The organism is Pseudoalteromonas sp. Ld19, assembly GCF_045064135.1.
GTDB classification, from domain to species: Bacteria; Pseudomonadota; Gammaproteobacteria; order Enterobacterales; family Alteromonadaceae; genus Pseudoalteromonas; species Pseudoalteromonas aliena.
Genome location: NZ_JBISHA010000018.1, coordinates 346,028 through 403,698, shown reverse-complemented (window position 1 = coordinate 403,698; position 57,671 = coordinate 346,028). Strand labels below are relative to the sequence as shown.

At 39.2% G+C, this 57,671-nt stretch carries 44 protein-coding genes and 2 pseudogenes (2 of these 46 running past the window's edge); 17 read left to right on the top strand and 29 right to left on the bottom strand.

Going from position 1 to position 57,671, the window contains the following annotated elements:
* Positions 1 to 270, bottom strand: partial view of a M48 family metallopeptidase gene (locus ACJJVZ_RS09655; RefSeq protein ID WP_405600030.1) — the beginning only. 417 nt of this gene lie to the left of the window's left edge; 270 of the gene's 687 nt are visible here — the first part of the coding sequence; it begins with the start codon at positions 268 to 270; the stop codon falls past the left edge of the window.
* Positions 271 to 473: 203 nt separating this feature from the next.
* Here ACJJVZ_RS09655 and ACJJVZ_RS09650 point away from each other — a divergent pair, with 203 nt between their 5' ends.
* Positions 474 to 3,800, top strand: a complete 3,327-nt coding sequence (locus ACJJVZ_RS09650) for an MHYT domain-containing protein (RefSeq protein ID WP_405600027.1) — start codon at positions 474 to 476, stop codon at positions 3,798 to 3,800.
* The gene (locus tag ACJJVZ_RS09645) at positions 3,800 to 4,792 is read left to right on the top strand and encodes a two-component system response regulator (RefSeq protein WP_405600025.1); all 993 of its coding nucleotides are present in this window, start codon (positions 3,800 to 3,802) and stop codon (positions 4,790 to 4,792) included. Before ACJJVZ_RS09650 ends, ACJJVZ_RS09645 begins: the two co-directional genes overlap by 1 nt.
* Here the strand turns inward: ACJJVZ_RS09645 and ACJJVZ_RS09640 are convergent.
* Complete coding sequence (locus ACJJVZ_RS09640; RefSeq protein ID WP_405600023.1) at positions 4,789 to 5,229, bottom strand: VOC family protein; 441 nt, start codon at positions 5,227 to 5,229, stop codon at positions 4,789 to 4,791. The two genes, ACJJVZ_RS09645 and ACJJVZ_RS09640, sit on opposite strands and share 4 nt — an antisense overlap.
* 1 nt (position 5,230) lies before the next feature.
* Positions 5,231 to 5,962 carry an HD domain-containing protein gene (locus ACJJVZ_RS09635; RefSeq protein WP_405600021.1) on the bottom strand — a complete coding sequence of 244 codons (732 nt, stop codon included), beginning with the start codon at positions 5,960 to 5,962 and terminating at the stop codon, positions 5,231 to 5,233.
* A gap of 64 nt (positions 5,963 to 6,026) precedes the next feature.
* Here ACJJVZ_RS09635 and ACJJVZ_RS09630 point away from each other — a divergent pair, with 64 nt between their 5' ends.
* A complete protein-coding gene (locus ACJJVZ_RS09630) occupies positions 6,027 to 7,217 on the top strand; it encodes a class I SAM-dependent methyltransferase (RefSeq protein WP_405600019.1) in 1,191 nt (396 codons plus the stop codon).
* A gap of 15 nt (positions 7,218 to 7,232) precedes the next feature.
* Here ACJJVZ_RS09630 and ACJJVZ_RS09625 read toward each other — a convergent pair whose 3' ends face one another.
* The 11 genes from ACJJVZ_RS09625 to ACJJVZ_RS09575 form a co-directional block, all read right to left on the bottom strand.
* Positions 7,233 to 7,529 carry a PilZ domain-containing protein gene (locus ACJJVZ_RS09625; RefSeq protein WP_077537629.1) on the bottom strand — a complete coding sequence of 99 codons (297 nt, stop codon included), beginning with the start codon at positions 7,527 to 7,529 and terminating at the stop codon, positions 7,233 to 7,235.
* Between the two features lie 8 nt (positions 7,530 to 7,537).
* A complete protein-coding gene (locus tag ACJJVZ_RS09620) occupies positions 7,538 to 7,918 on the bottom strand; it encodes a PleD family two-component system response regulator (RefSeq protein WP_077537628.1) in 381 nt (126 codons plus the stop codon).
* Positions 7,919 to 7,993: 75 nt separating this feature from the next.
* Positions 7,994 to 11,881, bottom strand: a complete 3,888-nt coding sequence (gene hrpA, locus ACJJVZ_RS09615) for an ATP-dependent RNA helicase HrpA (RefSeq protein WP_405600016.1) — start codon at positions 11,879 to 11,881, stop codon at positions 7,994 to 7,996.
* A gap of 98 nt (positions 11,882 to 11,979) precedes the next feature.
* Positions 11,980 to 13,011: an isoaspartyl peptidase/L-asparaginase family protein gene (locus ACJJVZ_RS09610; RefSeq protein WP_405600014.1), complete on the bottom strand. Its 1,032-nt coding sequence runs from the start codon at positions 13,009 to 13,011 to the stop codon at positions 11,980 to 11,982.
* A gap of 290 nt (positions 13,012 to 13,301) precedes the next feature.
* A complete protein-coding gene (locus tag ACJJVZ_RS09605; RefSeq protein WP_138584987.1) occupies positions 13,302 to 14,006 on the bottom strand; it encodes a SapC family protein in 705 nt (234 codons plus the stop codon).
* A 335-nt stretch (positions 14,007 to 14,341) separates the two neighbouring features.
* The gene (gene pgl / locus ACJJVZ_RS09600) at positions 14,342 to 15,052 is read right to left on the bottom strand and encodes a 6-phosphogluconolactonase (RefSeq protein ID WP_405600012.1); all 711 of its coding nucleotides are present in this window, start codon (positions 15,050 to 15,052) and stop codon (positions 14,342 to 14,344) included.
* Between the two features lie 2 nt (positions 15,053 to 15,054).
* Positions 15,055 to 16,527, bottom strand: a complete 1,473-nt coding sequence (gene zwf / locus ACJJVZ_RS09595; protein WP_138584989.1) for a glucose-6-phosphate dehydrogenase — start codon at positions 16,525 to 16,527, stop codon at positions 15,055 to 15,057.
* 258 nt (positions 16,528 to 16,785) lie between these two features.
* Entirely contained in the window at positions 16,786 to 18,432 is a 1,647-nt protein-coding gene (gene pgi, locus ACJJVZ_RS09590) for a glucose-6-phosphate isomerase (RefSeq protein ID WP_405600010.1), read from the bottom strand.
* Between the two features lie 359 nt (positions 18,433 to 18,791).
* Positions 18,792 to 21,047 carry an aminotransferase class V-fold PLP-dependent enzyme gene (locus ACJJVZ_RS09585; RefSeq protein WP_405600008.1) on the bottom strand — a complete coding sequence of 752 codons (2,256 nt, stop codon included), beginning with the start codon at positions 21,045 to 21,047 and terminating at the stop codon, positions 18,792 to 18,794.
* Positions 21,048 to 21,172: 125 nt separating this feature from the next.
* Positions 21,173 to 22,246, bottom strand: a complete 1,074-nt coding sequence (locus ACJJVZ_RS09580) for an AI-2E family transporter (RefSeq protein ID WP_182701619.1) — start codon at positions 22,244 to 22,246, stop codon at positions 21,173 to 21,175.
* Positions 22,239 to 22,457, bottom strand: coding sequence for a hypothetical protein (locus ACJJVZ_RS09575; protein ID WP_077537620.1), 219 nt, complete (start codon positions 22,455 to 22,457; stop codon positions 22,239 to 22,241). Before ACJJVZ_RS09575 ends, ACJJVZ_RS09580 begins: the two co-directional genes overlap by 8 nt.
* 283 nt (positions 22,458 to 22,740) lie before the next feature.
* Between ACJJVZ_RS09575 and ACJJVZ_RS09570 the strand changes: the two genes are divergently transcribed.
* Genes ACJJVZ_RS09570 through ACJJVZ_RS09550 form a run of 5 tightly spaced genes read left to right on the top strand, consistent with a single transcriptional unit; the run spans position 22,741 to position 26,257 of the window.
* Positions 22,741 to 23,400 (top strand): hypothetical protein, encoded by a 660-nt coding sequence (locus ACJJVZ_RS09570; protein WP_405600005.1) that lies wholly within the window; start codon positions 22,741 to 22,743, stop codon positions 23,398 to 23,400.
* A gap of 1 nt (position 23,401) precedes the next feature.
* Entirely contained in the window at positions 23,402 to 24,859 is a 1,458-nt protein-coding gene (locus ACJJVZ_RS09565) for a M48 family metalloprotease (RefSeq protein ID WP_405600003.1), read from the top strand.
* A gap of 53 nt (positions 24,860 to 24,912) precedes the next feature.
* Positions 24,913 to 25,260 (top strand): arsenate reductase (glutaredoxin), encoded by a 348-nt coding sequence (arsC, locus tag ACJJVZ_RS09560; protein ID WP_405600001.1) that lies wholly within the window; start codon positions 24,913 to 24,915, stop codon positions 25,258 to 25,260.
* Positions 25,260 to 25,814, top strand: coding sequence for an NAD(P)H:quinone oxidoreductase (gene wrbA / locus ACJJVZ_RS09555; RefSeq protein ID WP_193154553.1), 555 nt, complete (start codon positions 25,260 to 25,262; stop codon positions 25,812 to 25,814). Before arsC ends, wrbA begins: the two co-directional genes overlap by 1 nt.
* Positions 25,811 to 26,257, top strand: coding sequence for a DUF2069 domain-containing protein (locus ACJJVZ_RS09550; protein ID WP_405599999.1), 447 nt, complete (start codon positions 25,811 to 25,813; stop codon positions 26,255 to 26,257). The genes wrbA and ACJJVZ_RS09550 overlap by 4 nt, the downstream gene beginning before the upstream one ends.
* Before the next feature lie 277 nt (positions 26,258 to 26,534).
* Here ACJJVZ_RS09550 and ACJJVZ_RS09545 read toward each other — a convergent pair whose 3' ends face one another.
* Positions 26,535 to 27,872, bottom strand: a complete 1,338-nt coding sequence (locus tag ACJJVZ_RS09545) for an ankyrin repeat domain-containing protein (protein ID WP_405599997.1) — start codon at positions 27,870 to 27,872, stop codon at positions 26,535 to 26,537.
* A 242-nt stretch (positions 27,873 to 28,114) separates the two neighbouring features.
* Entirely contained in the window at positions 28,115 to 28,708 is a 594-nt protein-coding gene (locus ACJJVZ_RS09540) for a phospholipid-binding protein MlaC (protein ID WP_405599995.1), read from the bottom strand.
* Positions 28,709 to 29,049: 341 nt separating this feature from the next.
* Here ACJJVZ_RS09540 and ACJJVZ_RS09535 point away from each other — a divergent pair, with 341 nt between their 5' ends.
* On the top strand, positions 29,050 to 29,196 hold the full coding sequence (locus ACJJVZ_RS09535) for a DUF2897 family protein (RefSeq protein ID WP_193154550.1): 147 nt from the start codon (positions 29,050 to 29,052) through the stop codon (positions 29,194 to 29,196).
* Between the two features lie 40 nt (positions 29,197 to 29,236).
* Here ACJJVZ_RS09535 and ACJJVZ_RS09530 read toward each other — a convergent pair whose 3' ends face one another.
* Positions 29,237 to 30,607 (bottom strand): YjiH family protein, encoded by a 1,371-nt coding sequence (locus ACJJVZ_RS09530; protein ID WP_405599992.1) that lies wholly within the window; start codon positions 30,605 to 30,607, stop codon positions 29,237 to 29,239.
* 61 nt (positions 30,608 to 30,668) lie between these two features.
* Positions 30,669 to 31,727 carry an outer membrane protein assembly factor BamC gene (gene bamC, locus ACJJVZ_RS09525; protein ID WP_405599990.1) on the bottom strand — a complete coding sequence of 353 codons (1,059 nt, stop codon included), beginning with the start codon at positions 31,725 to 31,727 and terminating at the stop codon, positions 30,669 to 30,671.
* A gap of 358 nt (positions 31,728 to 32,085) precedes the next feature.
* Here bamC and ACJJVZ_RS09520 point away from each other — a divergent pair, with 358 nt between their 5' ends.
* A complete protein-coding gene (locus ACJJVZ_RS09520) occupies positions 32,086 to 32,619 on the top strand; it encodes a glycine cleavage system protein R (RefSeq protein WP_182701612.1) in 534 nt (177 codons plus the stop codon).
* Between the two features lie 10 nt (positions 32,620 to 32,629).
* The gene (gene bcp / locus ACJJVZ_RS09515; RefSeq protein ID WP_405599988.1) at positions 32,630 to 33,109 is read left to right on the top strand and encodes a thioredoxin-dependent thiol peroxidase; all 480 of its coding nucleotides are present in this window, start codon (positions 32,630 to 32,632) and stop codon (positions 33,107 to 33,109) included.
* A gap of 122 nt (positions 33,110 to 33,231) precedes the next feature.
* On the opposite strand, the pseudogene ACJJVZ_RS09510 reads toward bcp, so the two are convergent.
* Positions 33,232 to 33,366: pseudogene (locus ACJJVZ_RS09510) on the bottom strand (transposase); the annotation flags it as partial.
* Positions 33,367 to 33,447: 81 nt separating this feature from the next.
* Between ACJJVZ_RS09510 and ACJJVZ_RS09505 the strand changes: the two are divergent.
* A pseudogene (locus tag ACJJVZ_RS09505) lies at positions 33,448 to 33,879 on the top strand (NAD(P)H-binding protein); the annotation flags it as partial.
* Between the two features lie 62 nt (positions 33,880 to 33,941).
* On the opposite strand, the gene ACJJVZ_RS09500 reads toward ACJJVZ_RS09505, so the two are convergent.
* From ACJJVZ_RS09500 to ACJJVZ_RS09490, 3 genes are read right to left on the bottom strand one after another with little or no spacing between them, the layout of a single operon-like run.
* Positions 33,942 to 35,087 carry an ABC transporter permease gene (locus tag ACJJVZ_RS09500; protein ID WP_054203416.1) on the bottom strand — a complete coding sequence of 382 codons (1,146 nt, stop codon included), beginning with the start codon at positions 35,085 to 35,087 and terminating at the stop codon, positions 33,942 to 33,944.
* Positions 35,084 to 35,818 (bottom strand): ATP-binding cassette domain-containing protein, encoded by a 735-nt coding sequence (locus ACJJVZ_RS09495; protein ID WP_405599986.1) that lies wholly within the window; start codon positions 35,816 to 35,818, stop codon positions 35,084 to 35,086. The genes ACJJVZ_RS09500 and ACJJVZ_RS09495 overlap by 4 nt, the downstream gene beginning before the upstream one ends.
* A 3-nt stretch (positions 35,819 to 35,821) precedes the next feature.
* Positions 35,822 to 37,348, bottom strand: a complete 1,527-nt coding sequence (locus ACJJVZ_RS09490; protein WP_405599984.1) for an alpha/beta fold hydrolase — start codon at positions 37,346 to 37,348, stop codon at positions 35,822 to 35,824.
* Positions 37,349 to 37,440: 92 nt separating this feature from the next.
* Between ACJJVZ_RS09490 and ACJJVZ_RS09485 the strand changes: the two genes are divergently transcribed.
* Genes ACJJVZ_RS09485 through ACJJVZ_RS09475 form a run of 3 tightly spaced genes read left to right on the top strand, consistent with a single transcriptional unit; the run spans position 37,441 to position 39,895 of the window.
* A complete protein-coding gene (locus ACJJVZ_RS09485) occupies positions 37,441 to 37,815 on the top strand; it encodes a GntR family transcriptional regulator (protein WP_405599982.1) in 375 nt (124 codons plus the stop codon).
* A 2-nt stretch (positions 37,816 to 37,817) separates the two neighbouring features.
* Positions 37,818 to 38,654: an ABC transporter ATP-binding protein gene (locus tag ACJJVZ_RS09480; protein WP_405599980.1), complete on the top strand. Its 837-nt coding sequence runs from the start codon at positions 37,818 to 37,820 to the stop codon at positions 38,652 to 38,654.
* Entirely contained in the window at positions 38,651 to 39,895 is a 1,245-nt protein-coding gene (locus ACJJVZ_RS09475; RefSeq protein WP_405599977.1) for a hypothetical protein, read from the top strand. The genes ACJJVZ_RS09480 and ACJJVZ_RS09475 overlap by 4 nt, the downstream gene beginning before the upstream one ends.
* A 100-nt stretch (positions 39,896 to 39,995) precedes the next feature.
* Here ACJJVZ_RS09475 and ACJJVZ_RS09470 read toward each other — a convergent pair whose 3' ends face one another.
* Positions 39,996 to 41,849 carry a serine hydrolase gene (locus ACJJVZ_RS09470; protein WP_405599975.1) on the bottom strand — a complete coding sequence of 618 codons (1,854 nt, stop codon included), beginning with the start codon at positions 41,847 to 41,849 and terminating at the stop codon, positions 39,996 to 39,998.
* 152 nt (positions 41,850 to 42,001) lie between these two features.
* Between ACJJVZ_RS09470 and ACJJVZ_RS09465 the strand changes: the two genes are divergently transcribed.
* Entirely contained in the window at positions 42,002 to 43,777 is a 1,776-nt protein-coding gene (locus tag ACJJVZ_RS09465) for a histidine kinase (RefSeq protein ID WP_405599973.1), read from the top strand.
* Positions 43,774 to 44,487 carry a LytR/AlgR family response regulator transcription factor gene (locus ACJJVZ_RS09460; RefSeq protein WP_405599970.1) on the top strand — a complete coding sequence of 238 codons (714 nt, stop codon included), beginning with the start codon at positions 43,774 to 43,776 and terminating at the stop codon, positions 44,485 to 44,487. The genes ACJJVZ_RS09465 and ACJJVZ_RS09460 overlap by 4 nt, the downstream gene beginning before the upstream one ends.
* Positions 44,488 to 44,682: 195 nt before the next feature.
* On the opposite strand, the gene recD is transcribed toward ACJJVZ_RS09460, so the two are convergent.
* The 6 genes from recD to ACJJVZ_RS09430 form a co-directional block, all read right to left on the bottom strand.
* The gene (gene recD / locus ACJJVZ_RS09455; RefSeq protein ID WP_405599968.1) at positions 44,683 to 46,707 is read right to left on the bottom strand and encodes an exodeoxyribonuclease V subunit alpha; all 2,025 of its coding nucleotides are present in this window, start codon (positions 46,705 to 46,707) and stop codon (positions 44,683 to 44,685) included.
* Complete coding sequence (recB, locus tag ACJJVZ_RS09450) at positions 46,704 to 50,267, bottom strand: exodeoxyribonuclease V subunit beta (protein ID WP_405599965.1); 3,564 nt, start codon at positions 50,265 to 50,267, stop codon at positions 46,704 to 46,706. The genes recD and recB overlap by 4 nt, the downstream gene beginning before the upstream one ends.
* The gene (gene recC / locus ACJJVZ_RS09445; RefSeq protein ID WP_405599963.1) at positions 50,254 to 53,553 is read right to left on the bottom strand and encodes an exodeoxyribonuclease V subunit gamma; all 3,300 of its coding nucleotides are present in this window, start codon (positions 53,551 to 53,553) and stop codon (positions 50,254 to 50,256) included. Before recC ends, recB begins: the two co-directional genes overlap by 14 nt.
* A gap of 161 nt (positions 53,554 to 53,714) precedes the next feature.
* Complete coding sequence (locus ACJJVZ_RS09440; protein ID WP_405599960.1) at positions 53,715 to 54,776, bottom strand: alkaline phosphatase D family protein; 1,062 nt, start codon at positions 54,774 to 54,776, stop codon at positions 53,715 to 53,717.
* Positions 54,773 to 55,897, bottom strand: a complete 1,125-nt coding sequence (locus ACJJVZ_RS09435) for an alkaline phosphatase family protein (RefSeq protein ID WP_193154534.1) — start codon at positions 55,895 to 55,897, stop codon at positions 54,773 to 54,775. The genes ACJJVZ_RS09440 and ACJJVZ_RS09435 overlap by 4 nt, the downstream gene beginning before the upstream one ends.
* Positions 55,898 to 55,979: 82 nt before the next feature.
* Positions 55,980 to 57,671, bottom strand: partial view of a TonB-dependent receptor domain-containing protein gene (locus ACJJVZ_RS09430; RefSeq protein WP_405599958.1) — the 3' portion only. Its footprint extends 678 nt past the window's final position; the window shows 1,692 of its 2,370 coding nt (coding positions 679-2,370); its start codon lies off the right edge, out of view; it ends in the stop codon at positions 55,980 to 55,982.

Here is a 57,671-nt window from a genome sequence, read left to right as displayed (position 1 = left end):
TACACCAGAGTAGTGACCTTGCTCAAACTGCACATTTACTTGCTCAGAATAAATACATATTTTTTTAGTTTCAAAGGGGTATTGCTTGCAGTCAACAACAGTGAGTTGCTTAAGCAATTGCGCATCAACCCATGTCTTTTTTTCTAAAAGCCAGCTATCTATTTGCTTTTTTGCAATATAGCTAGGTGCATATACAGTTACCTGTTGGTTATGAACTTTAATCGCAACGGTTTTTCTTCGTGCGCTTTTTTTTAGCTGATATTCAAACACTTCAATTTCTCAAATATAAATATTATTTACCCATCTAGGTAATATATTAGCATCATCTTAATTAAAAAAATTAGCTTTATTAGTTAAAGTACTCCCGCATTCAGTCGTTATGAAATAGTGCTTTATTAACCGCAGTAAATTAACTGTTTATTAATTGCTTAATTATATTAAACTAAAATAGTGATATTACATTGTGAGTTATTATGCTGTCAGCTTTTTTCATTACGGACCAAGATCCTAGTTTAATTTTAAATGGGGTTTACGATCCTATTTTAGTCTCAATGTCTGTCCTAATCGCTATATTTTCCGCATTTTTTACCACTAGACTCATTGATTTAGCAAAAAGTACTAAATTTCCAAGCTACCAGCGTTTAGCCAATGTCACCGCAGCCACTGTTTTTTCTGTTGGTATTTGGAGTATGCATTTTATTGGTATGCTCGCTTTTTCACTCTGCACTAATATTCAATATGATCCCATGATTACATTATTGTCATTTATACCTGCATTTTTGGCCTGTCAGTATGCTGTGGCTATGCTGGTAAATAGTGATGGAAATTTAAAAATACTGGCTACTTGTTCGATTTTACTTGGTGCTGGTATTGGCACTATGCATTACAGTGGCATGGCTGCTATGCAACTTGCACCGTTATTACGCTACGATCCTATAATATTTGGCTTATCTATTATTATTGCTATCGCACTTTCATTTTTCGCCTTGTATAGTCGCTTTAATCTTGAAATATTTTTTCCTAAATTAACCCCCTTTCAAAGCCGACTAATAAGCGCTGTGATTTTAGGTTTAGCCGTCGCTGGTATGCACTATATGGGCATGGCCGCAACACGGTTTGTTGCTACATCCCCTATTTTATATGAAGATGCGAATGCCACTGCTGGCTTAACATTTATCGCTATTGCAGTAGCAACTGCAACAATAGCTATTACGAGTGTGGTTGCAGTACTTAATGGCATGGTGCGCTACAGAATGTTACTAGAAGCTAAATCAGCGGACGAATCGCGCCTTAATGCAATTTTAGGCACTGCGATTGATGGAATTGTAACCATTGATCACAAAGGTATTATTTTAAGTTTTAATAACTCCGCAACAAAAATATTTGGCTGGTGCGAAAGTGAAGTGCGGGATCACAATGTTAAAATGCTCATGGATGATAGCATTGCAGCAAATCACGATAATTACCTGTCAAAAGCTAAAAATGTTGATTTAGGGAAAGTTATCGGTGTCAATCGCGAAATATTCGCTAAACATAAAGACGGATACTTATTTCCGATTCGATTAGGCATTGGCGAAGTTAATCAACCTGGCCAAAATCCTCTGTATGTAGGCTTTATTACTGATTTAACCGAGCAACGAGAGTTGCAACGAAATCTAGTAGAAAAAGAACAACAATATCGCTCTTTAATGAATAATATGCCAGGCGTTGTATTTAGATGTAAATTTGATGAAAATTGGACAATGCTATTTATTAGCCCGAGTGTTCTTGAATTAACGGGATACCAATCAAAAGAATTTATCGAGCATTGTATTGAATTTAATGACCTTGTCTTGAAAACCGATCAGCCTGCTATTCTTGATGCTATAAATAATGCCATTGCACAAAAGCGCCAGTACTCTATTGAATATCGGATCCGTCACCGCAATGGAAAAATGCTATGGCTACTTGATAAAGGGACTTTTGATTTTGATAAGCATGGAAATCCGCAATGGATTGACGGTGTACTAGTTGATATAACAGAGCGAAAAGAATACGAGAAAACGCTTGAAACTGCGAAACTTCAAGCAGAAGAAGCCGCTAACGCTAAACAATCTTTCATGGCTAATATGAGCCATGAAATACGAACTCCCATGAACTCAATTATTGGTTTTAGTGACTTACTCATGGATACCCCACTTGATCAAGAACAACAAAAATATCTCATTACTGTTAACAATGCTGCTCGTTCATTATTACGCTTACTCAATGAAGTTCTTGATTCTGCAAAATTAGAGCGTGGAAAGCTTGCAATAGAGCCTATTCATTTTAATTTGAAACCTGTTATAGATAGTATTATTTCTACTTTTTGGTTAGAAGCGAAAAAGAAAAATTTAAGTTTAACACTTAATATTAAAGAGTCAGTAAGGACAACTTACTGCGGAGACGCTGATCGACTCAGACAGATACTTACTAACCTCATAGGGAATGCTATAAAGTTTACACAACGTGGGGCTGTTACTGTCACTATAAGTACAACACAAAATGGACATCTTTTTTTTGAAGTGCAAGATACTGGTATTGGTATTGTAGAAGATCGCAGACAAGCCATATTTCAGCCCTTTGAACAAGCAGATGGGACAACAACCCGACGGTTTGGTGGTACAGGACTTGGAACTACTATTAGTAAACAGCTTGTTGAACTAATGGGAGGCACTATAGATCTCATAAGTGAGGTGGGTAAAGGCACATGTTTTTATTTTTCATTACCGCTTGAAGTCGGTGACGAAACAAAAATAGATTACTTTGATGGATTACATACTCAGCTCCCCTCACTTAGAATACTTGCTGTTGATGATATTGAGCAAAACAGAGAGCTTCTTTCACTATTACTTTCGCGAGATCAACATACCGTAATCAAAGCAAGTAATGGATTTGAAGCAATAAGTATGTTTGAGCAACAAGACTTTGATGTGATTTTAATGGATATTCACATGCCTGAATGCGATGGTATTGAAGCAACACTCAAAATACGTGAAATAGAAAAACAAAGACAATTAAAATATACTCCCATCATAGCCTTAACAGCCAGCGTATTGCAGCAAGATAAATTAACCGCTAAAAAATCTGGAATGAATGGCTTTACTAATAAACCAATTGATATAAATCAATTAAATCAAGAAATTGCTCAAGTTCTTGGGCTGGGTTTAGCCAAAGAACTTGTTATAGCGCAAACCGATCCCGATGCCAAGCATATCGATTTTGAAAAAGGTTTGACCTTATGGGGTTCAAAATGCAAACAGCTCACAGAAATTACGAAATTTACAAATGAAAATAGTAACAAATTTGCAGCGCTTATAAATAATCCGTTGACTGATATAAACAATTCCAAAAGTTTAATACATACATTGAAAGGTGTTGCAGGAAACTTAGGTCTTATAACATTAATGAAGTTGCTTAAAGATTTAGAGAACGCCGAAAATACTGAAATAAACAATATACTCAATGCCATAAAAGAAGAACTAGATATAATAGTTCAGTTATTAGCAAACAATGTATGTAAACACCCAAAAAATAGCTTAAAAAACAGTAGTATTTTGTCTTTTTCAGAACTAAAAGCGCTTTGTGAGGTATTACATAAATATGCTTTCAATGCAGAACTTAACGACAAGCTCATTGACCAACTAATACACAACTCGGATACACAATTTACAGATGAAGTAGAAAGTATAAGCACCGCATTTGATGAGTTTGACTTTGATGCTGCACAAATAAAACTAGAAGCTTTGCAAAAGAAACTATCACTAATGAGTATTAATTAATGGACTTTTCAGCCAATAGGCCTCGTATTTTAATTGTTGACGATGAGCCAGCTAATTTGAAAGTAATGCGAGAAGTGTTAGGTAATCAATATCGCATGTCATTTGCTAAATCAGGTGAAGCCGCACTGGCCTTACTTGAAAAAGATCTACCTCAACTTATTTTACTCGACATTATGATGCCAGATATGAATGGCTTTGATGTTTGCCAGCGAATAAAAAACAAAGCTAGCACGTCTCATATTCCTATTATTTTTGTCACTGCATTAGATGATGAAAGTGATGAGTTTAAAGGCTTTGAGCTAGGCGCAGTTGACTATATCACCAAACCAATTAGCCCAGCTATTGTCAGGGCGAGAGTGAAAACACATCTCTCATTAGTTCAAGCGGAACAATTAAAACAAGCACATGTTGATTTAGTTCAACGCTTGGGACGGGCCGCTGAATATAAAGACACTGATACTGGCGAGCATATTATTCGTATGAGTCAATATAGCAAGGTCCTTGCCTTAGCCCTTGGTATGCCAGAACAACAAGCTGAACTGCTGCGCCAAGCGGCCCCTATGCATGATGTTGGTAAAATAGGCATTCCAGATGCTATTTTATTAAAACCAGGGCGCCTTACCATTGAAGAATTTGAGCACATGAAAAAGCATGCTTTAATCGGTGGACAAATCTTAGCAAATTCAACCTCCCCACTATTACAACTAGCTCATAAACTCGCAATTGAACACCATGAAAAATGGGATGGCTCTGGCTATCCAAATGGTACTCGTGGTGAAGATATATCCATTGAAGGAAGAATTGTGGCCATTGCAGATGTTTTTGATGCCCTTACGTCAAAACGTCCTTATAAAGAAGCATGGAGTGTAGAAAAAACAGTTCAACATATGCAAGCGCAAGCAGGAGCTCATTTCGATCCCGCTCTAATCGAACTATTTGTAAAAAACTTAGACGATATTATTGCTATAAAAAATGCAAATCAAGAAAGCTAATTCTTTTTAGCACTGTGGGAGCCAAGCTCAACATTTGGGTAATAAGATTTTATATACCGATAGTCATGTGACGTAATTTCATGGCTATTACCACTTTCATCTTTAAAATACATTGAAAACGTTACACCATGATTAGCAAGAACCGCTTTTATATTTAGGTTTTCAAAGTAGTTAAGCCACTCTATAAATTGCTCCCCTGTAGCCAAAAATGCAATTCCTTTACTACGCCCCTCACCTTCAAAAAGTGCTAAGCGGGTTGTTAAATTTGCATCTTCAAGTGTTAAAGGGCCTCGTCCGTCCTCATCCCAAAAGGCAAGTTCGGGAACTATGCTAAAACCTAAAACGCGCTCATACCATTTAATTGCATTTGATAGATTCTCAACATTTAAATGGCAATGATCAATACCAGATAATTTAGGCATATTTTTATTATTCACGTTACTCACCAATTTCTGACTTTAATTGCTCTAAAAACTCATGCATGTAAGCTGTACGCCTATTCGCTTCTGTTTTAGCCGATGGGGTATTCATGCTTTCAGCAATATGTAATAGTTTTATAAAAAAATGATCGAGTGTATATTTTTTATCATCAGCTTCACGTTCAGTACAAAAAGGGTCGTCTGGGTTATACAATAACCGTCCAATTGAGCCGCCAACTTTCATACATCGACTCACTCCAATCGCACCCAGTGCATCCATTCTGTCAGCATCTTGTACTATTTGTGCCTCAACTGTTTTAATTTTTATATTTGCGCTAAAACTATGCGCTGCAATAGCATGATGAATATCATCAAAAAGTGACTCGTCATAATTAATCGATTTTAAAAATTCCAATGCCTTATCGGCAGCCATAGTGGATGCGTTTGCGCGATCAGGATGATTTTTAGCCACCGCCACACAATCGTGCATCCACGCTGCAGGGAGCACTACTGACATATTAGCCTGCTCTACATCACACAGCTGTATTGCAACACGCACCACTCGCTCTATATGCGTAATGTCGTGTGCTACATCAGCGTGCACAAAAGAGGTTATAAACTCTCTACATTGTGAATTAAGTATTTCTAAATCAGGGCTTAAAACGGCGTCAGGCACTTTCAGGTTCCAAAAGATAGTTAATCGATAAATTACACGTACTTTACCGTGCTTTATGCCACCCTTGCAAAACATTCATTGTATGTTGCCCGCTGCTTGACTAAAATACAGCGCTTATTTATTACTACTGAGAAGCCTTATGTCATCTGCCGTTTACCTACAAGCTGGTCGCGATAAATCATTAAAAAGAAAACACCCTTGGTTATTTTCAAAAGCCATCAAAAAAATTAAAGGTAAACCTGGATTAGGCGACACAGTAACGATTCACGACAGTGAAGGTAAGTTTTTAGCCACTGCAGCTTATAGCCCTCACTCACAAATTCGTGCACGTGTTTGGAGCTTTGACGAAAAAGAAATCATCGATCAACACTTTTTTGAACGCCGTTTACGCCGTTCATTAGAAGCACGCAGTCAAGTCATTGAAGAAGGCGGATTAACAGGCTTTAGATTATGTGCAGCTGAGTCTGATTACTTACCTGGCGTTACAATCGATAAATTTGATAATGTACTAGTTTGTCAGCTACTAAGTGCGGGTGCCGAGCGTCATAAGGGCGAGATTGTTGGCGCGTTAATGGCTATTTTTCCAGGTTCTAGCATATACGAGCGCTCAGACGTAGAAGTACGTACAAAAGAAGGTTTGGAACCAATTAAGGGTGTTCTTTGGGGTAATGAGCCAACACAACCTGTACTTATTGAAGAAAACGGTTTAAAAATTGAAGTCGATATAATTGAAGGTCATAAAACCGGATTTTACTTAGATCAACGTGATAGCCGCGCTGCACTTGAGCGTTTTTCAAAAGGTAAAACGGTACTTAACTGTTTTAGTTATACAGGGACATTTTCACTATACGCCCTGCGTGGTGGGTGTGAGCATGTTACTAATGTTGATGTATCGCAACCAGCGTTAGATACCGCTAAACGTAATGTTGAGCATAACAACTTAGACTTAAATAAAGTTGATTTTGTTAAGCAAGATGTATTTAAGTTACTGCGTCAATACCGCGATGAAGGCAGACAATTTGATACCATCGTAATGGATCCACCAAAATTTGCTGATAATAAAGCACAACTAACAGGTGCGTGCCGTGGTTATAAAGATATCAACATGATTGCTATGCAAATACTTAAACCCGGTGGCACATTATTAACGTTCTCTTGCTCGGGTTTAATGGAGCAAAATTTATTTCAAAAAGTTGTTGCTGATGCAGCGCTTGATGCAGGTAAAGATCTACTTATAATGGAACGCCTAAATCAAGCAGCCGATCATCCCATTGCTGGCAGCTACCCTGAAGGTTTTTACCTAAAAGGTTTAATCTGTAAGGTCTATTAATAGCTAAGTAGCTAATTAATTAAATTCTATTATCTCAAGCCCTGCGGTTACCGTGCCATCATCTTCTTTGCTGGCACGTATTACTTTTGCCGTTGCTTTTAAAGGGGCAATACTTGGGTGTGTTGATGCGATATCAACCGATAAAATAGTTTCAGGCTCAAGCAAATCATCTAAATGCAGTGATAACCCTGTTGCACTTAAATCAACGCATTCTGCCGTGTAATTCAAACCAGCTACAGGCTCTATCGTGGTTAAATTTGCAGTTGTATTTACCTGCATACGTCTGAAGTTTCGTTTGTCATCTGTAAACATAATTCCCTCTATACAATTGTATTAATTTGCTCGAGCAATACGCTCATCGAAAATGGTTTGACTACATAGGCATCACATCCTGCATCAAACCCAGCCTTTTTTTCCAGCTCAGATTCAAGGCCAGATACCATAACAACCGGAATGTTTTTTGTCTCCGGCGTATGCTTCAACATTCTGCACGTATCGTAGCCATCAAGGCCAGGCATACATACATCAAGTAAAATTATATCTGGAGGATTCGCAATCGCTGACGCTAAACAGCTCTGTCCAGAGTCCGCATAGCTAACATCAAATTTTGACGCGAGTGCAGCTTTAAGTATCTCATAATTAAAATACTCATCGTCAACAACTAATAAATTTCGTGTTTTTGGTTCAATCAATGAGGACATGTTTATGTCGTTTCCTTCTCAAAGCAAAAATAAACCCTTCCATTAAGGTACTAAGCTTAATACGAAATGCAAGCTTTATTCAATTTCTTTTATCGCATTTAAAATTCGCTTCGACGATATTGGATAAGGGGTTCCTAATGTTTGAGCAAATAAAGAAACTCTTAGCTCTTGTTGCATCCAAAAAATTGCCGTTACGTCTTGTGGTATTGGCATGCCTTTGGGCGTTTTATTCACTAATTTTTTGTATTCTTGAGCAACTTTATCCAGTTCCAATACACATAATCTATCTCGATTAGGATCAACAGGTAATTTTTCCAAGCGTTTTTGAATAGCTTTTAAATAACGAATTAAATCTGTTATTTTATCTGCGCCATGCCCGCTCACAAAACCTTTAAATATAAGTGACTCAAGTTGTGATTTTATATCGCCGTGCGCGGTTATCATGGTTAAATCAACGCGCCCTTTCATTTTTTTATGCAGCGCGTGAGCAATACTGAGTACTTGCTCAACCTGCGTTGCAATCGATACAACGGCATCACCCAGCTCACCGCGTATTTGCTCTTTTACTGTTTCAAATGATTTTTCGTCACGTATATCACCGTGTTTTACTAATAAACTATCAACACCAGCGGCAATACAGTCATCAATTAAATCAGCGATTTTACCAAATGGGTTAAAATACAAACCCAGCTTTGCCTTATTCGGTAAGTTTTGTTGTAAGTACTTAATTGGCGATGGGACATTGAGTAAAACTAAACGGCGCAGACCTTGTTGATGTGCTTGCTGCGCTTTTGCTTCACTATCAAAAAGTTCCACTGCGGCGGCTGATTTTTTATCCACCAGCGCAGGGTATGCTTTTATCTCATACTGACCTTGCTTTTTAACGTATGACGCTGGCAGCTCACCAAAATCCCATTGTGTTAAGTCTGATTTTTCAATGCCTTTATCGGCTACTTTCGACAGTGTTTCGGTTACTTCACCTTGCAGCTGTGCTTTAAGCTTGGCTAAATCAAGCCCACGAGCAAGTAACTTATCGTGCTCATCACGTACTTCAAACTGCAATCGTAAATGCGGTGCAAGCGCGGTTAAATCCCATGCTTCTATATCAACTTTTACACCGGTCATTCTCAATAAACGCGTCGTTAATGCATCAATTAAGCTCCCTTGCATTGGCTCAATGGCTGCAAGTACCGCATCAGCGTAATTCGGCGCGGGTACAAAATTACGACGAAGCGATTTAGGCAATGACTTTATTAGCCCACTTATTAGTTCATGCCTAAAGGCAGGTATATGCCAATCAAAGCCACTTTCTTGTACTTGATTTAGCAGCGCTACCGGTATTTGTACCGCAACACCATCAACGGCTTGGCCTGGATCAAAATGATAAGCAAGCGGTAATATAATATTGTCTTGCTGCCATGTGTCAGGGTAGTCAAACTCGGTTATATTACTTGCGCCATGCTGCATTAACTCTTCACGAGTCATATGTAGGTAATGTTTATTTTGTTGCTTTTGCGTTTTATACCATTTTAAAAATGCAGCGCGATTATTAATCTCTTTTGGTATTTTTTTATCGTAAAATTCAAATAATGTTTGCTCATCAACTAAAATATCACGACGACGTGACTTATTTTCCAGTACTTGAATATCTTCAATAAGCTCACGGTTAAACGCTAAAAAGCCCTCGTTTAAGCCCAGCTCTTGCTCAACTAAAGCAGTGCGTACAAAAAGCTCGCGACTCACTTTAGGGTCAATATTGCTGTAAACACAGCGGCGTTTATTTACAACGAGCAGGCCGTACAAGGCTTGCTGTTCAAACGCAATTACCGCACCAGGCTTTTTCTCCCAGTGTGGCTCTGTGTAACTGCGTTTTACTAAGTGCTGTGCTAATGGTTCTACCCAGTTAATGTCTATTTTTGCATTGGTGCGAGCATATAATTTACTAGTCTCTACCAGCTCCGCTGACATTATCCATTTAGGACTCTTTTTAAATAAGCCCGAACCTGGAAAAATATGGAACTGGCTATTGCGTGCGCCTTTGTATATTTGTTTCTCATCTTTAAAACCGATATGACTTAGCATTCCACTTAATAACGCTTTGTGAACAAGTTCGCCATCAGCCGCTTGGCTAGTTGCCTTCATGCCCATTTCGTTGCATACAGTACTTATTTGATAAACAATATCTTGCCACTCACGCAGGCGCATATAGGCTAGGAAATCTTTTTGACACAACTTTCTAAATTGGCCGTTAGTTAGCTCGCTTTGCTGCTCTTCTAGGTAATTCCATAAGTTTAAAAAAGCAATGAAATCTGAATCTGGGTCGTCAAAACGACCATGTTTTTCATTGGCAGCAGCACGTTTTTCTTGTGGGCGTTCACGTGGATCTTGGATAGACAATGCTGCCACAATAATAATCACTTCACGCAATGCACCAAGTTTATGAGCCGTGAGCACCATTTTAGCTAAACGAGGGTCAACCGGTAATCGGCTAAGCTCTCTACCTGAAGCGGTTAAACTCGTTTTGTTATCACGTTTATCTGGTTTTACTGCTTGTAGCTCTTCTAATAACGATAAACCATCACTTATATTACGGCTATCTGGCGCTTGCACAAACGGAAATTGCGCCATATCACCAAGCCCTAGCGCCAACATTTGTAAAATAACAGACGCAAGATTAGTGCGCAGTATTTCAGGGTCGGTAAACTCAGGGCGCGATAAAAAATCATCTTCAGCGTACAAGCGAATACAAATACCCGCTTCAACACGCCCACAACGTCCCATACGCTGATTAGCACTTGCTTGTGATATAGGTTCTATTGGTAAACGCTGAACTTTTGTACGATAACTGTAGCGGCTTATGCGCGCAGTACCTGGGTCTATTACATAACGAATACCTGGCACAGTGAGTGATGTTTCGGCCACGTTGGTCGATAAAATAATATGACGACGGGAATGCGGTGCAAATATACGGTTTTGCTCTGCGTTCGATAAACGCGAGTAAAGTGGCAATACATCGGTGTGCTTTAAATTACGCTTGCTAAGTGCATCAGCAGTATCGCGTATTTCACGCTCACCATTTAAAAATATCAGTATGTCGCCGGGGCCTTCTGCGCATAGCTCATCAACGGCATCAAAAATACCTTGTAGCTGATCGCCCTCGGCTTCCATATCATCTTTATTAATATCGGTAATTGGATTGTAGCGTACATCCACAGGGAAAGTTCGACCCGATACTTCTATAATTGGCGCATCATCAAAGTGCTTTGAAAAGCGCTCAGGATCGATGGTTGCAGAGGTAATTATTATTTTTAAATCAGGGCGTTTTGGAAGTAAGTTTTTTAAATAACCTAAAATAAAGTCGATGTTTAAACTACGCTCATGCGCTTCATCTATAATGATGGTGTCGTATTGATTTAAAAATCGGTCTTGCTGAATCTCTGCCAGTAAAATACCGTCAGTCATTAGTTTAACGTAGGTATTATTAGAAACCTGATCGCTAAAACGAATTTTAAAACCCACTTGCTGACCAAGTTCACATTTCATTTCTTCAGCAATACGATTAGCCACCGTTCGCGCAGCTAATCGTCGTGGTTGAGTGTGGCCAATTAAGCCATCAACACCACGGCCAAGCTCTAAACACATTTTAGGTATTTGAGTCGTTTTACCTGAGCCCGTCTCACCTGCAATAATAACCACTTGGTTATTTGCAATGGCGTCTTTAATAATCTCCTTTTTTTGACTTACTGGCAATTGCTCAGGGTAAGTCACTTTTGGGAGGCCTGCTAAGCGTTTATCTCGCAGTGCTTGGCTACGGGTAATATCAGCCGCTATTTTTTCAAGCGCGTTGGCATGCTTGTTTTCATCGGTTATTTTTTTTACACCATGTAAGCGTTTTTTAAAAATAAATTGATCTTTTTTTAAGCACGTTTTTAGCTCGCCAAACAACTGACCTAGGTTAACCACCCGCATACCTTATAAAATTTTAATAATAGAGCGTTAATTGTATCAAACTAAACGCTCTGGGTTAATCCTACAAAGTGCATAACTGCTGATATATATGCTTATTCATCGTTAAAAATACCCACGTAAGTTGCTTGTGTATTTGATTTACTCGCGCGATACATGCCTGAGGTATTAAATGGCAAACTAATATTTCCTTTCGTATCCACAATAATAACGCCTCCAGTGCCACCAATAGGGGCAAGCACCTTGTTAATGACTTCATCGCCCGCTTGTTCTATGGTTTTATTTTGATATTTAACACGCGCACAAATATCGCTAGCTACGTTATAACGAATAAAATACTCACCATGCCCAGTGGCTGAAACAGCACATGATGCATTTTCAGCAAAAGTGCCGGCACCAATTACGGGGGCATCGCCGATACGGCCATAACGCTTTGCCGTCATGCCTCCGGTTGATGTACCTGCCGCTAAGTTACCGTTTTTATCAAGCGCAACTGCGCCAACCGTACCCATTTTATAAGAGTCAGGTAAAGCTTTGTGCGCAGCTTGGTACTCTTTGCTGGTTGCTTTGGCTTTATCTAATTTTTGTTTTGCTTTTAGAAGTGCCTTGTAACGAAATTCGGTATCAAATAAGTTATTTTCGATAAGCTCAACGCCTTGCTCTTTAGCAAACTCTTCAGCGCCTTGCCCACTGAGCATGACATGTACAGAATTATCCATGACTAAACGCGCTAAACTAATTGGGCTTTCAACATGTTTTACACCTGCAACTGCGCCTGCTTCTCGGTTTTGACCATCCATAATAGAGGCATCAAGTTCATGGCTACCATCGTAAGTGTAAACCGCTCCACGTCCCGCATTAAAATAAGTCGATTGCTCTAATACCGTAATTGCAGTCGTTACCGCATCTAAACTTTCGCCACCTTGATCAAGTACCTTGTAACCCGCCTCAACTGCCTCGGTTAGTTTAGCGCGATACGCTTTTTCTTGCTCGGGCGTAAATTTTGCTTTTTCAATTGTTCCTGCACCACCATGAATCGCGATGGCAAATGGAGTCTCTGCAGCTAATACGTTATGACTTAAAGCAAAAAGGCTGCTCGCAAAAATGGCTAATAATGGTGTGTTCATAATAAGTTCTTGTGTGAGGAATTTATAAACTAATGTGAATGGTTGCGAGCTTAATTTCAACTAAAGTGAGTTTAATAGTACAAAAAAAGCGCCTTAAGGCGCTTTTTAAAATTTAACGTGTTTGTAATACCAATTTTATTAAAAACATGATCATTCTAACGTATTAAATAGCTCACTAACTACGTTGAAAATTATTTATATAGAACAACTATGTATCATAATTTTAGCCTTGTTATTGCGCTATTTTCTTATCGCTATAATAGATCACTAATTTAATGTAATTGGTATAATTAAGCTTGTTGAGCTTTTAAACGCGCTAAACGTGCAACTTGATGAGTCGACGTTAAGAAAGAATAAATTGGTGCTAAATAACCGCGTTTACGAAGTTCAAGGAAATCTGCATCGCTTAACTCATTTAACTTTTTCTCGTCGATAAGGTAGATACCATTGATATCTTTTTTCTCGCCTTTAATGTCAACCGTTAGTGTTTGCGCAACTAAAAGCTCTTTCTCTGCAAGAAATTTAGTAAATGCATCTGTCACTTGAGAAAATTCAATAAACGATACTAGCGCTTCTTTACGACGTTTTAAGTAATCAGTTTCTTCGCCGTTTTCAAATAACGCATTACCTTCCTCTTCACCAACAAGCGAGCTTGCTTCATCAATTACTATACCGAATTGATCTTGCTCTGGGTGTTTAACTAGGCCTAATGGGTAGCGAGTCGTTGCCATAGGTGCAAATGCTGCGGTCCATTTACCATTTTCAACAAATAAGTTTTCGCCTGGCTCAAGACCAAACATAGCAACAGCTTGAAACGTGTCGCTTTCATTATTTTTAACAAAAGACATTGGAAATTCATTAGCTACACGTGCAAACTCATGTGCAACTACTGGCACTAAATGTTGCGTTTTCATAAATTCTACGTTGATGCCATTTTTAATTTTAGTATTGGCATGTTTTTCGTTGTGTAAAGGCTGTACTTGTTGCTCCGCCATGTTACTGCTCCGTTTATTTTTAGTTTATGTGTTTCATTGTTAATACCTTTAGGCTAATGCTTTTGAGCTAAAAAAGGAAGGGAAACTTTTATGACAACCGTCATGAAAAAATAAAATTTAACTAAATCCAAGCGTTGCTAAAAAACATACAACTCAAACACATAAAATTTGTTCAAAAACAACACACTTCATGGTTGATTTTAATACAAAACACAGAGATTCATTAACATTGGTTAACAATTCAGAATTATTTTTTTGAGTGTTTAGACTTAAATTTAAGCAAATAAAAAGGCAGCTTACGAAAGCTGCCTTATAACGTTATATTTTTGCCTAAATTAAGGAGCCCAATATACTTCAATATTGATACTTGGGTGATTAAGCACAGCGCGTAGTGGCATGTCATTAACATCACCTCCCGCTTTTGCTTGCTTATAAACAGCCAGTTTTTCTTCACCACTAATTAAAAGCTTAACTACTTTAGACTGGGCAATGGCATTTAACGTTAAAGTCATACGTTCGGTAATACTACCTGTCACATCACTTTGTATTGCATTGATAGCACACACTGATTGTGTGGTTGTTAAACCATGCTCTAAACCTTCTGCATTTGGGAATAACGATGCAGTGTGGCCATCTGGGCCCATACCTAAAATAGTTACATCATATGGGCTTTTTAGCTCGCTATAAGCCGCTTCACACTCTTGTACGCCCTGTTGAGCCGTTGCTGCAGTGTTCTTCATAGTAATAAAATTAGCGGCACTGCCATAGTTTTGTAATAGTGTATTTTTAATAAACACTTCATTACTTTTTTCATGTGTAGTGTCTACCCAGCGTTCATCAACCATGGCAACATCAACATTTTTCCAATCTAAATCAAGCGTTGATAAGTGCTTATAGGCCGGTGCTGGTGATGAGCCGCCTGAGACCATAAGTACTGCACGGCCGTTGTTTTCAATGCCATCACGCAGTGATTGCTCAAGCGTTGCTGAAAGCTCTTTCGTCAACGCATCTTTATTATCAAAAAACTTCTCAACTAATGTTGCCATATTTATGCCTTTTCACCGGTGTTAAACCACACATGATTTTTTTCAGCCAATAATTCATCAGCATCATCTGGACCCCAGCTCCCAGCTCGGTAAAGCGCCGGTTTGCCTTTTTCTTGCCAGCGGTCGATGATTGGATCAATCCATTTCCACGCTTGACGAACTTCATCACGGTGAATAAATAATGATGGGTTATTTGCAGCGGCATCAAGCATTAAACGCTTGTACGCATCTGAGTGAAAACCATTGCTGTAAGCTTGTGAAAGCTCAATATTCATTGTTACTGGTTCAAGCTGCATTTCAAGGTTATCAAGGCGCTTTGACATTAGCGTTAATTGAATTGTTTCCTCCGGCTGCAAACGAATAACCAGGCGGTTTGGTTCAATATTACCTACGTTATCTTCATATATATTGTGAGATACTTTTTTATATTCAACCACAATCTCAGCACAACGTTTCGTCATTCGCTTACCAGTGCGAAGATAAAATGGCACTCCTGCCCAACGCCAGTTATCTATATGTGCACGGATAGCCACAAAGGTTTCTGTTTTACTTGAACCTTCATTTAGCTCTTCCAAATAGCCTGGTACAATTTTACCATTTAAGTCACCTGGTACATATTGCCCACGTACTGTGTGCTCATCGACGTCACCATTAATAAGTGGACGAAGCGCTTCTAATACTTTTAATTTTTCGTTACGAATACTATTTGCATTTAATTTATTAGGCGCTTCCATTGCAACTAAACACAGTAGTTGTAATAAATGATTTTGAACCATGTCACGCAGTGCGCCAGCTTTATCGTAAAAACCAGCACGGCTTTCAAGGCCCACTGTTTCTGATAAGCTAATTTGAATGTTATCTATTGATTTAGCATCCCACATATTTTCAAACAAAGAGTTTGAAAAGCGCAGTGCCATTAAATTTTGTACTGTTTCTTTACCAAGGTAGTGATCAATACGAAAGATTTGTTCTTCTTCAAAAAACTCTGCAATTTTAGAGTTGATTGCTTCTGCAGATTCACCACAATAACCAATAGGCTTTTCAACAACAACACGTGATGTAGGTGTAATTAAACCTTTGCTAGAGAGTATTTCACAACATGTGCCGTAAACAGCAGGCGGAAGCGATAAATAAAACACGCGAGACTTAGTGCTTTCATGCTCATCTAAAATGCCTTTTAACACATCCCAGTTGTCGTCTGCTTCTGTAACATTACTTACTACGGGTACTAAAAAAGTAGAAAATGCTTTCCAATCTTTAGCGTTAAACTCGCCCTTGCTTAAAAATTCTTGTAAAGCCTTGTGTGCTGTTTCTATGTACTCGGATTTTTTACTTTCTTCGCGTACCGTTGGCAAAATACGTGAGCCTTCAGGTAAATTACCTTCTTGATATGCTCGATACATTGCAGGTAATAATTTGCGTAACGCAAGATCACCACCGCCCCCAAAAATTATAATATCAAAAGGATTAAGCATCGTTACTCTCTACGTTTAGGATACCCATCGCTGCCATACGGCACGAAGGTATGCCACTTCTTGGATGATGTTGACTTTATGTTCAAAAAGCCTGCTGAATTGATCTTAGTTAATGATGTTTTATTTTTATTTTATCATCTGCGCTAATTAAATGAGCCTTAGGGGCTCTGTATCTCCTCTCACAAAAATACAGACCCTAAGCACTCCAGCGCTACCCGTTCAAAGGTACTCGGTTTACTTACTTGCGTAAGCGAATTTTTACTGCGTACGGTTTTGCTTGTAGTACGCCATTAAGCCGTTTGTAGAACTATCGTGCGTGTGTTTAACACTTTCATCAGTGAGTTCACTTTCAATTTTAGATGCTAGACCTTTACCAAGTTCAACACCCCATTGATCAAACGAACATATTTCTAAAATAATGCCTTGGCAAAATATCTTGTGTTCATACAGCGCAATTAAACGCCCTACTGCTTTAGCATCAACTGTATCCAATAGCATAGATGTTGTTGGACGATTCCCCTGATGAATTTTATGATTTAACAATTCATCTATTTGCGCTTGCGATTTACCCTTAGCGGTTAAATCAGCAGTAACTTGCGCTGCATCTACACCACTCATCATTGCTTCTGTTTGTGCGAAGAAGTTTGATAATAAAATATCATGATGCTTATCAACATTAACTTGTGGTTTAACTGATGCAATAAAATCGGCAGGTACGACTACATTACCTTGGTGTAAACACTGATAAAACGCATGCTGACCGTTAATACCCGTCATGCCCCAAATAATAGGAACTGTGGTGTAAGGCACAGTTTCGCCGGCAAAATTAACATGCTTACCGTTACTTTCCATCTCACCTTGCTGTAAATAAGCTGGCAACATATGAAGTGCTTGATCGTAAGGTAAAATAGCCTGTGCTTTATAACCTAAAAAACTAGTATTCCATACGCTAAGCAACGCCATAATTAATGGTATATTTTGCTCAAATTCTGCTGCTTTAAAATGCTCGTCTACTTCAAACGCGCCTTCTAAAATCGCCTCAAAAGCCTCATACCCTAAATACAACGCAATGGGTAAGCCTATCGCACTCCAGAGTGAAAAGCGACCGCCCACCCAATCCCACATAGTGAATACGTTTTCGTCGCTAATCCCAAAGGCTGCCGTTTTTTCTAAGTTTGTACTTACTGCAACAAAATGTTTTGCAATTGCGCTTTCATTTCTCGCAGTTTCTAAAAACCAATCCACGGCTGTTTTTGCATTGGTCATGGTTTCTGATGTCGTAAATGTTTTTGAGGAAATAACGAATAACGTTGTTTCAGGGTCAATTGCTTTTAAAACAGATGCAATTTGAACGCCATCAGCATTAGATACGTAATGCACATTTAGTGTATCGTCAGCTAATGCTTTAAGTGCTTCAGTGGCCATTTGTGGCCCAAGGTTAGAGCCGCCAACACCAATACTTACAACATCTTTTACAGTTTTACCGGTATAACCTACCCAGTTACCACTTCGTACCTTTTCAACAAATGTTTTAATTTTAGCTAATTCGTTATCTACCGCTTGTGTTACGTCTTCACCATCAACAAAAAGTGGCGTATGAGCACGATTACGCAGCGCCGTATGTAACACTGAACGATTTTCAGTGATGTTAATTTTTTCACCACTGAACATTTTATCGCGCCACGATGCAATATCGCATTCTTTAGCAAGCAACATTAAGTTAGCAAAAACATCGTTATCAATAAGTTGCTTAGAGTAGTCGAATAATACGCCAGGTATTTGAGTCGAAAACTGAGAAAAGCGTGTGTCATCTTGTGCAAATAACGTTTTAAGATGAGTTTGCTTCATCTTAGCTGCACTTTTCTCTAGTGCTTGCCAGCTTGCTAATTGCGTTCGGTTAGACATGGAAACACCCCTTAATTTTTTCAACCAATTGATTTAAAGTTACTTTTATAAAAACAAAACTCTAAACACGGCGTATTAACACTAAAAAAATGCAGTTAATAGTTTAACTAGAAACGCAAAAAAAGTGCTGTTTTTATAATTTTAGATGCAGATGATAACGCAAATTTTAGCTTTTGACACCGGTATCATAAAAAAATTATAAATTAATTGACCTACAATTTTAAAGGCGCAGAAATAGCTTAATTGGTTAAAATGAAATATTAATGAATCTTACTAATTTTTTTGTGCAATATTTTAGCAATTCCCTTTAAATAAAAAATCGGCCATTTAAGCCGATTTAATATGCACCTACGATGTACTTAATGACTCAGCGCTAACCCACCGCTTAAGTTATAAACCTTTTTATAACCCAATTGTATTAAATTAGTGGCTACTACTTTTGAGCGGTTACCACTGCGACACAATAAAATATAGTGCTTACTTTTACTTAACTGCTCTTCTACGATGGCATTCGCCATACGACTCAACGGTATGTTGAGGGTTTTATTATCATCTGTATTAAATAGCTGCGCCACGTTATTAGCATCATGTTCGTATGGTTCGCGAGTATCTATTAAATAGGTATTATTTGCTTTTAACATTTTTTTAGCGTCATTAAAACTCAGTTGTTGTGTCTCAATTTCAGGCAGTGCATTTACATAACCACACAATTGTGTACTATTAACTTGTTTAACTGCATCGTAACTTTGCTTTTTAATTGCAAATTCATCAGTATCAATACCACGAGTGATCAATGCATCTAGTAATGGCGTTTGTGCTTGTTGCACAGCCCAGTTCATAGCAAAGCATTGTTGGTAATCATGGCCCGAACAAATGACGCTCGTGTCATTTAATTGTGCGTCTAGCTTTAAAATAGACTCCGCCATTTTTTTAGCATCACCACCGATAAGTGATGTATTACCCAAACCTGCTGGTAGTATCAAATCGCCACAAAAACAGTAACTCATGTTACTTTTAGCGTTTTTAAGAATATAGCTAACACTATCTAGGCTATGCCCTGGCGTGGTTATTTTTTCTAACACATCTTGGCCCAATTCTATGTGTTGCTCATTTATAGGCCAGCCTAGCTCATCAACATCGGCTTTAAGGATACGATCAGCTAGTACACTGCTTAACAAAGTAATTGCTGAACTTCGCTCTTGATGCATATGCGTATTTAATACCCCCTTAATAAAAAGGTTCTGCGTATTAGCTATTTTTTCAAAGCGAGGAATAAGCTCTATTATGGGATCAATAATAACGGCCTGCTTGTTATCGCTCACATAAAGCCAACTACATGCACCTAAGTGCCTAAACTGAGTTAAACCAAGCGCGCACACTTCCTGCTGAGGTGTTGTACTGTCAGATACTATTAAACAATTTGCCTGCAATATCACCTTAAGAGCCCGTATACGCGTACAAGCATGATCAATATCTTCCTTCGTTGCCGCAGGCCCAAACGATAGCCTAATCGCGTTTTCGCTTTGCCACTTACTTGCACCCATTGCATCTAAAACAAAACTGGTTGATGCACCTGTACTGCAAGCAGAGCCACCACTAACACGAATTCCCGCCGCATCAAATAAGTCTATAACTTCTTTACTGGTTAAATCGTTAACAGCAAAATTCAGTGTCGTTGGCACACTACAAGTAAAGTCATGATTAAATGTAATATCACCAAAGGTATCTACAATGGCACTTTGCAGCTGACTACGATAAGCGTTAAGTACATCAGCCGATTTAAATGTGCGCTCAGATTTATCAAGCAACATACTAAATAGTTTATTTAGGCCCGCAATACCCGGTAGGTTTTCGGTTCCCGAACGCATACCACTTTCTTGACCGCCACCGGCAATAAAAGGCGTATATGCACTGCCCTCACGAATGTATAAAAAGCCAATACCTTTAGGCGCATACAGTTTATGCCCAGAAAACGGTGCGTAATCTATGGTTGTGTCACTCAATGTTAACGCTTGCTTACCTAATGCTTGAACGCAATCAACCATCCACGATACATCATTGTTGCGGCTACGAATTGTGCGTTCAATAGCATTTAAGTCTTGATATACGCCCGTTTCGTTATTAACCGCCATGGTGCAGATCATCAACGCGTTGTTAATGTGCTTTGCTATAAAATCTAAGTCTAAAATACCATTACTATCGACAGGAATAGCTAACACTTGTGCATTGATTTCGAGCACACTGTTCCAATGTTTTAACGTGTTTGGGACCGCTTTATGCTCTGTCGCGCCGTATAACAGCACAGGGTTTTTAATCAGATTTTTTTTAGCGTTAATAAGCGTAGAGACCACCGCAGTTTGAATACCTTCGGTCGCACCAGAGGTAAATAAAATATCACCACTGTTTGCACCAATAACCGTGCGTGCTTTTTGGCGTGTTTGTTCTAATAAATGTTTTGCTTGAATACCCGTAATATGAGGGCTGGAAGGATTACCAAAACAAATTTGCATGGTATGAGAAACAACATCAGCAATACAAGGCAATACTGGCGTTGTTGCGTTTGCATCAAGGTAAACTTGTGTTACTGGCTCATCGTGCAATAAAAACTCAGACATTAAAAACGCACCTTATTACTAAAAAATATATCTTATTCCCAATAATACATAAATTTCAGGGGAATGAGTAATAATCAATTAGCACTAGCGGTGCGTTTACTATTCTTTTTTATACTAAAAATCTATTATGCGAGCTCTTTAGTAAGCTCTTCATGGGTTGATGACCAAGCTGTTATTAGCGCTTTTACTAACGAAGCCAGAGGGATTGCAAAGAACACCCCCCAAAAGCCCCATAACCCACCAAAAAATAGCACCGCTACAATTATAAACACGGGGTTTAAATCAACCGCTTCAGAAAAAAGTAATGGGACAAGCACGTTACCGTCTAACGCCTGAATAATTCCGTAAATAATTAAAATAGTCCAAAACTGGGTTTCTAATCCAAATTGAAATAAGGCCACAGCTGCAACAGGAATAGTCACAAGCGCCGCCCCTACAAACGGGATCAACACCGAAAAACCGACAAGTACACCCAGTAGCGCCGCATAACGTAAATCTAAGACCGTAAACGCAATAAATGAAATACCGCCTACAATCAAAATTTCAAACACTTTACCACGAATATAATTCATGATTTGTTGGTTCATTTCATTCCATACTTGTAAAATCAAACGTCGCTGTTGAGGGATCAATTTAGCTACGCTTCCTGTCAGTTCTAATTTATCTTTGAGCATAAAAAATACAAGTAGTGGCACAAGCACTAAATAAATCAGCCAAGCTACGACATCTTTTAAAGACGTTAATGAAAACGACAACAAAACTTGACCAAAATCAATAACTTTAGTCTCAACCGTTGCAACAATTGCTTGTACTTGTTCAAGATTAATTAAACGTGGGTATTGCTCGGGTAAAGCCATTAAATAAGACTTACCTTGCTCAACCATATGAGGCGTTTCTTGCACCAAGTTACTCGTTTGCTTCCAAAGCACAGGGCCAATGACCAAAATAAGCGTGAGCATAATGCCGGTAAATATTAGCATTACAATGACGGTTGCTGTAAATCGTTTTAAACCAAAACGTTCTAGATGTACAACGGGCCAATCAAGTAAATAAGCAATAACCAAAGCCACCAACACTGGAACAATTAACGAGCCAAAAAAATACAACAAGGCAACAGAGGCCAATAACAAAAATAATAAGGTAACCGAATGAGGATCCGAGAACTTCCTTTCGTACCATGTTTTTACATATTCAAACATGTAATGGCTCCACTAATAACAACCCGTGTTGTTTATTTAAATTATAACGATAAGAATTCTTTTTCAAAAATCGTTCTATATCATTTATGTCTTCATTATTATTTAAACTAAAAATAATACTTTGTTTTAACGATGATGCTTTACGTAACCCTAATTTAAACTGAATAAATTGTTGAGGGCATTTGTAAATGCGTAAATTTTCTTTCAACATACCCACATTTCCAATGTGTTAAATGAATAATAAGCGGTATAACCTCAATCTAATAACGTATAATACTAATTTGCTTAAATATGGCATCAATTTAGCGATAAAAAATTATATCTAGTTGTTCTAAAATAAAAAACTTTATCGACGTGATGGAGTGATTTAATACATTAAATTGTTTAAATACTTGTGCCGAATTGGTATAAGATGCGAACAAATGTAACTTTTTCTTAAAACAACCACCGCAATGGTTTATCCTTATACCATAGTTAGCTGTAAGGACCGATTAATGCCCAGCCCTCATAATAAAGCGCACCTTCCAAGTAATCCAACACTCAAAGACATTAATTTTTTTAAAAAACAAATTAATTGGGGGGATCTCGCACCGTTTTACCATCTCGTTGCGTCATCAATTAGCGAATCCGAGGGTATTTTAGAGCATGGGTTTGATAATGCGGTTAAAAGATTACTTGATAAACGTAATTGGAATACAGACTTAGTCGATGGTCAGGAAGTCAATCTTGGTGACATGCATAACCAAAGTAAACCGCGTATAAACCTTCACCGCGTTTTCACTGACAGAGGATTTGAACTGTGGGCTCAGCCTTACTCCACAGAAGAAATAACGGATCACTATATAAGGGGAAGCAACTTTATAGATTTTAAAGAATGGGACCCGCTTGTCATGAAAAGCTTGATCCGCATAAACCAGCTACATACTTTTATTGGCTTTTATTTTAAAACCGGCGATAAAGCCGATAAAGCGCTTATTTTACATGCTCATAAAGTAGTAAATAGAATTATTGCTTTTTTACAACGCGAATTGAACGTTGTAAAGCTCGATGGTGTCACAATAAAAGAACTATACCAATCTTATGAAAAAGACAGTCATGAAAATGACGATAAAATAAGTACAAATGCCCTTAGTAAATCGGTTAATAAGGAATAAAATGCAACTAAAATCAGCCTTTACCGCGCTATGCAGTGCCGTGATCACATTTAGCTTATTAGTTAGTGAGCCTTTAAAAGCACAAACTAATTTTACGCTTCCTGATTTAGGCACATCTGCATTACAAGCTCTTCCGCTCGAAAAAGAGCGTGCTATTGGCGAAGTGATGATGATGCAAATACGTGGCTCTTCTCCTGTAATTAACGACCCTGTGCTTGATGAATACTTAACAACGATTGGTCGTAAGCTTGTTGCTAACGCGAATGATGTCCGGTTTCCGTTTTCGTTTTTTTGGATAAATAATACTGAAATAAACGCATTTGCATTTTACGGCGGGCACGTCGGCGTTCATACGGGTTTAATTGCGCAAGCTGATAACGAAAGTCAGTTCGCTTCGGTCCTTGGTCACGAAATTGCCCATGTAACCCAGCGTCACCTAGCACGTAGAATTCAACAACAACAGGATAATAGCGCATTGACGATTGCGGGTATGATTGCTGGTATATTAGCAACTGTTGTGGCACCCGATGCAGGCATTGCTATTATTTCAGCAAGTCAAACGCAATCTGCTTTTAGCCAATTAACACATAGCCGCTCGGCTGAGCAAGAAGCAGACCGTATCGGTATGCAAACACTTAATAATGCAGGTTTTGATGCGCGTGCATCCAGTGAATTTTTAACCAAACTAGCTGCGCAAATTCGATACAAGTATAAGCCACCTGCTTTTTTGCTAACTCATCCACTACCAGAGAGTCGTGTATCTGATGTACGCTTACGTGCAGAACAATTTCCTATGCGTCGCTTACCTGCCAGCCTCGATTTTGATTTAGCCAAAAGCCGAGTGATTGCCCGTTACGATAACAAACCAGAAGATGCTGAATCCTTATTTAGAAAATTAATGCGTGAAGAGAGTTACCATAGCGTTGCACTAGAATACGGTTTAGCTATTAGCCTACTGGATCAAGATAAATTAGATGAAGCACAGCCTATTTTAGATAAGTTATTAAAAAACGACCCTAAAAACCTTTTTTATATCGATACTAAAACCGATTTATTTATCGCTCAAAAAAACGCGGCTGAAGCAGTTACATTTTTAGCCGAACGCAACAAATATCGCCCTAACAATCAAGTTATTACACTTAACTATGCTAATGCTGCACTTGAGGCAGAACAATATGAGCTGGCAGAAAATATACTTAAAAGTTTTTTACTTGAAAAGCCAGAGCACAGCTTAGGAAAGCAGCTACTTGCCGATGCTTATCAAAAACAAGATAAACTCGCGGCGTATCATGAGGCGAATGCCGATGTTTTATCGCAATATGGGGCATACTTAAAAGCTGCTGATGAAATCCAAAAAGCACTTAACTTCGTAGAGCCTACAGAGCTTATAAAACAGCAACGATTAAAAGCATTACTTACCCAATACCGTCGTTTACAAAAAGAGCTTGCAAGACTTTAAGTCTGCAAGCACTTGCCCTAAAATAGACGCAACTCACACTTTGGATACATTTTATGTCTGTTACCCTTTATCATAATTCGCGTTGCTCTAAGTCACGTGAAACGCTTGCTTTATTACAAAATAATTCTATTGAGCCGACAATTGTCGAGTATTTAAAAACACCATTAACTCATCAACAAATAACAACACTTATTAGTCAGCTTGGTTTTTCATCAGCCCGTGATTTAATGCGCACCAAAGAAGATGATTACAAATCACTTAATTTAAAAGATGAAACAAGTGAAAGCGCACTAATTAATGCAATGGTGCAAAATCCCAAGCTTATTGAACGCCCTATTGTCGTCAATAATAATAAAGCAGCAATTGGACGCCCACCAGAAAACGTACTAAGCGTTTTATAATGAGTACAACCATAGTGGTACTTTATCACTCAAGCCATGGCTCCGTTGAAGCCATGGCCCATGAAATAGCTGAGTCGATAGAGCAACAAGGCGCTACCGCCTTGCTGCGTACGTTTGTGGCTAAAAACGCGCATGATATAGTGATCTCCAAAGACGACTTGATAAACTGCGATGGGCTTGCCTTTGGTACACCAACACGATTTGGCATGATGGCCTCTCAAGCAAAAGCGTTTTGGGAAACCACCAGTGATCTATGGCTAAAAGGTCAATTAATAGATAAACCCGGCTGTGTATTTTCATCATCGAGCAGTATGCATGGCGGGAATGAAGCCACTTTACTTAATCTATCGCTGCCATTACTGCATCACGGTATGATGTTACTTGGGGTGCCTTACGATGTCCCTGAGCTGCTAGCCACGCAAACAGGCGGTACGCCCTACGGTGCGAGTCATGTTGCTGGAAGCAGTAACAGCGCACAGCTAAGCAAAGACGAAATTAAAATATGCCAAAGCGTAGGTAAGCGCCTCACAAAAATTGCGAGAAAACTTCAATGAATACAGCCCAAAATCCAGCTAAAAAGCCCATTACAATTAAATTTCAACGCACTGCGATAATCGGCTATATCGGACTGTTTATTTTAATGCCACTGTGGATGTATGTTGTCCCCCCTCAAAAAGGCCCTGTCGACTTAATATCTCTGCTTTTACCTATTATTCCGCTATTGTTGCCTCTTAGAGGAATAATTAAAGACAATACATACACGTATGCTTGGGCAAACTTTATTGTGATGCTGTATTTTATTCATGGGCTTACCATGCTGTGGGTTGCTCCTGATGAGCTAATATGGGTTTTATTGGAACTGGTATTTGCATCTGCTATGTTTATTGGCTGTACGTATTACGCCAGACATCGCGGACAAGAGCTAGGTTTGAAAATTCGTAAACTTAAAGAAGAACTTGCTGAAGAAAAAGCGGCAAATGAGCATAATACTCATTAAGTTAGACCGGCTCTTTATACTGAACTAAAAAATAAAAAACACGCTTAAATTAATTTAAGCGTGTTTTTTATTGAACCAATTCAATAAGATGACTCTGTTTTAAAAAGTAATCTAATACCAATCTGCTTATATATGGGGTCTATTTAACGTTAAGAAAATTACCCTAGAACTAGGCAAAAATTTTTGTATCTAGTTGTTCTAAATAAAAAATTTTAACGACGTTATAGTGCAATTTAATTTGTTAAATTGATCAAAAATTTATGCAGCTTAGTATAAATTAAACTAAATCACTCAAAGCCGTGAGCATAACAATACCTGCCAAGCCTAACTGAGCGATTAAGCTAACTAACGAAAACCCTCTCAACACAAATAAGCCCCAAGGGTGCTTTATATGTGGATAAAGTGCACAGCGCTTTAGACTCATGGCAAAGAAAAAGCACACCACAGTGATCATGGTTAAACCCAGTGTTAATTCACTTTTTACAGTAAGTGTATCGTCAAAAAAGAAAAATAACTGCAATGGAAAAAGTAACGTAACAATGGCATGCAAAGCATGTACTTTTTTAATGCGGTCAAACTGCCCATCAGGTGATAACTCTTTTATTCCAAAATCACGTTCTAAACATTTAACTAAATTTTGTGCTTTAAGACTTACCGCTAATCGATAACAGCTTAAACCTTCTTTGTTGCGGGCTCTAAAGTCGTAACCTGCTTTAATTAACAGCACCATTAACGATTCATTTTTAGAATGAACAGCGTAATGTAGTCCAGTGTTACTTAAGCTATCCGTGGCTTTCTTGTCTTGTTTTGAAAGCAGTGTTTCAACTACATTCACAAAGCCTCTTTCGGCAGCCCACATAAAAGCGGTTTTATCGTTCTCATCAGCCAAAGTGCCTGTGGCTCCTTGCTCTATAAAGCGCATAGCCATAGTTTGCTTCGCTGTTTTTTTACGTAAATGAGTCAACAACGCTTTTTCAAGTAAAACGACAGAGTCAACGTCTGGAGAAACTTGAGTCAGTAACGTAAAATAATCTTTACCGTTGGCCACTTTGTCACTGGCAAGTTCAGATAACTTATCTAGATCTGCAATGGATGCTGGAATAAATGAACTTAATCGCTCTCTAAAATCTAGTTCTTTCCAAAGTGCTAATGTATCAACGGCCGACATTTTACTGTCATTAGTTAAAGCATGCTCTATCAGTGTAAAGTAGCGCTTACTAAAAAATAAGCTGAGTAATGAAACAGGTGTGGTTATGGCATTTTGCGCCGCAACGCTTGCATACTTTTCAAGTCGTTGACACAACAAAAGCACAAGACTTTCAGGAGTATATTCATTATCGTAATAATGATTTTTAACCGCATTGATATATGCTTGTGCATCTTCGTCATATTCAGAAATATGCTGAAAAAAACATTCTTCGAAAGGTTCTAATGGCGTTAACCATGCCAAATAATAAATAGGCGGCAAAACGGTAGTGCACACACCATCATCTTCATCAGTAGAACGACACGCGGGCCAAGCTTCCAAAGCATCTAAAATAAAGGCACCATTTTGCTCTACAAGCCCTTTAATAAGTAATGGGTATTCCTTTGGCCAAATTAGTACGTTTTCCATTAAAACAACACAACTCCAGTGTACTTGGGTAGACAGTCAGTTATAGCAGCTTTTAGCTGACACCACGCTTAATCAAAGAGGCAATATTCTAGCACACCTTTGTTTAGCTACTAGCGCAAAATTGATGAATAACTACAATCCTTTTGGATTACTTCACTGAAGAATATAAAAACAGCCAAGTCCATAGGAAATTGGCTGTTTTTTTGGTTGGAGTAGGACTTAATCAGAGCCAGACAACTATTTTATTTCTTTTTCAGCTCGCTGGTAACTTGCTCTAAACCTACGTCCGAAATACGCTGAATAATCTCTTTTTGCTTAGCACTGAGTAACGAAATCCCCTCAGCAACAATATCGTATACTTTCCACTCATTATTTTTACCTAATCGTAACTTAAAGCTCAAGTCGATTGTTGGTGCATTTGGTTCAATAATTTGTGTATTAACGGTTGCGTACTCAGAATCGCTTTTTGTATTGTTACGTTCGAATACAACTTTTTGGCCCGTGTATTTCATTAATGCGCTTGCATAGGTACCTGTTAAATAATGCTCTACCGCATCAATAAACTGAACAGCTTGCTCGCGCTCAATTCCTTTAATATGTTTACCTAATAATTTAAATGACACAAATTTTACGTCGATATGTGGCATTAAACGTTTCTCGACTATTTCAGACATTGCCCCTTTACTTGCATTCCCTTTGCTATTTACTTTAGCAATGTCAGCAAATAATGTATCTGCAACTGATTCCAAAAGTCTGTCAGGAGACTGTTGTGGTTGTGCAAAAAGCGAACTGCTAAAAAGTGCAGTTACAACTAATAATAGCTTAATGAATTTCATAATAAATTGTCTGTATGATTAATATTGCTGTAATTTACGCGAAGTATACGCAACAAAAAAGGCATAAATAAGCAACTTATTAATGCTCAATTTGCACCAATAAAATAACTAAATGCAATTCAACTAGTTAACCTTAACTCTGGTTAAGAGATTTACTATCCAGAGTTCAGGTTAGTTATTGATTCCTATTAGCACTCTATAAACAACCGACACTTTTTTCTCATTGCACATATCAGCTTGAGATAAGTTTATTATCCTGAGATGAGGGCGTGTTGATCTTTTATTGATGTTACAAGTCAAAACGGTCACACTTAAAATTGTTGAAAAGTAAGGAAATCATTATGCAAACTTGGCAAATTTTTATAATCGTAGCTGGTGTTTTCGCCGTTGTTATTGGTAATATCGCGCTGGTTAAGTACTCTGCAAAAATGGAGTTCAAAAAACCCGATACCGATATTAAAAATACAACAGACACAAAAAAGCCCTGATCAATCAGGGCTTTTTAATGCGTACTAAATATAAAATTATTTAGCCGACTAACCAATGCGCCATTAGCGCAATAACAGGTAAAGTAATTAGCGTTCGCAAAATAAATATAATAAATAGCTCTAAAATATTTACCGGTATTTTACTGCCAAGTAAAAGTGCGCCTACCTCAGACATATAAATCAGCTGCGTTACACTCATCGCTGCAATTATAAACCGTGTAACATCACTTTCAATAGTACCTGCGGCTAAAATTGATGGAATAAACATATCAGCAAAACCAACCATAATAGTCTGTGCTGCGGCCTCTGCTTCTGGCACTTGCAGTAATTCTAAAAATGGAATGAACGGCATACCTAAATATTGAAAAACAGGCGTGTATTCAGCAATAATTAACGCAAATGTACCTACAGCCATAACCACAGGCAATACCGCAAACACCATATCAAAGGCATTATGTAAACCTTCTTTAACCGTACCTATAAAACCAGGTGCTTTATGCGCTTTAGCCAATGCTACATCTAAAGAGTGCCCTAATAATGTTTTACCTTGCGGCACTAACTCTGCGTTAGCATCAGGTGCACTACCATCAATTAATACATCTTTTTTGAAGCGCAGAGGCGGCAAACGAGGAACAATGATAGCAGCGACTACACCCGCTAAACATACGGTTAAATAAAACGGAGCAAACAAGTATTCAAGCTTAACTTGACCAATAACGACTAAACAAAATGTAATGGATACCGCTGAAAAAGTGGTTCCAATAATAGCTGCTTCACGTTGTGTGTAATGTTTATCTTCATACTGACGAGCAGTCATTAAAATACCAACACTGCCATCCCCTAACCAAGATGCCACGCAATTCACTGCACTTCGTCCAGGTACACCAAATAAAGGCCGCATTATTTTAGTAAGTAAGGTACCCATTAATTCTAGTAACCCAAAATTAAGCAGTAGTGGTAACAATAAACCGGCAAGAATAAACACAGAAAATAACACGGGCAACAAGTCGTTTAATACAAGTGCACCTGTATTTTCAGAAATAACAGCATGGGGTCCAATTTGTAAGGTGGTCATTAAAACAAATGCCATACCAAAAAGGCGCGTTACCAGCCAAATCCAACTAACATTAAATAAATGATTAATTAAGAATATGTTGCACAATGCTTTTGGTTTAAACACACTCGTTATAAACGACAGTACGCCCGTTATACAGATAGTTATTGTGATAATAATTTTTGCAGAGTCTGAAAAATAAGACTGTATTGCTTTGGCCATGACCGCGATAGGTATTGTCATTATTTCACCTGTGGGCACTGGCGTCATAAACAAAAAAACGCCAACAAGTGAAGGAACTAAAAAAGTAAACCAAGTACGCCAGTCGTACTGCGTTGAGGTAGGTAATTGAGACATATTGTTAACCTATAAAACTACAAAAAGAGCTTAACGCCCTTTTTGTAGTTAAATTTATTATTTAAATTTTAATGCCACGCTTAATGAGAGCGGCTTCTAGTGCTTGTTGCAGCCCATTCATCGTGCCTGGCTCAAGCGTTTCGCCCTTGTCATCCATCCACGTTAAACTTGTACCGCCTTCTTTAGTTTTACTTACTAAAATTTGATACTGACCTTCATCAATAGGAAGCTGAGCAACTTCATCACCCCAAATTGAATCCCAAACGCTGGTTTCTGGTGCGCTATAATCGGCAGTAATTAAACCTGTCTCTTGGTTAATTTCAACAATCGTGAAAGATAAACGCTCTAAAAAGCCAGAAAAGCGATCGAATACAGCGTCATAAGACTGCTCAGTAACCAATGCTGCATTACCTTTATTATCAAAGCCCATTTCAAGTGAAATAACACCTTGGCGTTTACGCATTTCTACTTCAAGTTGACGGTAACGATAGTCAAACTCACTCACTACTTGATTGAGCGCACGTACTTCTAATTGCTGTTTTAGCAAATCAGTAAGTGCGTTATCACCTTTAAAATCAATAAGCTCAACACGTAAAGACGCAGTTCGTTGGTGCGACTTTTCTTCAATTGTGAATCTGAATTTTTCTAGGTCTGCATTTTTGTCGCTGCCCCAAAGCCAGCTTTCCTCAGTTTTAATTATTGCGTACCAATCAGTTTCAATAACGCCTAATAGTTTATCTTCTTTGGTGGTCGCTGCCTCATTATTGGCTAGCACTGATTTAATCGCGTCCCAAATAAACGAATCTAAATCAGCAATACCATCGCTTTTATCAAAATAAACACGCGCTATTTTATCTGTTTCTTCAACCCAACTGCCTTTAGCTACGGTAAGTACTTGAGCAGGCGGACGATAATTAGTTGCGTCGGGGCTATTATCGTATTGACCTACTTCCATTTTATAAACCGGATCTTGGGCTGGTTGAGATAATGACGCGGGTGCCTTCACAGGCTCATGTGTGCGGTAATTACGCTCACTATGTGCACTATTAGTAAATACACTACACCCTGATAAACTTACCAATACACTTACTGCAAGTGCTTTTGGGATCCAATACTGCACAGATAATTCTCCTTAGCGTACCCTTTAATTGTTTTAACAAAAATATGAGTGGGTTACGCCGATTTGGTTCAGTGTAAAGTCAATATTAACTCTACATTATTATTTGGCTGTCTAATTGCAATAAAGTTCAGCACTTCAACTTAGAAAAATCTAAGTGCAAATAAACAAATTTTAGCTATGGTACTTTCCTGTGCCAGTAAAAACAAGAAACACCGTACTTTAAAAGTGCTTAATTAGTCGGTGTTGTAGTTTAGGTAAGGTTTTGTGTTAAACTTCGCCGCCGTGCAACTTATTGTGTGTATTTAATGTTGTTGCCAACCCAGTTGTTATAATCCAAGTAACTTAGGTATTTTTACCCATGACTGCATTTTCAAATCATCAAATTGTTTTAACTGCTATTGGCGAAGATAGGCCGGGTATTGTAAGCGAACTTACACAATTAGTAAGTGATTGCCATTGCAATATAATTGACAGCCGTATTGCTATTTTAGGCTGCGAATTTACCTTTATAATGCTGCTAAGTGGCGATATGTCAGCAATCAGCCGTATTGAACACGTGCTCCCCACCAAAGCGATGGAGCTTGGCTTGCTTACCATGATGAAGCGCACATTAAGCCACACACCTAGTGAGTTTTGCGCAGGGTACACTTTAGAATACACAGGAATAGATACGCCAGGTACTCTGAGCAAAGTAACGCGTTTTTTTGCCGACAACCACATTAGCATTTGCTCATTAAAATCAGATACCTATGATGAAAATACTGATACAAAAATGCGTTGTGAACTTGAGTTTAATATTCCTGTTGACGTAGATATAGATCAATTTAAAGTTAGTTTTGAAAGCCTTTCGCACACATTAAACGTAGATTATATTTTTAAACGAATTCGTTAAGGATACCAACATGAAAAAAATCAGCCCATTACAAGCTGGCGACGCAGCTCCTGCTTTTAGTTTGCAAAACCAAAACGACGAATCAATTAGCTTAACGTCGCTTTTAAAAGAGCAACAAGTTCTCGTTTATTTTTATCCAAAAGCCTCTACACCTGGCTGTACTGTACAAGCCGAGAACTTACGCGATAAACATGCTGAGCTTGCTAAATTTAACACCCGTGTTGTAGGTATTAGCCCAGATCCAGTTAAACGTCTTAAAAACTTTGAAACAAAAAAAGAACTTAACTTTGACTTGCTAGCCGATGAAGATCACGCTACTGCAGAAGCATTTGGGGTATGGGGTTACAAAAAATTTATGGGAAAAGAATACGAAGGTATTCACCGCCTTACCTTTTTAGTCGGCCAAGACGGTAAAATAAAACACTTGTTTGATAAATTTAAGACCAAAGATCATCACCAAGTCGTGCTGGATTATTTAGCTCAAAATTAAAGTAGCCCTCTAAAAACGGCCTCTAAAAATTAAAAAGCGTTGCATAATAGCAGCGCTTTTTTATGCCGTACGCAGCGCGATATACGCTTATCCAGCAGCATAGTAAACAACAGCACATGCTAACCTCTGCGATGCTCGTAAGATTGTTCAGTAAAGTCATCTTCGCCACACAAAAATGTACTTCGTACACAACGTGAAATACAGTGATAATGGTTTGTATCAATCAAACTTACTTGACGCTTTCTTACGATTGCAATCTAACACCCTAACTACTATTTGAACTAACTAAAACGTAGTTTTTAACTTTTAAAAGTACAAAAATTAAGATGAGTGTCATCGTAATACCTACCGCAAGCTCAGGTGATAGTACGGGTGATGATAAAACGTTATTAATTGATTTATGGGCGGCAAGTAAAGCCGTAAATTATGCAAAACAATATGGCATTAAGCGCTTTATCATGGTCAGTTCAATTTGTGCAGATAACCCGTATGCAATCCAAAGCGATTTAAAACCTTATTTAGTGGCAAAACACATGGCTGATAAGCATTTAATAAATAGTGGCTTAAATTATACAATCATACGCCCAAGCTCACTCACCAACGAAGAGGCTTCACTAAAAATTACCACACAACAGCCCAGTGAGCGAAATAAGGCTAAAACCAGTCGAGAAAACGTTGCGAATGCGCTATTACAAATAGCCAACCATTCAATAAACGAAAATAGCCTCTTTGAGTTATTCGATGGCGATAAGCCAATCACTTCACTTTAATCGCATTCCATATTAAAAGCGGCTTAACGGCCGCTTTTAATATGTTTTTAAGGTTTTTAAACTTACAAACCAAATACTACTTTTTCGCTTTTAAGCATGCGGCTACTTAAATAACTAAATACGCCAAACAATATAATTGTAATCAATGTTGATAGCACTAATTGTGGCACCGGTATTGGGTTGCCTTTAATAAACTCCATGAGTGCAAATTGCTGCGCAGCAATAGGTAACCATTGCACAATATCTGTCGCAATATCGTAAGTCGTTACCATGCTTAATGCCATCGGAATAAATAACACCATCGTCACGTATGATTGCGCCTCTTTAAATGATTTTGCCGTAAACGAAACAAACACCTGTAAACTGGCTGACATAAATGCAATTGGCAAACACACTACGGCACAAAAAAGCATAAATGACGGTGTAATGGTTACGCTAAACCCTAGCTGCTGCCACGGCACCATACCGTAAGAAAACTTCGACACCACTAGAATGATCGCTAATCCCAGCATAGAGAATGTCGCTATCGCCGCCGATTTTGCTAATACAATGTGTAAGCTACTTAATGGGTGACTTAACAATAATGATAAAGAATTACGTTCACGCTCCCCAGCACTGGTATCTATTGCCAGGTTCATTGCAGCATAAAATACAGTTAAAATCATTGATAGAGTTGCAATCCCCAAGAACATACCACCTTTAGAATCAGGTGTTGCTTGATCATTGACCTCAACCGCAAGCACTCTCATTAGTTGAGGGTCGACACCCCGTGTGATTAATCTTAAGCTAGCCACTTCAGAATTATACAAAGCAAGCGTTTTTTCCACGCGTTGAATATGTTTACGTAGCTTATCATCTGATTTATCTGCAATGAGCGTTACAGTCGCTGGGCGACCTTCGCGCATATTCTTCTGATAATCATCACTTATTTGCAATATAATTGGCTTTAATTTGCTATCTGTATTATCCGTTCCCATTGCGATATCATTGTTTTTTAAATGAGCCACTAAGTTAGGTGCTGAAAGACTATTTTCAATCGTTATTTTTAATGCATCAGGCGATGCAAGCTGTTGTAATAGCAATGTAAAAAGTATGCATATGCCAAGCGGGGCACCAATTGCATAATAAAGTCCTGCCATTACTGAACGTTTGTCACGACTGGCATCCATGACTTCTTTTTTATATAACACTTTTAATAAATTAATCATGCTGCAATTCCTTCGTCACTGCCTATCAAGTCTATGAATGCTTCTTCTAAACTGTCTTTACCTGTTCGCTCACATAACGACTCTACTGAGCCCTCTGCAACCACTTTACCATTGGCCATAATCACCACGTGGTCGCACAATGCAGCCACTTCTTGCATAACATGCGATGAAAACAGTACGCAGTGCCCTTGCGCTTTAAGTAGCAATAATAACTCTCTTAAAATACGTGTACTCATAACATCCAAACCACGTGTTGGTTCATCTAAAATAATGTTTGATGGGTTATGCACAACCGCTTGAGCCAGTGCTGTTTTCATACGCTGCCCCTGTGAAAACCCTTGGCAACGACGATTTGCAATATCATCCATGCTTAATTTTTCGAGCACTTTTGCTGTCGCTTCTTTTGCCGCAACCTCTGACATCCCGCTCAACTGCGCAAAAAAGGTTATATATTCTCTGGGCGTTAATCTCTCATACAATCCACAAGGATCAGGAAACAATCCCAAATTTTGTTTAGCTGCCATTGGATTTTTTGCAACATCAATACCATCAATCTCAGCTGTGCCTTTATCTGCTTTTAGCAAACCAAACACCGTTCTTAAACACGTTGTTTTGCCCGCACCATTGGGGCCAAGTAAACCCGTTATTTTACCATTTTGTGCGCTAAAGCTAAGATCGTTTAACGCATTAACATCACCAATTTTCTTTGTTAAGTTAGTTACTTTAATCATGGTTTACTCCTTGTCTTGTGCGTTTAAAGTTGCGGTCTGAGTATGCATTGGTGCAACACCATTGATATTCATAAAGAACTGTTTGTCGTTTTTATCTTTGATACAGTCGGTATCAATATCTTGCATATTTTTTTGATCAATAAACTGGGCGATTATTTTAGGCGCACACGTTTGCGAGCCGATCCCATGAGTTGCCGTGGGTGATACCAAATGCGTTGCTTCACTCATGCTTACCATAGCAAGTTCAGCCCAACTTGGCGGTGTTGCTGGGTCACGCTCACCAGATAACAGTAACGTAGGTGTTGAGCTGTTAAGGGGTTGATAAAATGATTTATCTACGGCTGTTACATTTAATATTGGGCACATAATATCGAGCCCCTCTATCATCAAGCTGCCCACATACGTTTTATTATATTGCTGACGGGTTTGAACATTTAATTGTGGCCAGTCTTCGCCACAAACGATGGCGTTATGCATACCCATGGCGAGCATTTCTGACATATCAGCCCCTGCCATTAAGCCCGCCAATGCTGAATAATTTCCTTGTGCAGTTTGTGTAATAACCAGTGGCACAATCGCACGACGTGAATGACTGTACAAAGCCATACGTATTGCCCCGAAAAACTTTGTTTTTGTAACTGCGAGTGTAATAGTCTCATGTGTACGCGGATGTAAAACCTGCACCTCGACTGGTTGAGCATCGAGTTTAGCCAATAAAGCTGTAAACCCAGTTTGCAAATCAGGGTATTGCTGAGCACACTGTGCGTTGGCTTCACAACGACTAAATAGGGCCGCAAGCGAGCTATCAATAGCCTCACCAATGGCAGCTAAACTTTGTTGCATAGGTACAACACCATCAAGCGTGCTGGTGATCACTGAACTTGGAAATTGACGCGTATATTCTTGCGCTATTCGCGTGCCGTAGGACACTCCATATAGATGAAACCCTTTGTAGCCAAGCGCTTTTCGTACCGCTTCAAAATCTTTAGCGGCAACGGGTGTAGTGAAATGACTTAAATCAATATTGAGCTTATCTTTACACTTTTGCGTGTCTTGAGCGCCCAGAGCAGGTAAATCAGCAAAGGCTTCATTAAATGCAAACTGCGTTTGCAAGTCATCACTGTCACACTGCAACTTATTTGAATAACCCGTGCCACGCTGATCAATCAATACTATATCGCGTGTTTCACGGGCAAATTGTAAGTTTCTATTAAAGATAGCAGCGAGATCAATTGCGCCTTGCCCTGGACCTCCGGCAAAACCAAGAATGGCTTCGTCAGGGTAACTTGGTTTAATAGCTGGAATTACAGCAAAGTGGATATCAATATTACCATCCGCCGGATTTTGCGATAAAGGCTGGCTAATACTGCCGCACATCAACCGATCAGCAAGCCCTTCCATATAGCAAGGAGTGAGTAATGGCTGGTTTTTTTCATTATTATCAGCTAATACAGCTGTTGAACTGGCCAATAATATTGGTACTATTGTAAGCTTTATCAGGCTTTTACGTAAATTAAACATGATTTTCATTAATCTTTCCCTTGTTGCATTTTACACTCAATATGATAACTTAACCTTAGTGTATCGGTGTATTAATGTATTAATACAGTAGAGAAAGAGTAATGCTAGAATTTATTAATGTCAACCCTAATAATGGCGATCCAATCTATAAACAATTGCATGAGCAAATTGTGCGCTTGATTGTGGGCGGGCAATTATTAACCGGTGAAGAGCTGCCATCAGTGCGTAAAATAGCAGATCACTTTGCTGTAAACCCGATGACGGTATCACGTGCAATTGGTCAATTGGTCGATCAAGGCTGGTTAGAGCGTCGCCGTGGCCAAGCTACCCGTGTGGCACAAAAAACATCGCAACAACCTGATCAACAAGACTCCTTACTTTTTAAGGCTATCGATCAACTCGTTCAACAAACAAAACAGCTTGATGTATCGCAAGAAGCGCTCGTCGAGCTTATAAAAAAACGATGGAAATTATAAGTATGGAACAGCCCCTTCTTAGCTACAGTAATATTTATAAAAGCTATGACCAACGAAGTGTATTAAACAATGTTTCGCTTGCTTTAGAGCCAGGTATGGTCATTGGTTTACTGGGGAAAAATGGTGCAGGTAAAACGACATTATTACGCAGTGCGCTTGGGTTGATAGCACCTGATCAAGGTGAGATACGTGTTTTTGGTGAACCCAGTGATAAGCTCAGCGCACAAAGTAAAGCCCAAATAGGTTATGTGCCACAACAAACATTTGGTTATGAAGGCTTTAAGGTCGCTGATGCTTTGGCACTACACCGCAGCTTTTACCCTACATGGGATCTGCAATTAGAAGCTAAATGGCTCAAACGGTTTGAGCTGGCGACTGATGCTGCAATTAACGACTTATCTATCGGCCAACGTCAAACTTTAGCGCTGATCATGGCTATGGCTTATCATCCCAAATTACTTATTTTAGATGAACCAGTAGCCAGTTTGGATCCAATAGCACGACGCGAGTTTATGGGCGACTTGTTCGACTTAGCATTAGACTCAGGCTCTGGTATTTTATTTTCCTCACATATCACATCCGATATAGAACGTGTAGCCAGTCATATAGCCCTAATAAAAGACGCCGAGCTTATCTTGATTGACGAATTAGATGTCGTACGCGATACCATTAGAAGAGTCAATTTTACAGAGCAAAACATCGATCTAAGTGCCTACCGCGTGCTTAATTTGCAAGCAAACTCAGCCATTATTTATGGCTACCAAGGAGAGCCTATTCCGGGCGCACTTGCCATCAACCATTTATCATTAGAGCAACTATTTGTGGAGCTGCATGGATGATGAATGCAGTAAAACGACCTTGGTATCAGGGTAGTCTAAATTTTTGGTTTAAAGATTTGGGCTGTGCCAGCTACTTAATTCAGGCTATTTTAGCCACAGCCGCATGTATCATTTTCATTCGTGTGGAATCGTTATCAACTATGATGATGATAGTTGCTGTGGTGTGTACTTATTGTGCGCTTGCATGGCAAAGTATCCGAATGCAAGCAACTGAATGGCAATGCTTAGTCGCTGATTACTGCAAACATGTAATGTTTCAAGGTAAAGTCTTTATTGCCTTAATAAACCTAATTCTGTTGTGTAGTATTGCCCTATCGCCTAGCTTAAATAACATCAACATGCTGTTACTAGCAAACATCTTGGGCTTAAGTATTTGGTTTATTTGCCGCGTTACAAGCCACTTATTTACAACATGTTGTTATTTGGCATTCACATTCGCAATTATTATACCCACCTTTTTTGAACACTTACCTTTGTGGTTAATACCATGCTCTTTGCTGGTTTTAAGTCTAATTTTACTATGTAAAAACAAATTAGGTATGCCCTATATATGGCAAGCCGATGCACTTATAAATTACCGCCAAGGACTACAGTCAGGTTGGTCGCCCGTACCAAGTGGAATTTTATCAAATTACGGCACAGCCATAAATAAACAACTATTCCCATTGAGTTATTTTGTTGGCTCTAGTTTATCGCAATACATTATTTTATTAGTGCTCTTTTCTATCATTGCAATAGTGATAAACTTTTTTTATAACATTGCAGAGCATGTATTATTCGCTTTAACATTAATGCTGTTAGCTGCGGTTACGTTATGCCAATGGGCAAAAGCACAACGTTCACAATCGTGGGAATTACTCACCACTTTACCAATTTATAATGGGTGTCACGCAGTTAAAGTTGCCCTTAGTAACAGTGCACTTAAATTTTCATTGTTAATTGGCGTTCTGTGCTTCGTTAGTGCATCTATATTGCTACTGACCCATCAACAATGGCAACTTCTAAATGTTGCAAGTTATGCGATAGCCTGTATAGCAGCTACACTGACAAGCTTTGTTCTTGGCAATGTATTTAAAAATATAAACGTACTGAGTGTTTTATTATGTTTATCGTGTGGCGTGAGTATGGGAACTGTCAATGTAATGATTGAACATGGCGATAGCATATTGAAGCTTTTACTTATTTCACTTTATGCCAGTGTTTTGGCTGTTTTGAACCGCTTTACAATAAAGTACTTATAAACTACTTCAAAAGCCCTTTGCCTTTAGCAATGCTTAGTTTAGCGGGTGTTTATCAAAAAGATTTAACACCCGCTATTCCACATTCTAAATCTATAACTACTTATTGCTTTTTAAGAGTATGTATCATCTTTTGTGCATTTGCATTTTGTGGGTTCAATTGCAAAGATTGCTCATAGTTTGCTATCGCATTAACAGTATCTCCAAAGAGCATGTACGCTTCTGCTAAACTATCAAATGCATTTGCATCATCAGGATATAGATGGCTATAAACCCTAAAAAGCGTTATAGCTACTTGGTAGTCCTTGTTACCTAACGCATTATATCCGGCATTATTAATTGCATTAGCAGAAAGAAGCTTTGAATCAGGATAGTTTTTTTTCCATGCTTTATATGCCTTTAATGTGCTTATAAAATCAGCCTGTTTTGCAACTTCAAAAGGAAGTTGTTCATCTTTTTCAAGTTTGCGCATCGCACGCTCAGTTAAACCACTCCCGACATTATTTAGTACTAAAAAATATTTATTAGATAAGGGGTTCATTACAACACTTATCTGATTAGGGTTATTATCTACAGCAAACATCCCACCTCCTTGATAATGCATTTTAACGCCTTTTTTGTTTTGAAGGGGATCTTCATATATCAAGTCGTTACCGGATTTTGATAATGTAATCGTCACTATTTGATCAAACTGAGATAAATACCTGCCGAGCATTTTCTCTATTTGATGCTTGGAAGGTTTTGCTGTTGCTGAAATTACACGTGCCCATTTCATTTTTTTTATCGTACTGTCAATAAACGCATCTATTGCAGGATTTCTGTGCTCTGTTGTCGCATTCATAAAAACCATAATGCCTTTACCACCTTGCATTGTTGACATAATATGCCCGCCAGTACCAGTGTTTGACCCTCCATGCGAGAACCACTCTAGATTACCTTTAGCCTCAAATCTCATCCAACCCGGTGACCACCCACCTATTTTTTTAAGCGTGTGAATATCCGTTGTGGTACGTGCTACGAATGTTGAAATAACCGACGTTACTTTACCTGCTAGCGCCTTTTGATATTCAATTGTGAATTTGGCCATGTCTTGTGGCGTACTCCATAGCCCAGATGGTGCTATTTGTGGACAAATTGGTATGCCATCTCTTATAACCTGCTGCTGACGATCATGAACCTTCGCAACATTAGTTAAAAATTGTTTATCTCCATTTTGATACATCGTTGTATTTTTCATACCTAATGGATCAAATAGCATCTTTTGAGCTAATGCTTGCAATGGTTTACCGGTTATATCTTCAATCGCAACTTGTACTATCACATACCCTCCGCCACTGTATTGCCAATCAGTGTCAGGGGCAAATAGCATCGAAATCGGACCTTTATATCGTGGTAGCTTTTTACCCTCAAGCACATCTATAAGGGTTGGAATATCATCCCCTAAATGAAAGTCAGCATACCCGCCTTGGCTCATCCCTGCGGTATGCGACAACAACTGCCGAATAGAAAGGTTTTTTGATGACTCAAACACTGATGAAGGTAACGCCCAGCGTTTTAAATAGTTACTCACAGGTGTATCTAAATCTAATTTACCTTGCTCTGCGAGCATTGCTGCAATTGTTGCAGTGACAGGTTTTGCAATAGATGCCGTTGAGAAAGCAGTAAATTGATCAATTTTCTGCTTACTTTTAGTATCTTTAACGCCTGCAAAATTAGTATAAATCACTTTATAATCATCAATAACAGCAAAACTTAGCCCAGGTATTTTGTAGTTATCAATAAACTGCTGATAACTATATTCTTCACCTCTCGGTGACGTAAAAGTAGTTAATTGATGTGTATTACCAGTTATAGATAGTTGCGTTTTTTGAGTGTTAGCGACACACACACTAGCCACAATTAAACTTAGCGCTGCGCAACATTTACTCAAAGTCATGATAGTTTTTTTAATAGCCATAGGAGCATCTCGTTCTGTAAATTAAACCTCAGTGTGGCGCATTAGCCGCCTTAAATAAGCAACTTATGCATGAACGGCTCGTATAATTCCTCAACACCTCGAATGTTTTCCTTTTTTATTGCTAAGATGGGGAATATAAAAGAGGGAACACAATGCTTAAGTATCAGCTCATATTCATTTTATTTTTTACAAGCTTCGCTACCTATGCGCAAGAGCCTGATGCTATCTTTGCCGAGCACTATTATTTAATTGATGATGACGATATTGCTTATTCATTACCTATCGTAAACCGCTCTGTGTGGCAAAAAAATACATTTCACGGCATTAAAAATTCAAAAAATATTCGATGGGTGCAAATGGACTTTAATTTTGAAAAAAAGCCCTCGTCTTCGCTAGGTTTGTTTATTAGTATTTTGGGATCGTTTGAGGCTTATTGGGATGGTGTTTTAATCGGTAAAAATGGCCTTGTAGGTGATTCTCAACACACTGAAGTTGCGGGCCTGATCGATAAAATAATACTGTTGCCTAATACTGCAACTGATAAAGGCACACATACTTTAAGTTTACGTATTTCTAATCAGCGCGTTTCTTCTGAGGTAGATTATGTCTCGTTTACAAGTGCGATAACAGAATATGACTATTTAATACAGCTGCCTTATAAAAAAGCCAGTTTACCGTTGATAATGACCAGCGCCTTACTCTTAATTGCTTTGTACTCATTGATTGTATTTATTACTAGTTACCGCCAACCCAGCTACTTAATATTTAGCATATTATGCTTAAGTATTTTGGTTCTTATTTTTGTAGAATCATGGCGTGGTCTTATGCCTTACCCTTACGATTGGCAAATCCCTCGCTTACAAATAGTTTTAGCATTGTCGTGCTTAATTTCACTGCTTTTCACCTGTTTTTTTGCATGGTTTTTTAAATTATCAAAAACAAATCGTACAATATGGCTAGCATTTGTTATTTGCTTGCAAGCTGTGTTGTTAATCGCGGTTGGTGGATATGACAATAGAAGCTTATATGTATTTTTAGTGGGCGTTTTTAGTGCTGTGTGCATTTGTATCAAAGCTATCATTACGCAACAAGCCAATGCAAAATTAATGGTTTTGGGTTTAGCTCTATTCATTGCACCTATTTTTATAAATAGTTATTCATACATGGATCAGTACTTTTTTCTCTCTTTTGCTGGGTTAATCTTTTTAATGCTCTACACCCTTGCACAAACCATGAGTGCTAATACCAAACAACTTGAACAAAGTAAAATTAATGCAAGTCGCCTTGAGCTTGAATTAGTCAAACGTAATCTACAACCTCACTTTATCTTAAACACATTAACAGCTGTTGAAGAGTGGATTGAAGACTCACCTGCAACAGCGGTAAAATTTATACACGCCTTAGCGGATGAGTTTAGATTTATGGCGCAACTGTCTGCAAAAAAAATAATCAATCTCCAAGATGAAATCGACTTATGCCGTTCCCATTTAAAAGTTATGACATATCGCTCAAATATAAATTACTCCCTAAGAGTGGATATATCTCACCCGAATAACTGCATTCCACCGGGTATTATTTTAACATTAATAGAAAACGCAATTTCGCATAACCATTACCAACAAGGCCATATTACCTTCTTTTTTGAGCAAAAAATAATGAATAACACGCAGTATTTAACGTTTATCGTCCCTATAAATGCGATTACTCATAATTCAAACAAAAATGCTACACAAGAACGTACACAGAATAAAATAGGCGCTGGTATTGGTAATAAATACATAGCAGCAAGGTTAAATGAAAGCTTTTCTAATCAATGGTCTTTATTACAGAATATTGAAAAACAACAATGGGTTACAAAAATATCAACGCCGTTAATAGATTATGATGATCACCGTGCTAATAATAGCAACCTCAAGGATCCCCTATGAAAAAAGTATTAATGGTTGAAGATGAATTTATGGTAGCAAAAAGATTAAAGCGCTTTATTGAGAACGCCTTTGATGAACAAAAAATCGAATTGCATATTTGTACTAATCTTGACGACGCCTACGATTACTTAACCGATCACCCTATTGATGTTTTGTTTTTAGATTTAAACCTGCAAGGTAAAGATGGTTTTGAGTTATTAAAGCACACCCTCTGTGAGAGCTTCCACACAATTATTGTTTCTGCTAATAGCGATCGAGCGATTGACGCGTTTGATATTGGCGTACTCGATTTTGTAGCGAAGCCATTTACTCAAGAGCGTATTAAAAAGGCAATAAACCGGTTACAACAGCAGCATAATGGGGCTAGCAAATACTTAACCTATAAATATTTAGGAAAAATCGAATTACTTCCAATAGAAGATATTCTCTATATCAAAGCTGACGGCCATTACAGTGTGATTGTAACTAAAGCCCAGCAAAACAGAGGCACTAAACAAATTTTACACGATAAGAATTTAGATAAATTACTCACGTTATTGAGCCCAGACTTTATCCGGATACACCGCTCGTATGTATTGCCAATATCTAACATTAAGGCATTACTCAGTGAAGAAGGCAGCAAATATAACGTGCAACTTCATACCGGTGAACAGCTCCCTATAGGCCGTACCAGACTTAGTACCTTAAAGGCTAAAATAAATGGTGAATAACCTAAACTCTGGATAATAAATCTATCTCAAGCAGCTATTTTCAGCGCTAACTGCGTTGAATTTACTTGCAATAGGTCCGCTATTGACGCGTAAATTCGCCTTGTTTTCACTGAAAATCTCTGGCTAAAGAAAATAAATTTAAATATCACCATGATTCAATACGTTAGTAAATCTCTTAACCAGAGTTCAGGTTATTTATAACTTCAATCTTTGATACAAACCCGATGCTCTCGATACGCTTTTATTCATCGCTAGTTGCAGTACTTTTTTATCTGCAACCAGCTCAAAGGTGTTTTTAGCGCGGGTTATGCCCGTATACACTAACTGCCTGTTGATCCCCATACGGGCTTGTTTTAGCGGTGGCAGTACCATAGCGGTGTAGCTAAATTCTGAGCCTTGTGATTTATGAATAGTCATCACATATACTTTATCGTGCGCCGGCAAGCGTGCAGGCGAAAATGCTCGCTGATTACCTTGTTCATCAATAAATATGGCTTTGAGCTGCCCACTTTCATCTGGCATTAAAATGCCAATATCGCCGTTAAATAACTTAAGTTGATAATCGTTTTGGCTCACCATAATAGGCATCCCCGTATAATGATGAGTATTAGGACTTACGGTGATCAAGCCTTGCTGTTGCAATACACGCTCTATTCGTTGATTTAAGCTATGCACGCCGTAATCGCCCTCTCGTACCGCAGCTAAAAGCTGATAACTAGCAAAAGCAGCATGTATCTGTGCAACATTTGCACCTTGGGCGATTAAGTTAAGATACTTTGCATAATGACTCGCAGCACTTTTAACGAGCTTTTCAATCGGTTTTGCTACAAAGTCATAATCTAAAATGATATCGTTAAAACGCCCTTCAGTACTTTGTTGCTCTACGTAATTTAAAATACCGGTGTTATTGGTGTTTACCGCAAGTGCAAGTTGACCAATGCCGCTTTGTGCATCAAATCGATAACTGTGTTGTAAAAAGGCAATGCAATCTGCGAGTTTAAATTGACTCACGCTTTGCGATATGAGCTTAGGCTCATTATTGAAGCATAAACTATTTAGCTCATTACAACGTGCTTGCGAATAACTTGGCGTTTGCCCAAGTGTTAAACCTTGGCATAAATCGCTCATTACGCTGCCGGTATCCACCGAGGCAAGTTGATCTTTATCACCTAAAAGTATTAATCGCGCGTGCACAGGTAGCGCTTCTATTAATTTAGCCATCAGCGATAAATCGACCATACTGGCTTCGTCAATAATCAGCACATCTAAATGCAGCGGATTGCTTTTGTTATGCCTGAATTTATTAGTAAACGGTTTTACGCCCAATAAGCGATGAATAGTTTGAGCGCTTTGCGGTATAAGCGTTTTTATATCATCAGGAATCGTTGTGAGCTTATTTTTAACGCCCAAGATAGACTCACTTAAACGTGCAGCGGCTTTACCTGTAGGGGCCACCAGCTTAATGCTAAGCGGTGCGGTTTTATAAAGCGACTGCAAAATAGCCAGCAACTTAGTCACTGTGGTGGTTTTACCTGTACCTGGGCCACCTGTGATCACACTAAAGCCTTTGGTGGCGGCAATCGCACATGCCACTTTTTGCCAATCAGTTTCAATTGCAGAATCTGCAGGAAAGTAGGTGTGTAAAAGTTCAGCCAATACTTCATTATTAATATTGAGCTTTCGCTCGCTCATGCTTAATAATCTATCAGCAAGTGTTTGCTCATAACCGGCAAGGCGAGCAAAATAAAGCCGGTCGTTAAACAGTTGCAGTGGTTTATTTTCGCCCACGTTTTCATGGCTTTGTAAATAACTAAGCGCTGTGTGTACATTAAAATCATCACTAAACGGGCTTAGCGTACTGGGTACATTGCCATCGAGTTTATTAAAATCACCTTTGCGCAAATTAAAAGGATTGCTCCAATCAACCTCATTTAAGGTTAAGCAGCTATGTTGGCTTTGCTGCGATAAGCACAGCAGTAAAATAATATAAAACAGTTCATTATGTGTTTGCTCTTTGTTATTAGCACACAGTAATTCAGCGAGTTTTACATCAACTACACGTAGTCGATTTTGCGCTAATAAATACTCAAGTAACGGGACTTCGGTAATTGCATTTGCTACAGCCACCTCATCTTGTGGTTCAAGAACATTTAGAGGTTCATCGCTAGACGCTTGATCAATATCGTCAAACAAACCCGGTTGCTCATTTAGCTCGCTCATAGCATGGCTCCTTGGCTAAATAAGCCATCTAAAATAATCACTTGCTCTACAGTCAGCTTTTTAAAGTACACGCCTTGCCCTGCTGGCATCCCGCGTAAAAAAGTGTAATACACACCCCCTAAATGGGTTTCTATTGAGTAATCGGCTATGCGTTGCTTTAATAACCGATGCAGTGCTACGGTGTAAATTAAATACTGTAAATGATACTGATGGCTGCTCATCGCTTGTTCAAGCATGTCGCCTTTGTAATCAGCTGGCGTACTGCCTAAATAATTAGACTTATAATCTAAAATATAATATTTACCTTGGTAGCAAAATATTAAATCGACGAAACCTTTTAATAAACCTTTTACTTGTGAAAATTCAAGCTTACTTTGCGTAAAACCAAAATGTTTAACCAACATTTCGTTTAGCTTAGGTGCACTTAAGCTCTCAAGTGGTAAATTAAACTCCATTTCGACTAGGCAATCATTGGGGGCAAGCACACCCAATGAAAGAAGGCTGTTATCTAAAGAGCACGCAAGAACATCAAGCACCCATTTTTCAGCCACTTCTCGCCATTGCTCACCTATGTGGTATTTTTCAAGGCTGCGCTTAACTACCTCAGATAAGTTTTGCTCGTTATTCGTTGGATGAACTACAGGGCTAGTAAAATCTATTTGTTCAAATATTTCGTGCAAACAGCTACCAGGCTTTGGCCCTTTAGGAAAACTATAAGGTGATGGTAGTTCGTCCTCTTGCACTGCAAACTCGTCTTTTTCGTGATCTTCATCACTTCGCCCTGGGGCTAATTGGTCGCTGTGCTTTTTAAAGCTCAACGCACTAAAGCTGGTTGCTCGCCAATTACGCTCAATAGTTGCCGTTACACTATTAACAGTTAATGTTTGCTGCGCACTTTCACTATTATTAAAACTAAGTGTTCCCTGCTCTAATAATGTGTGTGAGGTAAATTGCTGATAGCCCATCGCGCTATTAGCATCGCAAAACTCACTTAAATGCGTGCGCCATGTTTGGCTACTGGCAAGCTCAAGCCCTGCAAATAAAACGTGTCCTAGTGCACTACTTTGCATAGCTAAGCGACTACTTTGCCCTTGCCCAATGTTATAAACACCCAGTGCACAAAAATGCACAGCCCGCGTGAGAGCTACATAAAGCAGGCGTAAATCTTCAGCTAGGCGCTCTTGCTCTGCTTTTTGAAGTGCATCTTCGTCTTTACTTAAATCGTAAATTAGCTTGCCGTTATCGTGATAAAGCGCTTCTTTTGCTTCGCGATAGCCACTGGCAAACGGCATAAATACCAGTGGGTATTCAAGCCCTTTTGAGGCATGCATAGTGACAATTTTAACTAAGTTGGCGTCACTTTCTAGGCGTACTTGTACTGTTTCACCATCTTGTTGGCTTACCTTTTGTGCAAACCAGCGAAGTAAACGCAGCGTGCCTTCAAGCTCTATCTGTTTTTGCTGAAGTATTTCGCCCAAATGCCTAAAGTCCGTCAGCCAACGCTCTACGTTATACCCTAAACCTTGCCATTTAGCGCTAAGTTGGTTGTGACTCATTAAACGCTCAAGCATAGCCATAGCGCCTTGCTTGTTCCAAATATGACTAAGCTGTGCAAAAAAGTTTAAATGCTCTTGCCATTTATTTTCATCATCGGCGAGTGCGTGTATTTCGTTATAACTTAAACAAAATAACGGGCCAGCTAATACACCGCGCAGCAGTGACTCGTCATATTGCCCATGCAGCGCAGTTAAAAAGTTAAGTAGGTGATGGCTAAGCTCTTGGCTAAAAACGCTCTCGCGCGATAAATACACGCTGGCTATTTTGGCTTCGCTAAGCGCTTTTTTCATTATTTGTGCTTCAACACGGTCGCGCACTAATATACAAATATCGGCAGCGCTTACAGGGGTACTGCCAATACACGCATCCCCCTGTTTTGCTTTTTCAAGCAGGGTGACTATTTTATTAGCAAAGTGAGTGGCTAAATGTGCTTGCCCTACACCTTTGTTGGTTGGTTTGTTTTTTTCGTCTGCGGCTTCATCCACAAATACATTAAATTCGAATGCGGTAGCGGGTTTGCCATCAATTAAAAAAGAGTCATCCGCTTTTTTACCTTTAGCAGCTACTGCGTTAAACGGTATGGCGTCGTTATAAATAAAGCTGTTAGCGTGTTTGCCAAATAAACTATTAACGCTATTGACTATATCGGTGCTTGAGCGAAAGTTAGTACCCAGCGTAAATTGCTGTTCAGTCTGCACTGCCTCTTTTGCGCCAATATAGGTAAAAATATCCGCCCCCCTAAAGCCATAAATAGCCTGTTTGGGGTCGCCTATCATGGCAAGCGTGGTATTTTGTTGCCCATAAATTTCACTAAAAATACCGTACTGAATCGGATCGGTATCTTGAAATTCATCAATCATGGCAACCGGAAACAACTGCGCAATTTTTTGCGCTAGTACGTCGCCTTGCTCGTTATTAAGCGCACTGTGTAAATTGGTCAATAAATCATCGGGAGTGATCACACTTTGCTCTTGCTTGCGCTTAACTATGGCGGCTTTTACCCAGCGTGCTGCATGTTGTATAACTGCTATTTTGAGCCCTTGGTTTATGGTGTTATTAAGGGCGGCAAGCTCGTCAAATTGACTCAGTAATGGATGCACAAATAATGGCTGATTTTTTTTATAATTGCCTGCATCGCTTAGGTTTTCTGTACTCCACACTTCAAACGAATACTTGTTAGTGCCAAATTCAAAAAACAAATCGCCGCCTAAACAAAATGCTTCAAGCGCTGCAAGGCTGCCTTTTCGAGCTGGCGTTTTAGACCCGCTTAAACCCGAGCTTTTAATGGCACCTATAAACTCTTGCTCTAACACTGCTTTTTTAAATGCAGGTACACAGGTTATGTACTCGTCACGCGCTTTCCATACATCCTCTAAATTTATTTGTGGCGTAATGTGTGCATTGGCTTTATTTAAAATACTGGCCACTTGAGCAAATAACGACTCTGGTGCGGCAAATACATCTAAAATAGCATCGGTGCGTTCTTTATTAAGTGGGTATACAAACGCACGCCAAAAATCTTTAATGGTTTCGAGCAGTATGTCGCGCTCGTCCAAAATAAACTCGAGATTAAACGCCACTCCCGACTCAAACGCATGTTGTTTTAGCATCCGCTGACAAAAGCCATGAATGGTAAAAATAGCGGCTTCGTCCATCGATTTAGCAGCTGCATCGAGTAAATCAAACGCGCGGTGCTTATCATCAATGGCGGCAATTACGCCTTCAATGAGTTCGTCGTCTGGGTCTTGCCCAAGTAGTGCATCGCGCGCAGCAATAATTCGGCTGCGTACGCGGTCTTTAATTTCTTGGGTAGCAGCGTCGGTAAATGTCACCACTAAGATTTGCTCAACACTGAGCGGCGTATTTAGCTCACCTTCTATTTGCATACCTAGTAAGTAACGTAAATACAGCCCCGTAATTGTATAGGTTTTACCTGTACCCGCACTGGCTTCTATTAAACTTTGACCAATGAGCGGCATAGTAAGAGGATTAAGCGCTTGCATGGTTACTCTCCTTTGCGTGTTCAAATAAAGGCGTGAGCAATTTATCACTCCATTTTATAAATTCTTCTTGGCAGTCGTTTAGCGATTGCACCGTTAAGCGAATATACGGATTTTCGCCCTCGCCTCGCCCTATGTATTGCGGGCTAAATTTGCTCATTGCTTTTATTATATCGCCGCCACTTTTAACGTACTCATACCCACTTACCGGAAAAAACGGCACCGGCTCTGCGCGCAGCGCTTTGTATAACTCAAACCAATCGGCTAATAGTGCATCCGCATCGGCTTTGTTTATGGGCGCAAAGGTAATTTGCTTATCAAGCCCAAGTAACAATGTTTCTACTTGTTGATCCATACTTTGCGCTGCAAGGTGATAAATAAAGCCTTTAATTAAATCTTTGGCTTTAATACTCGCGCTGCGATAAAACACTTGTTTTTGCAAATAAACATGATTGAGCCAGCCTTCTATTTTGGTGCCTTCAATGGTAAGCAAAACTTCTATCTGCTCACTTTTCCCGCCTTTAATGTGCTCTTTAACCAGCCCTGCAAGCGCGTCAACTCGGTGCTCCATACTTTCAAATATGAGGCTGCCAACATTGGCTTGAGGTAACTCACCCCGCTGCAGTATTTGCTCGGTACTTAGTGGATGCTCGTTTATATTGGCTTTAAGTATTTCATCAAGGTAAAAATAACGGCGCAGTGCATCTAGGCTAAAGGGTTCTTCGTCTTTTGCTACTTCGTTAAATTGTGGCAGGCGCAAACCTAATGTTTGTTGATAAAAGCTCTCTTGTGCGCTGCACACACTTTTAATAAACACATCAAGATCTAACTGCTCTGGCACAACAACATCAAGCGCGGTAACTGGCTCTGGTTTAATTGACTCACTTGGCAGCCAAATTGGATTGTAACTGTGGTTACTCAGCACAGTATTGGATTGTTCATCGGCTAAATAATAATGGCTATTAAAGGGCTGTAAATGCTGCTGATTGATTAGACATTCTGGCAGTGTTTTTTCGCTTTTCTCGCTTAATACAAAGCTACGCCCAATATATTCTAACAGCTCGCTTACAAGGGTTGATGGCATGCGCGGTTGGTTATCAAAACACGAACGACCAATGTAACTCATGTATAAGTTGTCGCGGGCACTCAGTAGTGCTTCTAAAAATAAGTAGCGGTCATCTAATTTACGTGATCGGTCACCTTTTTGCTTTTTAGAGTAAGGCACTAGGTCAAAACCAATAGGTTGTACGTTACGTGGGTAGTCGGCATCGTTTAAACCCAGCATACACACCACTTTAAATGGCACGGCGCGCATGGGCATCAATGTACAAAAGTTTACTTGCCCAACTAAAAACCGCTGGCCTACGCCTTTTTCTTGAATGCCTTGTCTAATTAAGTAACTAACAATACGCTGCGAAACCGCTTTACTGTAATCGCCGTTGTCGTGGTGCTTTTGTAACTCTTCCAGCACGTTTTGCAGTACTAATAAATCCCAGCTGTCGTCGCTTTCACTTTCGTATATCGCGTTTAATAGCTCGCTTAAAATATGCGCTTTATTAGTGAGCGTATCGTCGAGCGTTAACTGCTCTTTAAAGCTTTGCAGTACATCAATAAAGTGCACGAGCTTATTGAGTGTATCAAGCGCCATGCCTTCTACTTCATCGGCGCTGTAAATACCGTTAAACGGGCATTGCTCGTCGCGCATGGCAATGCCAAGCAACAAACGATTGAGCCCATGTTGCCAGGTATTTAAATCGATAGCGGGTAAATCAAAGCTGCTTTTATGCGCTGCGTTTATGCCCCATTTAACCCCTACACGTTCAAGCCAGTATTGAATTTGCTCGTATTCGTGTGCTTCAAGCCCAAACTTTTCGGCTATTTGCGTCACTTGTAATAAATCGAGAATATCCGACACACCAAAGCGCGAAAACGGTAAGTTAGCTAAACTCGCAAATGAGCTAAGGACAGGCTTTTCTTGCTCTATGGCTAAATCGGCCAATGCGTAAGGGATAAAGCGGCTACCTTGTGCTCCACCAAATACGGCTTCAATGTAAGGGCTGTAAGTGCCTACATCGGGCATCATGACGATTATGTCTTTAGGGGTAAGCGCTGGGTTTTGATTAAATAAGTTAAGTAAGTAGTCGTGCAAGCGCTCAACTTCTCTAAGCGGTGTATGGCAATCGCTGAGCGTAATGCTGGTGTCGGTTGCGCTGATTGGTAACTTACCTTCGTCGTTTATAAACCACTCTTTGTTATCACTCAGCGATTCACCTTTAAACGCAAGCTGATAAATCTCACTTTGTACTTGCCCTAGTAAGGTGTCGTCAAACACATCAATAAAACCATCAATCCAACGGGCATCTAACTGTACAAGTTGTTCAAAATAGTCGCGACCTAATTTACCCCACGACGACAATAACGGATTACCAATAAAGTAGTACTCTTCATCTGGATTGGCTTGTTTTTTTTGTTGTGCTTCCACCAGCGGCATTTTAGCGTATTTAGCGCTTATTTTAGCCGCTGTTTTTTCATCTATGATATCGCCCCAGTAATGCTCACTCGGGTTAAAAAAGAATAATATAACCTCGGTTTTTTTACTCAGTGCTTCAAACACCTCAAGCTGGGAGCTGGCAATCGCCGATATACCAAATAAGCTAATGCGTTGTGGCAGTAAACTATTATCCATCGTCTCAAGTGCTGCAAGTAATTGCCCTTGCATATTAGCGCGATGAAATTGGCTTTGCCCAAGCTCTTGGCTTAGTTTTACAATGCGTCGCCATAAATCAGGTTGCCATGGCGCAATGGTTACATCTACATCATCAAGCTCATCTTTGCCGCTATCCCATGTGGCTATCCAGTGCGGTCGGTACATTAAATATTGGTCGTACACATCCGCTATTTTTTCGCACAACGCAAAGGTTTTTTGCCCGTCTATATCGCCCTCTAAATAGGTTTTTAGCGGCAAATATAATGGCTCGTCAATACAGTTTGGTAAAATTGCAAACAGTTTCCAAGCAAGGTTAGGTTTATTGAATGCCGACTCTTTAGGGACATTTGGTAGCAATTGCTGATACAACTGCCAAATAAAGCTCGATGGCAGCGGAAAATCTACCTGCGCTGCGACCCCTAAGTTTTCGCTCAAACCTATTTTTAACCACTGCGACATACCCGGCGATTGCACTAGCACTACTTCTTTGTCGAACAGGCTTTGCAATGGGTTAACTTTTAACAGCTGGTGGAACTGCGCTTGCAGGGCTTCCATACGGTTTGATTGAATAATATTTAGCATATAACACTGACCTTGCTTGAGATAAAACCAGTGTAAGATATTTTCAATATTAGGGGTAGCGCAAACGGGTAATTGCCATTAATAAATCAGAGAGTTAAGAACTAATTTACAGATTTTTATACGCACAGCATTTATTTTATATACTGCGCGTAGTAGTGAGTTTATTTATAAGGGCTAATACTTGATAAACTAAAGTCACTTTGCATTATTACTTCGCCATCAATGCCTTTTAATTTAAGTGAAATAGCGGGATCAGTTTGCTGCCAGTTTATGCTTAAATCACCATAATTTACGTTATGAGTAAAATCCCCTACTCGGTGTTTGTTAGGACTGACGTCTTTCCATTTTTCAGTTAAGCCAGAGCTGGTCATCTCAATTAATGGGTAATCAAGGTTTTGCTGATACTTTGATATTTCACCCCAGTGCGTATCGCCGCTGATGATCACTACCCCATTTACTTTATGCTTTTTAATCAAGGCAAATAAACGGTTTCTATCTTCAGGAAAGTTTGCCCATGATTCCCAACCTGTAAAATCGGGTAAAAGCTGTAAGCTTGAGGCGATTAATTTTATTGCAGCGGGCTTTTTAAGCGCTTGCTCAAGCCATTGCCACTGCGCTTCACCTAACATTGATGCGTCCTTTACTTCACTGGGACTATATGGGCCTTGGTTATTAAGTTTGCGCTTAGTGTAATACTCAAGCTCGCTTACATGGTTTAGCGCATCACGGTTCCAACGCAAATCAGGCATTATTACTTGTATGGTTTGCTCATTTTCACCATACATGTACGAGGTATAAATTCCATCAGGGCGAGTGCGACGCGCTGAGTTTGCAGGTTCATCCCAAAAATTAAGCATAATTTGGCGTGATTGCTCTTTATGCGAATACTCTTTACCTGCATCGTTTTGACCATAATCGTGGTCATCCCACATAGCAATAATAGGCGTTTGCGCTTTTAACGTTTTAAAACCAGGCTTTGCCCCTAAACGTTGGTACTTATTGGCAAGTACATCCATATCGTTGGTATCGCCGTAAATATTGTCACCCAGAAATATAAACAAATCCCCTTGCTCTTTATTAATTGCATTAAATATGGGAATGTTTTTATCTTGATGCCCACACGAACCAAACAGGATTTTAGATGGCGCTGCCATTGCATTGCCACTAATTACAAGCGCGATCAAAAGCGCTGGTTGAGTCAATGCATTTAGTAGATGTTTCATTTTAAAATCTCGTTAATGGCAGGTGCCATAGCAGGGTTAATAGTGTGTGGATTTTGCCCTAATGCTTTTAAAACAGTGGCAGCAACTTGCGCTTGTTTAAACTCATTTTTAGTTTTAATTAGACCACTGCCTTTAATGGCGGGTCCAATGGCTGCAAGCCAAATATATTCAGAGCCAATAATCCCCTCAGGAAACGCCTTTTTTCCCTGTGCCGATTTAGCCAATGCACGCTTAGAGCTGTGATGTTGCCAGTCATCGGCGTTGCTGCCACGGCCATGATCAGTGGTAATAATAAGGGTGGTGTTATTTTTATAACCTGCTGTAGTTTGAATGGTTGCCCATAAGTCTTTTATAAACGCGTCACTTTGCCTCGCCGATCTAAGGTATTGATCGTAGTGACCATCATGCGCAAAGTCATCGGTTTCGCCTAAACTTATAACTAGCAATTTAGGTGTTTTAGCCAACATATAGGCTTTAGCAAAACGATAGGTAAAACTATCTAGGCGCACGTTATGCCAAGGGCTGGGGATTTCTTTTTGTAACGCATTTAACAGTGGCGCATCTGCAAATAAATCCTCTGCAACGGGCATAAACCCCGCGTTTACATAAACATCGCTGCGCTTATTATTTACAATGTATGGGAATACATCCCAGCTACCAAATAAAGCAGTGCTGTTTTTAAACTCCGGTAACGTATCTAAACGCTCTAAAATAGTTTTATTTGGGTTGAGGACCTTGTCGTTACTGTTAATGTTTTCGTCAACTTCGCCAGTGAGAATCTCATTATATCCTGGGTATGAAAAATACCACGGATTACTGACCGACATAGTAGAGCCATTAGCCCTATCGCCAATAATTACGCCTTGTTTAGCCACTACTTGCGTTAAAAAAGGCATTAGTAATTGCTGGCGCTCATTTACCGTTTTTGCCCAAAATTGCGTATTTAATTGCTCTGGCTCTTTAACAAAATCAGTATTATTAATTAAGTTTTTATCAGCCCCATTAAATACTTCTTGCCAGCGTACACCATCAAGCGTTACCAGCACTACATTTTGCGCTGCTACAAAGTTACTTACTAATACACTTAAGCTAAATACTGTTACTTTTATAATCGTTTTCATCGTGTTTTTGCGCCCTTTCATATAACAAAGCCCATCAGTGATGGGCTTTATTTTAATTCAATTGCTAATCCTAAACTTTAACTTAAAAGTGAGCAGTGAATGTCACGGCAGCAGTGCGAGGTGCACCAATAAAGTATGTAGAACCATTACCAGTACCACCAGCTAAATAGCTTTTATCTGTAACGTTATAAACAACTAACGATATATCAATTGCTTTAAATGGGCCCGCATCTACATCAGTAGAGTAGCCCGCATTAAAATCAAGTACCGTGTAGCCATCTACTTTGTTTCGCGAGCGTGTGTTTTCATCATTCCATGCACCTAAACGCTCACCAGTGTACTTAGCAGATAGACCAATACGAAAGCCGTCGCTAAAGTAATCTGTAGACACGACAAATAAATCTTCTGATGAATCAATTATGCTATCGCCATTTCTAAAGCTAGGTGCTACGTCGTTACCATTTTCATCTTTTAGTAATAAACCTTGCGAATCGTATGCACTTGGATCATCAGACGTATACTCTGAGCTGCTATTAGTATAAGACGAGTACAGGTTCCAGCTTGGTGTTAACATATAGCTTGCTGATAATTCTAGGCCCGCTGAATCAATACCACCCACATTAAGATAAGCGCCATTAGTTCCGATGCTGTAATCAATCCCATCTGAACCACTACCTGGTGCAATAAACGTAATACGATTATCAAACTTAACGCTATAGGCTGTTGCTGTAAGCGATAATCTATCGGTTTGGTAGCGCACACCAAAATCAATATTTTCAGCTGTTTCTGGCTCTATCTCAGTAAGTGTCGAGCTGTCTCGTTCAAGTACACCATCTTTAATTGCTGCAAAATTCTCACTGTAGCTGGCAAATAATTCAGTGCTATTATTTAGCTGATACAGCACGCCACCACTGAGTAAAACATCCGAATCGCTATCTACTTTATCTGAGCTTTCATTAGCAAAGTGATCGTACTTTTGTAGCTCAACTAAATACTGCTTAGCACCAATATTTAACGTTAAATCACCGAAGTTAATCGAATCTTGTAAATACCATTTAAAAGTATCGGTCTCAAAGGTATTTTTGTATTGTGTCCAGTAAGGTGTGCTATCAAAATGGTGATAAATACGCGCATCAATAACTTTGTGCCAATCACGTGATTCATCACGCTCGCTTTGTTCGTACCAAAAACCCGCTTCTATATCATGCATGCCAAACGTAGCTTGGTAGTTTGCTGTAACGCCTAAACGCTCTTTGTTGTAATGTGTATGGCGATAAGACATAACGGGTGTTGCTGTGGCATCGTAGCACGCAGGATTTAAACTAGGGCCTGACGCCCATGGCCAACTTAAGCTTGCTGTACACCCCTCATTTGGTGCAAGTGGGTTGCCTTCGCTATCAGCAAAACCATAACTACCCGCACTTTTACCGCCTTGAGTTGTTGCATTGCCATTTTCATCAACAGGTGTTTCTAGATAAGGAGGGATCCAATCACCACGGCCTGAGTTTTTATGATAATAAGGGCTCACTGTTAATAGTGACGTTGGTGAAATCGCGTACTCGAACTTTAAATAACCTAAGGTATTTTCACGGAGCGTCCCCCAACCTTCTGCAAACATTTGGTCAAAATGCGGAACCCCTGTCCAGTTCCATGTGAGCTGATCCCAATCGGGTGTTTGTTCAAACTGTTTAAGGCTTACACTGTTGTAGTTTGTTTCATTTACGTCGTCGTAAGATAAACGTCCAGTAATTGTTAAATCCGCAAGCGTTGTTAC

Excerpts from the sequence above, each read along its gene's own strand:
- ACJJVZ_RS09620 (WP_077537628.1), bottom strand. The coding sequence starts at position 7,918 with ATGTCCTCATTGATTGAACCAAAAACACGAAATTTATTAGTTGTTGAC.
- ACJJVZ_RS09495 (WP_405599986.1), bottom strand. The coding sequence starts at position 35,818 with ATGATTAAAGTAACTAACTTAACAAAGAAAATTGGTGATGTTAATGCG.
- ACJJVZ_RS09475 (WP_405599977.1), top strand. The coding sequence starts at position 38,651 with ATGATGAATGCAGTAAAACGACCTTGGTATCAGGGTAGTCTAAATTTT.
- recB (WP_405599965.1), bottom strand. The coding sequence starts at position 50,267 with ATGCAAGCGCTTAATCCTCTTACTATGCCGCTCATTGGTCAAAGTTTA.
- ACJJVZ_RS09520 (WP_182701612.1), top strand. The coding sequence starts at position 32,086 with ATGACTGCATTTTCAAATCATCAAATTGTTTTAACTGCTATTGGCGAA.
- ACJJVZ_RS09435 (WP_193154534.1), bottom strand. The coding sequence starts at position 55,897 with ATGAAAACGATTATAAAAGTAACAGTATTTAGCTTAAGTGTATTAGTA.
- ACJJVZ_RS09630 (WP_405600019.1), top strand. The coding sequence starts at position 6,027 with ATGTCATCTGCCGTTTACCTACAAGCTGGTCGCGATAAATCATTAAAA.
- ACJJVZ_RS09535 (WP_193154550.1), top strand. The coding sequence starts at position 29,050 with ATGCAAACTTGGCAAATTTTTATAATCGTAGCTGGTGTTTTCGCCGTT.
- ACJJVZ_RS09540 (WP_405599995.1), bottom strand. The coding sequence starts at position 28,708 with ATGAAATTCATTAAGCTATTATTAGTTGTAACTGCACTTTTTAGCAGT.
- recC (WP_405599963.1), bottom strand. The coding sequence starts at position 53,553 with ATGCTAAATATTATTCAATCAAACCGTATGGAAGCCCTGCAAGCGCAG.
- pgl (WP_405600012.1), bottom strand. The coding sequence starts at position 15,052 with ATGGCAACATTAGTTGAGAAGTTTTTTGATAATAAAGATGCGTTGACG.
- ACJJVZ_RS09485 (WP_405599982.1), top strand. The coding sequence starts at position 37,441 with ATGCTAGAATTTATTAATGTCAACCCTAATAATGGCGATCCAATCTAT.
- zwf (WP_138584989.1), bottom strand. The coding sequence starts at position 16,527 with ATGCTTAATCCTTTTGATATTATAATTTTTGGGGGCGGTGGTGATCTT.
- ACJJVZ_RS09490 (WP_405599984.1), bottom strand. The coding sequence starts at position 37,348 with ATGAAAATCATGTTTAATTTACGTAAAAGCCTGATAAAGCTTACAATA.
- ACJJVZ_RS09470 (WP_405599975.1), bottom strand. The coding sequence starts at position 41,849 with ATGGCTATTAAAAAAACTATCATGACTTTGAGTAAATGTTGCGCAGCG.
- ACJJVZ_RS09575 (WP_077537620.1), bottom strand. The coding sequence starts at position 22,457 with ATGTTGAAAGAAAATTTACGCATTTACAAATGCCCTCAACAATTTATT.
- recD (WP_405599968.1), bottom strand. The coding sequence starts at position 46,707 with ATGAGCGAGCTAAATGAGCAACCGGGTTTGTTTGACGATATTGATCAA.
- ACJJVZ_RS09570 (WP_405600005.1), top strand. The coding sequence starts at position 22,741 with ATGCCCAGCCCTCATAATAAAGCGCACCTTCCAAGTAATCCAACACTC.
- ACJJVZ_RS09545 (WP_405599997.1), bottom strand. The coding sequence starts at position 27,872 with ATGGAAAACGTACTAATTTGGCCAAAGGAATACCCATTACTTATTAAA.
- ACJJVZ_RS09650 (WP_405600027.1), top strand. The coding sequence starts at position 474 with ATGCTGTCAGCTTTTTTCATTACGGACCAAGATCCTAGTTTAATTTTA.
- ACJJVZ_RS09465 (WP_405599973.1), top strand. The coding sequence starts at position 42,002 with ATGCTTAAGTATCAGCTCATATTCATTTTATTTTTTACAAGCTTCGCT.
- ACJJVZ_RS09460 (WP_405599970.1), top strand. The coding sequence starts at position 43,774 with ATGAAAAAAGTATTAATGGTTGAAGATGAATTTATGGTAGCAAAAAGA.
- ACJJVZ_RS09500 (WP_054203416.1), bottom strand. The coding sequence starts at position 35,087 with ATGATTAATTTATTAAAAGTGTTATATAAAAAAGAAGTCATGGATGCC.
- ACJJVZ_RS09580 (WP_182701619.1), bottom strand. The coding sequence starts at position 22,246 with ATGTTTGAATATGTAAAAACATGGTACGAAAGGAAGTTCTCGGATCCT.
- ACJJVZ_RS09610 (WP_405600014.1), bottom strand. The coding sequence starts at position 13,011 with ATGAACACACCATTATTAGCCATTTTTGCGAGCAGCCTTTTTGCTTTA.
- ACJJVZ_RS09440 (WP_405599960.1), bottom strand. The coding sequence starts at position 54,776 with ATGAAACATCTACTAAATGCATTGACTCAACCAGCGCTTTTGATCGCG.
- ACJJVZ_RS09585 (WP_405600008.1), bottom strand. The coding sequence starts at position 21,047 with ATGTCTGAGTTTTTATTGCACGATGAGCCAGTAACACAAGTTTACCTT.
- bcp (WP_405599988.1), top strand. The coding sequence starts at position 32,630 with ATGAAAAAAATCAGCCCATTACAAGCTGGCGACGCAGCTCCTGCTTTT.
- ACJJVZ_RS09625 (WP_077537629.1), bottom strand. The coding sequence starts at position 7,529 with ATGTTTACAGATGACAAACGAAACTTCAGACGTATGCAGGTAAATACA.
- ACJJVZ_RS09565 (WP_405600003.1), top strand. The coding sequence starts at position 23,402 with ATGCAACTAAAATCAGCCTTTACCGCGCTATGCAGTGCCGTGATCACA.
- ACJJVZ_RS09550 (WP_405599999.1), top strand. The coding sequence starts at position 25,811 with ATGAATACAGCCCAAAATCCAGCTAAAAAGCCCATTACAATTAAATTT.
- ACJJVZ_RS09530 (WP_405599992.1), bottom strand. The coding sequence starts at position 30,607 with ATGTCTCAATTACCTACCTCAACGCAGTACGACTGGCGTACTTGGTTT.
- pgi (WP_405600010.1), bottom strand. The coding sequence starts at position 18,432 with ATGTCTAACCGAACGCAATTAGCAAGCTGGCAAGCACTAGAGAAAAGT.
- arsC (WP_405600001.1), top strand. The coding sequence starts at position 24,913 with ATGTCTGTTACCCTTTATCATAATTCGCGTTGCTCTAAGTCACGTGAA.
- ACJJVZ_RS09605 (WP_138584987.1), bottom strand. The coding sequence starts at position 14,006 with ATGGCGGAGCAACAAGTACAGCCTTTACACAACGAAAAACATGCCAAT.
- ACJJVZ_RS09635 (WP_405600021.1), bottom strand. The coding sequence starts at position 5,962 with ATGTTTTGCAAGGGTGGCATAAAGCACGGTAAAGTACGTGTAATTTAT.
- ACJJVZ_RS09645 (WP_405600025.1), top strand. The coding sequence starts at position 3,800 with ATGGACTTTTCAGCCAATAGGCCTCGTATTTTAATTGTTGACGATGAG.
- ACJJVZ_RS09480 (WP_405599980.1), top strand. The coding sequence starts at position 37,818 with ATGGAACAGCCCCTTCTTAGCTACAGTAATATTTATAAAAGCTATGAC.
- wrbA (WP_193154553.1), top strand. The coding sequence starts at position 25,260 with ATGAGTACAACCATAGTGGTACTTTATCACTCAAGCCATGGCTCCGTT.